The sequence below is a fragment of the Micromonospora sp. NPDC047074 genome, from assembly GCF_040643815.1.
Taxonomy (GTDB): Bacteria; Actinomycetota; Actinomycetes; order Mycobacteriales; family Micromonosporaceae; genus Micromonospora.
Map to the genome: position 1 here is coordinate 1 of NZ_JBEYVB010000037.1, position 56,599 is coordinate 56,599.

Sequence of the window (56,599 nt, forward strand, 5' to 3'; positions counted from 1 at the left end):
GCGTCGACCCGGTCGCACTGCTCCAGCGAGTACGCGGACAGTTCGCCACCCATCTGCGGCCAGTCGAACTCGCCGTTCGGGCCCTCGACCACCGCACCGCACGTCGTGCACCGCGAGGCCCAGCTCCTGGCCGCCGACATCGAGGTGCTCAGCGGCCAGGCCGACCGCACGTCGTGCACCGTACCGTCGCCCGGCGCCACCGGCAGGGGCGGCAGCCGGGCGACGACGGTCAGGCGTCCGTGCCGGCGACCGGGGCGGGAAGGGCGGCGGCTGTTTCCTGCGGTGCGCCGGCGAGCACGGCGGCCTGCTGCGGCCAGGTCGTCAGGCTCGGCGCGGCGCGCAGCCCGGCCGAACGGATCGTCTCCCGCAGCGCGGCCTCGTCCAGCTCTGCCAGCTGCCGGTAGGTCCGGATGCCGGCCGCCTGTAGCGCGGCGGCCATCTTCGGGCCCACGCCCTGGATCCGGCGGAAGTCGTCGGCGGCGTCGGCGGCGGCTGGCGCTGGTGGGGTGGCCGCCTCGGCACGCGGTGCCGGCACGACCGCCGGCTCGGCGGCTACCGGAACGGGCTCCGGCTCGGCCGGCTCGGCGGCTACCGGAACGGCCTCCGGGTCAGCGGGCGTGGCCGGCTCGGTCGGGGCGACTGTGGCGGTCGCGGGCTCCGGCTCGGCCGGAGCGGACGCGGGCTCCGGGTCAGCGAGCGTGGCCGGGGCGGCGGACGCGGGCTCCAGGTCAGCGAGCGTGGCCGGCGTGGCGGGCGCGGGCTCCGGGCCGGCCGGGGCGACTGCGACAGGCGCGGGCTCCGGGTCGGTCGCCTCCGCCGTCGGCTGGCGGTCGACGGGGCCGGTCACCTCGGCCGCGGCCGGCAGCACGATCTCCCCGTCGGACGGGGTGTCGGTGGCGGTACCCAGCGGCGCGGCGGCCGGACCGGGACGGGTGTCGGGCGCCGGCACCGGGTCACCGGTGAGCGCCATGTCGGTCTGGTCGACGTCGTCCGACCGCCGGGTGTCGGTGGCGACGACCGTGACGGGGGCGCCGGTGGTCGACAGGTCGGATTCGGCCGGGGTGTCAGGCCCGGCGGTGGGCGTGCGGTCGGCGACGGCGTCCGGGACCGGGTCCACGATGACCTCGGGGCGCGCCTTGTCGGTGGTGGCGGCGGGTGGCGGGTCGACCACCACGGCGGTCACCCCGGCGACCGGGTCACCCTCCACGATGGGCGAGCCGTGCGCCGCGGCGGCCGCGTCCTGCCGGCCACGCCAGAACCAGCCGCCCGCCAGACCCAGTACCAGGGCCACGATCAGTATCAGCCAGTGCCCGAAAGACCACGCCACGGTAAACCTCCCTCTCGTTCACGTCGGAAAAACCGCGAAAAAACTCGCCGCAGCTTCGCATACGCCCGGTGTGGACGACAGGCAGGACCGTCCCGCCGTCGCGACGGCGGGACGGTGTTGCACCAGGGGTGTCCGGCGGGCCACGGTGCGTCGCCTTCGCGCGCCGGACGCCGGCCCGGGGCGAGCGCACGGGGATCCCGGCATTACCCGGGCGCACGGGATCCCGGCACCACCCGGGCGCACGGGGACCCCGGCACCACCCGGGCGCCGGGGTCCCCGTGGGACGGTCAGTCCTCCTCGCCCCGGTAGCTGTAGAAGTCGTCGACGAACCTGCGGGCGAGTCGGGGCACCCGGCTGGTGACGCCGAAGTAGCCCCGTGCGCCGAGCAGTGCGAGCCGGCCGACGACCGGCTTGTACATCCGGTCCTCGCCGTTGGTGCCGCTGCGGTTCAGCGAGTCGGCGACCCGGGCGAAGCCGTACGGCACCATGGCGGCCTCGTAGTCGGCCACCGCCTGGAGCAGCGTCTTGTCGCCGGTCGCGGCCAGCCGGAGCTGCCGGCAGAGCAGGGCGGCGTCGCGCAGCGCGGTGTTGGCGCCGACCCCGCGGCCCGGCGTCATCGTGTGGATGGCGTCGCCGAGCAGCGTGACCGTACTGCTCTTCCACGGTGGTACCGGCTCGCTGGTCGCCACCCTGATCGGCAGGGCGCTGCCCGGGTCGCCGCGGGCGAGCAGCTCGCGCAGGTGGGGGTGCCAGTTGCGGGTGAGCCGCAGGGCGAGCAGGATGAGGTCCTCGCCGCGCCGCTGCATGACGTCGGGCGGGAACCGGCGGGCCGTGCTCCAGATGACCAGGTTGATGTTGTCGCGGGTGTTGTCGTGGCGCAGCCCGGGCCAGTCGCGCAGCAGCTCGGCGTCGGCGGGGTCGACGCCCGGCTTGAGCGTGCCGTCGCGGTCCCACTTGAACTCCATGACGTGCAGCACGCCCATCATGCCGCCGGTGCCGAAGATCAGCGAGATGCCCTTCTCGAGCCGCTCGGGCAGCAACCCGCGGGTGTGCGCGGTCAGCGGGATCCGGGTGGCGATGTTGATGGTTCCGGCGTCGCGGGTGACGGCGTGCGGCAGGTACTGCCGGCGTACGGCCGATCCGGTGCCGTCGGCGGCGACGAGCAGGTCGCCGGTGGCCGTGCTGCCGTCGGCGAAGTGCGCGGTGACGGTGCCGTCGTCGCGTTGCTCGTAGTGGGTGAAGGTCCGGTCGAAGTGCACCACGTCCTCCATGCCGGTGAGCAGGACCTGGCGCAGGGTCATCCGGGCCACCGACCGTTCGGTGTTCACCGGGTCGGTGTCGGGTCGCAGCGTGAACGAGGCCGTGCGGCCCATCCGCTGGGTGATGACGTTGAAGTAACGGGGGGAGCGGGCGCAGGTGGCGAGGTAGACGTCGAACAGGGCGGGCGGCAGGCATTCCCGCAGGGCGCGGCTGCCGGTCGGGCCGATGCCGACGCGATAGCCGAGCAGTCCTTCGCCTCGGGTGCGGTACCGCTCGTAGACGGCGACGCTGATCCCGGCCCGGCGCAGGCCGTGGGCCAGGCACAGCCCGCCGGTGCCGGCCCCGATGATCAGGACGTGGGGCGGTCTGGGCGACATGACGGCCGCCCGCTCAGCCGGCCGCGTGCGACGATGCCGCGTCGGCGGCGTCCCACCGGTAGAAACAGCCGGCGATCGCGTCGCGCGGCGAGCGCCACGTCGGCAGGTACGGCGTGGTGTGCGCGGACAGCCGCTCGTTGACCTGGCGGTAGAGCGGGTGGTTGCGGGCGTCCGCCAACGCGTCCGGGTCCACGTCCGCGGTCTCCATCAGGTGTACGCACAGGTCGTGCAGGCAGTACAGGGAGCGGTGCCGGACTCCGGTGAGGCCGGGCAGTTCGGTCGCGTCGGACTCGGCGAAGATCTGCGCCACCCGCCCCTCCGCGCCCGGGATGATCCTGCTGACGATCAGTAGACGGCTCATGGGGACCCCTTTCGCCGGTGGCGCTCCGCGAGCACGGCGGAGACCACGGACTGTTGTGTGGCCCACCCTGCTCCGTCGACTGTCACCTGCCCGTCACACGAACCGTCGGGCCGGTGACGCCGGTCAGCGCGCGCGGGGTGCGACCCGGGTGGGCGGGGCGCGGCGTGGTCCGGGCCGTTCGTCGCGGGTGGCCTCCCGGATCGGGGCGAGCGTGTCGTCGACCAGCGCGGTCATCGCCGCCGAGGGTTCCAGCCGCAGTTCCCGCAGCAGCAGGTCGCGGTAGACGTAGAAGGCGTGCACGGCCTCGAAGGCGTTGCCCTCGGCGAGGTGGATGCGGACGACGAGCCGGTGTGGCGTCTCGCGCAGCGGTTCGGCGGCCATCGCCTCCAGGGCGGCTTCCAGGGCCACCCCGTGACGGCCCGCCGCGAGGTGCTGGCCAGCCAGTTCCTCCAGCATGTGCAGGCGCAGTTGGCGTAGCCGTTCCCGGTCGGTCAGCACCCAGTCGTCGTACCAGCCGGGGAGCAGGTCGTGCCGGCCGGCGGCGAGCGCGGCGGCGGCGCAGGGGTCGTCGCCGTCGCGCACCCTGGCGGCCGTGCCGACGAGCGCGTCGACGTCGACCCGGACCAACTGGTCGAGGCGGACGGTGTCGCCGGCGGTGACGATCGGGCAGCAGGGATCCTGGCGTAGCCGCCACAGCGCGGTCCGCAGGGACGACAGTGCGCGCTCCTCGGGTGCGTCCGGCCAGAGCTGGCCGGCGAGGTGGCTGCGGGTGCTGCCGGGGCGCAGCCCGATCAGCGCGATGACCCGTTGCAGGCCGCGCGGCACCACGACCGGCGTGTCGCGGTGCAGCAGCCGGAACCCGCCGAGCAGGTGCAGCGAGATCTCGGTGCCCGGACGACACCCGGTGGTCGGCGTCGACGGATCAGCGGCCACGGCGGCACCCCCTGCGGAACGCTCGTCCCGACTCGTCTGCTGTCCCGGCGCGGCTGCCCATGACCCCACTGTCGGGTCGCTCCGCCGCGGCGTGGCGGGCCGCGACCGCCGGGCTGACCGTGACGAAGATTATCAATCGTGGTAACTCTCGGTCAATGTTATGTCGGAGTGGTGTTAGTTCGGCGATGGCTGCGAGAACCTCTCTGAACTGCGGATAGTCCACTCTGGTAGCACCTGCCCGCCATACAGCGAATGCACAGCTAGCGTCAACACAGCGTCACGGAGTGGCGTCGCCGCTCGGCGGCTCCCGGTGACGCCGTCGTGACGGCGGTGGCCGCATCGTGTCGCCAGTCGTCCGGCTCGGCCGGCACCGTCGTCACCGACGCCGGTCGCCGTGGAGGGAGGCCCGTCCATGGACCGTTCGCTGATCGTCGCGAAGGTGGTGCCGAGCGCCGAGGCGCGGGTCGCCGAGATCTTCGCCGAGTCCGACGCGACCGAGCTGCCGCGCCTGGTGGGCGTCCGGCACCGGTCGCTGTACCGGCTGGGCGACCTCTACGTGCACCTGCTGGAGACGGAGTCGCCGGGCGGGCCGGCGGTCGAGGCGGCCCGGGGGCATCCGGAGTTCGCCCGGGTGAGCGAGCGGCTGCGGCCGTACGTGACGCCGTACCTGCCGACGTGGCGGGAGCCGCGCGACGCGATGGCCCACTGCTTCTACCGCTTCGACGCCGCGCCCGCCGGGCGGCCGTCGTGACCGCCACGGTACCCCGGGAAGGGCAGCTCTGGTCCCGGTGCGGCGCCTGCGCCACCCTGCTGTACCGCAAACGGCTGCGGCGTAACCTCGACGTCTGCCCGGAGTGCGGGGCGCACGCCCGGCTCGACGCGCCCGAGCGGCTGCTCCAGCTCGTCGACCCCGGGTCGTTCACCCCCCTGCCGGACCGGCCGGCGGAGGTCGACCCGATCGGCTTCGTCGACCTGCTGCCGTACCCGCACCGGCTCACCGCCGCCCGGGCCGGCACGGGGCTGGCGGAGGCGGTGGTCTGCGGTACCGCCACCATCGGCCGGCACCCGTGCGCGTTGGCGGTGATGGACTTCCGGTTCCTCGGCGGCAGCCTCGGCTGCGCCGTCGGGGAGCTGATCACCCGGGCCGCCGAGCAGGCCCTCGCCGACGAGGTCCCACTGATCCTGGTCACCGCCTCGGGCGGCGCCCGGATGCAGGAGGGTGCCCTGTCGCTGATGCAGATGGCCACGGTCAGCCAGGCGATCGCCGCGCTGCGGGAGGCCGGGCTGCTCACCGTCAGCGTGCTCACCGACCCGACGTACGGGGGAGTGGCCGCCTCGTTCGCCACCAACACCGACGTGCTGGTCGCCGAGAGCGGCGCCCGGATGGGCTTCGCCGGTCCCCGGGTGATCCGGCAGGTCACCGGCCGGCCGCTGCCGGAGGGCTTCCAGACCGCCGACTTCCTGCTCCGGCACGGTCAGGTGGACATGGTGGTGCCCCGGCACGCCCTGCGGGGCCGGTTGGCGGCGCTGCTCGCCGCCGCCGGAGCCGGGCGGCGGCCCGCGTCGCGGCCCGGCGTACCCCGGCAGGAGCTTCCGCCGACGACGCCGGTCGGCGCAGCGCCGACCGATGCCGGCCAGGCCGGGCCGGCGGGCGGCGACGCCTGGGAGACGGTACGGCTGGCCCGGCACCCCGGCCGGCCGACCACTCTCGACTACCTGGAGACGGCGTTCGACGGCTTCGTGGAGCTGCACGGCGACCGGCTCGGTGCGGACTGCCCGGCGGTGGTCGGCGGGCTGGCCCGGCTCGGCGGCCGGGCGGTCGTGGTGATCGGGCACCAGAAGGGACACACCACCGCCGAGCTGGTCGGGCGCAACTTCGGCATGGCCAGCCCGGCCGGGCACCGCAAGGCGCTGCGGCTGATGCGGCTCGCCGCCCGCCTCGGCCTGCCGGTGGTCACCCTGGTCGACACCCCGGGGGCGGATCCCGGGGTGAACGCCGAGGAGCAGGGCCAGGCGGCGGCCATCGCGGAGAACATCCTCGCGCTGACGGTGCTGCCCACCCCCGTCGTCGCCGTGATCACCGGCGAGGGCGGCAGCGGCGGCGCGCTGGCCCTCGCGGTGGCCGACCGGGTGCTGATGTTCCAGCACGCCGTCTACTCGGTGATTAGTCCGGAGGGCTGCGCCGCCATCCTGTGGCCCGACCGGGGGGCCGCGCCGCAGGCGGCCCGCGCACTGCGGCTGACCGCCCCCGACCTGTGCCGCCTCGGGGTCGTCGACGGCCTCGTACCGGAACCGGCCCCGGCCGCGCACCACGATCCGGAGGCCGCCGCCCGGTCGCTGCGCGAGGCGGTGCTGGCACACCTGCTGCCGCTGCTCGACGTGCCGCCCGCCACGCTGGTCCGCCGTCGCCGGCAGCGCTTCCGGCGGTTCGGCGCCGCCCGGCTCGGCGCCCGGACGGGTGCCCGGTGAGCGCCGGCGGCATCCCGGTCGACGCCCTCCCGTCCATGAGCGACGGGCGGCCGGTGCCGGGCCCGGCACCGGCGCCAGGGCCCGAGCTGGTGCGCGGGCCGGAGGCGGAAGTCGGGGCGGAGCCGGTGCCCGCAGCGGCGGGACACGGGCCGGACGCCCTGCTGGCCGGGTTGCGGCGGCACGCCCGGCAGCTCGTCGCCGAACTCGCCGGCCCGGTCCGCCGGGTGCGGCTGCGCAGCGGGGACACCGAGCTGGAGGTGGAGTGGTACGGCGCCGGGTCCGCCGAGGCGGCGCCCGGCGCGGCACGCCCCGCGCTTTTGCCCGCCGCCCCTCCGCCGACCCCGTACCCGCCGGCCGTCGCGGAGGCGCCCAGCCGGTACGCGGTGCGCTCACCCATCGTCGGCACGTACTACCGGGCGCCGGAGCCGGGTGCCGCGCCGTTCGTCGCCGTCGGTGACCTGGTCCGACCCGGGCAGGTCATCGGCATCGTCGAGGCGATGAAGCTGATGAACGAGGTGACGGCCGACCGGGGTGGCCGGGTCGCCGAGGTCCTCGCCACCGACGGCCAGCCGGTCGAGTACGACCAGCCGCTGGTCACGCTGGATCCGGCGTGAGGGGCGGGCCGGGATGTTCGAGAAGGTGCTGATCGCCAACCGGGGCGAGATCGCCCTGCGGGTGCTGCGTGCCTGCCGCGAGCTGGGGGTGCGTACGGCCGTGGTCTACTCCACCGCCGACGCCGACTCCGCCGCGGTGCGCCTGGCCGACGAGGCCGTCCGGATCGGACCGCCCGCCAGCCGCCGCAGCTACCTCAACGCCGCCGCGATCGTGGAGGCCGCCCGGCAGGTCGGCGCGCAGGCGGTGCACCCCGGCTACGGCTTCCTCTCCGAGGACGCCGACTTCGCCGAGATCTGCGCCGACAACGGCCTGACCTTCGTCGGCCCGCCGCCACGCGTGATGGCCGCACTCGCCGACAAGTCCTCCGCGCGGGCGCTGATGCGCCGGGCCGGGCTGCCCCTGCCGCCGGGCAGCGTGGCGCCGGTGCCCACCGCCGCGGCGGCGGCCGAGGTGGCCGCCGAGGTGGGCTACCCGGTGATCGTCAAGGCCGCGGCCGGCGGCGGGGGCCGGGGCATGACCGTGGTCGAAAGCCCGGCCGAGCTGCCGCGGGCGTACGCGCGGACCCGGGCCGCCGCCCAGGCCGCCTTCGGCGACGACCGGGTGTACGTCGAGCGGTTCCTGACCGGTGCCCGACACGTCGAGGTGCAGCTGCTGTGCGACTCCCACGGCAACGGCGTGCACCTGGGCACCCGGGACTGCTCGGTGCAGCGCCGGCACCAGAAACTGGTCGAGGAGGCCCCGGCCCCGGCACTGTCGGCGGCCACCGGTGAGGCCATCGCCCAGAGCGCCCTGCGCGGCGCCCTGCACGCGGGTTTCACCGGCGCCGGGACCGTGGAGTTCCTCGTCGACCCCGACGAGAACTACCACTTCCTGGAGATCAACTGCCGGATCCAGGTCGAGCATCCCGTCACCGAGATGATCACCGGGATCGACCTGGTGCACGAGCAGTTCCACATCGCCGCCGGAGCGCCGCTGCGCTGGCGGCAGGAGGACGTGCGACCGCACGGGGTCGCCATCGAGTGCCGGGTCAACGTGGAGGACCCGGACCGGGGCTTCGCGCCGACACCCGGCCGGCTGGACCGTTTCGTCCCGCCCGGCGGCCCGTTCACCCGGGTCGACACGCACGGCCACCCCGGCTACCTGTTCGGCCCGCACTACGACTCGCTGCTGGCGAAGGTGGCGGTCTGGGCGCCGGACCGGGAACTCGCGCTCAACCGGCTGGAGCGCGCCCTCGACGAGTTCGACATCGCGGGCCCCGGGGTCCGCACCACCATCCCGTTCGTCCGGCGGGTGCTCGACGACGCCGGGTTCCGCAAGGGCCGCTACTCCACCGGCCTGGTCGACCAGTTGCTCGCCGGTTCTTCCGACGCACACCACAGGAGGCTCCGATGACCGTCACCCATAACCGTCCGCTGACCGCCGAGATCACCGACATCCTGGTGGCCAACTGCGGGTTGGACGCCGAGGCGGCCGCCCGCGCGCCGGCCGCGTCCCTGGAGGAACTCGGCATGGACTCGCTGGCGCTGCTTGAACTGTCCGCCGTGGTCGCCGACCGGTGGCGGGTGCAGATTCCCGAGCAGGCCGGGCAGCTCAGCATCGCGGGCGTGGCGGACCTGGTCGCCCGCCGCGCCGACCCGCCGGGCCACACCGAGAACAGCGTCCTGATCGCCGCGCCGCTGCCGCTGGTGTGGGACGTCACCAACGACGTCGCCGGCTGGCCCGAGCTGTTCACCGAGTACGCGCGCGCGGAGATCCTGCACCGTGACGGCGACACCGTGCGCTTCCGGCTGACCATGCACCCCGACGAGAACGGTACGGCGTGGAGCTGGGTGAGCGAGCGCACCGCCGACCCGGCCACCCGGCAGGTGCGCGCCCGGCGGCTGGAGACCGGGCCGTTCGAGTACATGCGCATCCACTGGCGCTACGAGGAGGAGCCCGGTGGCACCCGGATGACCTGGGTGCAGGACTTCGCGATGCGGCCGACCGCGCCGGTCGACAACGCCGGCATGGCCGACCGGATCAACACCAACAGCGTGGTGCAGCTCGCCATCATCAGGGAGAAGATCGAGCGCCTGGCCGGTGCCGACGGTGGCCAGACCCCGGCCGACGGCGACAAGACGACGGAGGCCGACGATGAGTGAGGACACCCTGCGGTTGATCGCGGCCGCCGACGTGCCGCCGGACGGCCGCCGTGGCGGGGAACTGCGGGTGCTGCTCGGCCCCAAGACCGTCGGCAGCACGTCGGGCTTCATGGGGGTGGCGACGCTGCGCCCGGGGGAGCGGATCGCCGAGCACTACCACCCGTACAGCGAGGAGTTCCTCTACCTGGTCCGGGGCGCGATCACCGTCGACCTGGACGACGAGCCGGTGCTGCTGGCCGCCGGGGAGGCGCTGTTCGTGCCGCGCAACGTCCGGCACCGGCTGCGCAACACCGGCGGCGAGCCGGCCGAGGTGGTCTTCCACCTCGGTCCGCTGGCGCCCCGGCCCGAACTGGGCCACGTCGACACCGAACTGGTCGAACAGCGGAGCGGGTCGTGAGTGCCCCGCAGTCGCGAGCTGAGGTGGCATCCGTGAGCGGGAGGAGTGAGCCGGGTTTGCGAGCCCCGCAGTCGCGAGCTGAGGTGGCATCCGTGAGCGGGAGGAGTGAGCCGGGTTTGCGAGCCCCGCAGTCGCGAGCTGAGGTGGCACGGTGACCGGGCGCCGTACGGTGGTGACCGGTGTCGGGGTGGTCGCCCCCGGCGGCGCCAGCCGCGACCGGTTCTGGAAGACGATCACCGAGGGGCGGACCGCGACCCGGCGGATCACCTTCTTCGACCCGTCGCCGTTCCGGTCGCAGATCGCCGCCGAGTGCGACTTCGACCCGGTCGCCGCCGGCCTCACCGAGGTCGAGCGGCAGCGCGCCGACCGGTACGTGCAGTTCGCCCTCGCCTGCGCCGCCGAGGCGGTCGCCGACGCCGGGCTGGAACTCACCGACGCCGAACGCGACCGGACCGGCGTGGTGCTCGGCACCGCCGTCGGCGGCACCATGGCCCTGGAACAGGAGTACGTCACCGTCAGCGACGGCGGTCGGCAGTGGCTGGTCGACGCCGCGCGCGGTGGCCCGTACCTCTATCAGGCGCTGGTGCCCAGCAGCCTCGCCGCCGACGTGGCGTGCCGGCACGGGCTGCACGGCCCCGCCCAGGTGGTCTCCACCGGCTGCACCTCCGGCATCGACGCGATCGGGTACGCCCACCAGCTCATCGCCGACGGCGAGGCCGACGTCGTGCTGGCCGGGGCCGCCGACTCGCCGATCTCCCCGGTCACCGTCGCCTCCTTCGACGCGATCAAGGCGACCAGCCCGGACAACGACGACCCGGCGCACGCCTCCCGCCCGTTCGACGCCGACCGGCACGGCTTCGTGCTCGCCGAGGGGGCGGCGGTGCTGGTGCTGGAGGAGGCCGGGCACGCCCGGCGGCGCGGCGCCCACGTCTACTGCGAGGTGGCCGGCTACGCCAGCCGCAGCAACGGCTACCACATGACCGGCCTGCGACCCGACGGGCTGGAGATGGGGCTGGCCATCTCGGCCGCGCTGAAACAGGGCCGGATCGCCCCCGGGCAGGTCTCCTACATCAGCGCCCACGGCTCCGGCACCCGGCAGAACGACCGGCACGAGACCGCCGCGTTCAAACGGGCGCTCGGCCAGGCCGCGTACCGGGTGCCGATCAGCTCGATCAAGTCGATGGTCGGGCACTCGCTCGGCGCGATCGGCTCGATCGAGATGGCCGCCTGCGCGCTGGCCGTCGAGTTCGGGGTGGTGCCGCCGACCGCCAACTGGAGCACCCGGGACCCGGAGTGCGACCTGGACTACGTGCCGAACGAGGCGCGTGAGCTGCCGGTCGACGTGGCCCTCTCGGTCGGCAGCGGGTTCGGCGGTTTCCAGTCGGCCATGGTGTTCCGCCGGCTGCCCGGCTCGGTGCTGCCGTGACCGCGCGGGCCGTGGTGACCGGCATCGGCGTCGTCGCGCCCAGCGGCATCGGTGCCGACGCGCACTGGCGGACCGTGCTCGCCGGCACCCGCCGGACCGGGCCGATCACCCTCTTCGACCCCGCCGGCTACCCCACCCGGTACGGCGGGGAGGTACCCGGCTTCGACGCCACCGCGTACGCCGACAACCGGCGGCTCGTGCAGACCGACCGCTGGACGCACCTCGGCTTCGCCGCCACCAGGATGGCGCTGGCCGACGCCGGCCTGCCCGAACGGGCCCCCGACCCGTACGGCTACGCCGTCGCCCTGGCCAGCTCCTCCGGCGGGAACCTGTTCGGGCAGCGGGAGCTGCAACGGCTCTGGGGTGGCGCGTCGCGCACCGTGGGGGCGTACCAGTCGATCGCCTGGTTCTACGCGGCGAGTGTCGGCCAGCTCTCCATCCACCACCAGTTCAAGGGGCCGTCCGGCGTGCTGGTCGCCGAGACCGCCGGTGGGCTGGACAGCCTGGCGCACGCGGCCCGGGCGGTGCGCCGGGGCACCCCGGTGGTGATCGCCGGGGCGACCGAGTGCCCGCTGAGCCCGTACGCCCTGGCCTGCCAGCTCCGCTCCGGCCTGCTCAGCGACGTGGCCGACCCGGAGCGGGCCTACCGGCCGTTCGACGCCACCGCCAGCGGCTACCTGCCCGCCGAGGGCGGCGCGGTCTTCGTGGTGGAGGAACTGGGCCACGCGCTGTCGCGGGGTGCCCGCGTGTACGGCGAGGTGACCGGCTGGGGCGCCACCCACGACGCCGTCCACACCGGACCGGACACCGCCGGTGACCCCGTCCAGTACGCGCGGGCGATGCGGCTGGCCCTGGACCGGGCCGGCGTCGGGCCGGAGACGGTCGACGTGGTGCTGCCCGACGCGCTCGGCGTGCCCCGCTACGACCGCAGCGAGGCCACCGCGCTGCGTGCCGTCTTCGGCGACCGGCCGCCCCCGGTGACCACCCAGAAGCCGCTGACCGGCCGGGCCCACCAGGGTGGCTCGGCGCTGGACGTGGCCACCGCGCTGCTCGCCTTCGCGCACGACACGCTGCCCGCCTCGGCCGGGCCGGACGACGTGGCCGACGGCTGTGAACTGGGCTTCCTGCGGGAGCACCGGCGACCGCGCAGCCGGCTGGCGCTGGTCTGCGCCCGGGGCTTCGACGGCTTCAACAGCGCACTGGTCCTGCGCGGGGCCGCACCGTCGAGGGGAGTGACGACATGAGCGACATCGGCGGGCAGCGGGCCCGGGTGGTGTTCCTGGTGCGGGTGCCGGTTGAGCGCACGGAGGCGTTCCTGGCCGCGTACGAGGCGGTCCGGCACCTGGTGGCCGGCGGCGTACCGGGGCACGTCGTCGACCAGGTCTGCCGGTCGTCGGCCGACCCCGAGCAGTGGCTGATCACCAGCGAGTGGGCGAGCCTGGCCGACTTCGAGGCGTGGGAACGCAGCCCGGAGCACCGGGACCTGGTCCGCCCGATGCGGGAGTGCTTCACCGACGCCCGGTCGTTGCGTTTCCTCATCCACGCGCAGACCCCCGCGACATCCCCGGCCTGAGCCCGCTTCGCTGCCGCCCCGTACCTCCGACTTCCGCTGCGGGGCCGGCGACGCGATGAGCTGTCCGCCCGCTGGCCGGAGGGCACGAGTGGAACGCCACGGGTGTCACCGCCCGTCGTTGACACCCATGGCGTTCCACTCGTCAGGTGGCGCGGAGGTCCGCTGCCCGGCACGCGCCCGGCCTGACGCCTCCCGCCCCACGGAGCAGGCCGAGCCTGGTGAGGTCCGCCGTCGGACCCGGCCCGCCCGGCCGTACCCATTCCGCCCGACCCGCGGGGCCGTACGGTCCCGACCCCGTCGCGCCATCGGCCGTCCGGTGGACGTGCCGCGCCGGACGCACGATGGGTCATCCGGCAGTTACCCTGAGCCGACATATGCGCCCGATCCTGCCCGCCGAACCGGCTGTGGGCAATCCGGCCAGCCGCCTTTTCTGATCTAGCCATTCGCATCTAGCTATGCATCCGGACAGCGCCGTAAGGTTCCCCGCAGCACCCCGACAGACGCACCTTATGGGCGATTACGCCCTCTTTGAGGCTGGGCGGTGAGCGGTAGTGGTGACGGGAAATCCTGCGGCTACAGACCCGGTTTGGGTAGACGAAATCCTGCTTTCCGGCCGATCGACAGACATTTGTCTAAGCCTGCCCGAGCCGGTGGACCGGGGCGCCCTGCACCGGCTGGTGGTCGACGCGCAGGCCCGCCTCGGCGCCGCCGGCCTGCGCCCCGGAGGTGCCGCCGCGCTGCGGATGCCGCCGTCACTGGCGTACGTGGTGAACCTGCTGGCGACCTGGCGCACCGGGGCGCAGGCGATCCTGCTCGACCACCGGCTCACCGACCACGAGGTCGACCGGGCGCTGGAGCGGCTCACCCCGCAGGTGGTGGTGGCCCCGGTCCGCACCGGCGGCGGCGCGCTACGGATCTTCGTGGACGTCACCGAGGGCGTCACCGCGTACGCCGACCGCCCGGCGGTCAGCGGACACGCGGTGATCCAGCTCAGCTCCGGCTCCACGGGGCCGTCCAAGGTGATCGGCCGTACCGCCGACGACCTGGTCGCCGAGGTACACCGCTACACCCGCATCGACGGGGTGGCGCTGCCCGGCGAGCGGATCATCCTGCTGCCCTCGATGGTGCACGTGCTCGGCCTGGTCGGCGGCCTGCTCTACGGCCTGCACGCCGGGGTCGAGCTGGTGCCGCCGGAGCGGCTCGCCGGCGACGCCGTGCTGGCCGCGATCGCCGCCGCCGACTCGCCGGCCACGGTGCTCGGTGTGCCGTTCCACATCGGACTGCTCGCCTCCACCCGGCCCGCCGGCCCGCTGCCGCAGTTCAAGCGGATGACCACCGGCGGCGAGCTGGTGCCGGCCGCCGTGGCCCGCGCCTTCACCGACCGGTACGGCGTGCCGCTGGGCAACATGTACGGGATGACCGAGGTCGGCGTCATCGGCACCGACCTGTACGGCCAGCACCGCCCGTCGATCGCCCCGGCGCCCGGCGTCGACGTCCGCGAGGTCGACGGCGAACTCCAGGTGAGCTGCCCCGCCTCGCCCTACGTCGGGCTGAGCGATCCCACCCGCTGGGCCGACGGCTGGCTGCGTACCCGCGACGCCGGCACCGTCGACCCGGACACCGGTCTGGTCACCGTGCGCGGGCGGCTCGACTCGCAGGTCTCGGTCGGCGGCCTCAAGGTCGACCTCACCGAGGTGGAGGCGACCGTCGCCGGGCTGCCCGGCGTCGCCGCCGCCGTGGTCGTCTTCGACGGCGGCATCACCGCGTACGTGCAGCCGGACGGCCCGCTGTCGGAGGAGGTGCTCGACAAGCTGCTCGCGGAGCGGCTGGCCGGCTACAAGCGCCCGCGCACCCTGCACCTGCTGGATCAGTTGCCCCGTACCACCACCGGCAAGCTGGTCCGGTCGGTCGACGCGCTGCGGGCGGCGGCGACGTGACCGGTCCGCCGCCCCGCTCCGACGTCCCCGTCCTCCGCCGCCGGCCCGTCGACCACCGGCACGTCGCCATGCATCTCGTCAACCGACGGCAGGTCGCCACGCAGGGCGTCGCCGGGCAGGATCTCGACCCGCACCGCGCCGGTGGCGACGACCGCGACCGCCAGGACCAGGCCCCCGCCCACCGGCGGATGCCCGACGCGCAGCCGCCCGCCGGCCGACGGGTCCCAGCTCGCGGAACACCCCGGGGAACCGGGCACGGGCCGCAGCGCGCCGTCGAGCCCGCCGGGCACCGGCCGCAGCGACCCGTCGGGGTCGCCGGGCACGGGCATCCGCCGGCCTGGGCCGCCGTCGCGCAGCCCCACCCCGAGCGCCTTGCCCACGGCCTCCTTCGCCGTCCACAGCCGCAGGAAGTCCGCCACCCGCCCGCCATCGGGACGGCCGGCCAGCCAGGCCGCCTCGGCCGGGGCGAACCACCGCCGGGCCAGCGCCAGCGCGGGCAGCGGACGGCACCGCTCCACGTCGACCCCCACCGGGCCGCCGACGCGGGCGGCCACCGCGACCACCCCGCCGGCCCGGCTGACGCTGACCGCGAGCCCCGCCCGGGCGTCGCCGCCGCGCACCGTGACCAGCGGGCGCCCGTCGCGGTCGTGCCCCGCCACGATCTCGGCCTCGGGGCAACCGAGCAGGGCGGCACCCGCCCGCCGCAACAGCGGCCCGGCCGGGGCCGGCCGACCGCCGACGCCCTGGCAGATCCACACGTACGCGGTGTCCCGACCGGGCACCGGTGACTGGCTCACGGAAAGAGGTTAACCATGCGACCCGAGATCCGCGCCTTCGTCGTCGAGCAGCTCGAGGACATGAACTACGACGTCGAGGGACTCGACGACGAGACCACGCTCGGCCCGTCCGGGGTGGACCTGGAGTCGCTGGCGCTCGCCGACCTGGCCGTACGGGTGGAGGACCGCTACGGCCTGAAGTTCGCCGACGACGAGTCCGAGAAGCTGGCCCTGATGACGGTCGGCGAGTTCACCACGATGGTCGCCGACCGGGTCGCCGGGGCGACGAGCGACAACTCCTGATGGCCGGCCAGCCCGACCTGGACCGGGCCGACCTGGTGGCCATGCTCGCCGAACTGGCCGGGAAGCCCGCCGCCGAGGTCGGCGACCGGATCGGCTCGATGGAACTGGCCTGGCTGGTGCACCTCGTCGAGCAGCGCCACGACCGCCGGCTCGACCTCACCGACGACCAGCTCGCCGGGATCCGCACCGTCGACGACGCCCTGGCTGTCTTCCGGGCCTGCCTGACGGCCCCGACCGCGCCGCACGGCCCGCCCGCTCCGACGACCGCCACCGCCGATGGCTGAGCGACCCGCCGTCCAGCTCACCGGCGTGCACGCCACCAGCGCGCTCGGCCGGGGGGCCGACGCCCAACTCGCCGGCGTGCTCGCCGGTGCCCCGGTGTTCCGGCCGGTGGACCGCTTCGACACGACGCCCCGCCGGGTCGACGCCGCCGCCACCCTGCCCGACGTCGGCGACCTGGCCCACGAACTGGCCGAGGCGGTCGACGCGGCGTGCCGGGACGCGCGGCTCGACGCGGGCCGCCGCGCGGGCACCGCCCTGCTGCTGGCCGTGCACGGCGGCGCGGCGGTGCCGGCGCTCACCACCGGGCTGGCCGCCCGGACCGGGCTCACCGGCCCGCGCCGGGCTTACACCACCGCCTGCGTCTCGGCGAGCAGCGCGGTCGCCGACGCCGCGGCCCTGATCCGCCGGGGCGACGTCACGCGTGCGGTGGTGGCCGCCGGATACCTGGTCGAGCCGGACCAGTACGCGCTCTTCGACGCCGGTCGCGCCCTCGCCACCGACGGCGCGGTGCGCCCGTTCAGCACCGGCCGCACCGGGCTGCTGCTCGGCGACGGGATCGCCGCGGTGGTGTTGGAGTCGCCGGCCGTCGCCCGCCGCCCGGTCGCCGGTCTGCTCGGCTGGGGCCGGGCCGGGGACGCGTTCCATCCCTGCCAACCCGAGCCGGGCGGGCGGGGCCTGGCCCGCGCGGTCACCGCCGCGCTGCGCCGGGCCGGGCTGGCGGCCGAGGAGATCGGGTACGTCAACGCCAACGCCACCGGCGCCGCCCACAGCGACGCCGCCGAGGCGGCGGCGCTGCGTACCGCGCTCGGCGCGGCGGCGGCCCACGTTCCGGTCAGCTCCACCAAGGCGCTGCACGGGCACGCCCTGGAGGCCTCCGGGCTGCTGGAACTGGTGGTGACAGTGCTCGCCGTGCGGCACGGGAAGCTGCCCGTCAACGCCGGCTGGCTCGGCCCCGACCCGGCCTGCCCGCTGGACGTCGTGCGCGACGCACCCCGGCCGGCCGCCACCGGCTACGCGCTCAGCCTGAACGCCGCCTTCGGCGGCGCGAACACCGCACTGCTGGTGGGTGCGGCATGAGCGGGGCCGGCCGTCGCCTCACCACGCTGGCCGAGGCGGCCTGGCCCGAGCCGGGCGACGGGGCGCCGCCGCCGGTGCCCGGGTACGTGCACTCCCGCTTCGCGCCCCTGGTCGCGGCGGTCGCCGAGCGGTGCCTGACCCGGGCGTACGGCCGGCGGCCGGTCCCCGACGGCGAACGCACGGCGGTCGTGCTGGTCAGCGCGGCCGGCGACGTGGCCAGCGCGGCGCACGTGCGCGCCACGGTCGCCGCCGGTGGCCGCCCCGGGCCGCTGTTCTTCTTCCAGTCGGTGCCCAACAGCGTGGCCGGGCACGTGGCCGCCCGCTGGGAGCTGGGCGGGCCGGTGCTCTGCCTCGCGCCGACCGGCGACCCGCGCGCCGAGGGAGCCGCCGAGGTCGACCTGCTGCTGCACGACGGCGACGCCGACCGGGCGTTGCTGGTCCTGATCGAACAGGCACCCGACGACAGCGGTGCGCGGGGTCCGGGCGACCCGCCCGGCACCCGGGCCGTCGCGGTGCTGCTGGTGGGAGGAGACACACCATGAGGAGCCGGGGACTGCGCGGGGAGCTGGCCACGGACGAGCGGATCGGCGCCGGCAACGTACTGGCCCGGGTGCTGGCGCACGGCGCCGACCCGGCCGGGCCGGGCCTCACCTTCGACACCGCCGTCGACGGCCACCCGGCCGAGCTGCCGCTCACCCTGGGCCAGCTCGACGAGCGGGTCGCCGCCCGCGCCGCCTGGCTGCACGAGCGGGGGATCAAGCCCCGCGACCCGGTCGCCGTCTGGGCCACCGCCGCCGCCGACATGGTGCTCAGCTACCTCGCGCTGACCCGCCTCGGGGCGATCCCGGCGCTGATGAACGGCCGGCTGCGCCCCGAGATCGCCGCCGAGTACATCCGCCGGCTGCGCGGCGTCGGGGTGCTCGCCGACGACGCGCACCTCGCCCTGCTGGCCGACCACGACCTCGGCGTGCCGGTGCTCGGCACCCCGGCGCAGGCCGGCACGGGCGATCCGGCCGCCGCGCCGGAGCACTACCGGCACCACGCCGACGACCCCGTCGTCATCACCCACACCTCGGGCACCACGGGCGTGCCCAAGGCGGTGCTGCACTCGCACGCCAGCCTGTTCGCCGCCACCCGGCACCTGCTCACCATGCCGCAGGCGCAGGGCACCCGCCGCATCCTCAACGCGCTGCCCGCCCCGCACACCGCCACCGTGCTCATGGTCAACCAGGCTCTCGGCAACCGGGCGGAGATGTTCCTGCTCTCCGACCAGGGCGGCGAGCGGGTGCTGGACGCGATCCAACGGTGGCGCCCCGACGGGGTGTTCGGCTTCTCCGTGACCTGGGCGGAGCTGGCCCGCTTCGACCTGGCCGCGTACGACCTGGCCTCGGTGTCGCTGTGGTTCAACACCGGCGACTGCTCGCACGAGCCGCACGTGCGCCGGCTCGTCGCGGTCGGCTCCCGCGACGTGCTGACCCGCGAGGGGATCACCCGGGTGCCCGGCTCGGTCTTCATCGACGGGCTCGGCTCCAGCGAGATGGGGCACTCGATGTTCCACATCACGCACCGCGCCGACACCGACCGGTACGGCCGCTGCGTCGGCCGGCCCTACCAGTTCGCGAAGGTCGCCGTGCTCACCGCCGACGGCGACCCGGCACCGGCCGGCGAGGTGGGCTGGCTCGGCATCGACTCGCCGTCGCTGTTCCGGGGCTACTGGAACGACTCCGCCACCACGTACCGGTTCCGCCAGCGCGGCTGGTACCTCACCGGCGACCTGGTGTACGCCGACGCCGAGGGCCGTTACTACCACCTGGACCGGGCCGTCGACTCGGTCGACGCGGGCGACGGCCGGCGGTTCTACACCGCGCTGTCCGAGGAGCGCGTCCTCGCCGCCTGCCCGGACGTCACGGACTGCACCGTCGTGATCGCCTCCGGGGCCGACGGGGTGGTCACCGACGTGCTGCTGGAACTCGCCGCCGGCGCCGATCCCGCGGCGGACCGCACCGCGCGGGTGCGGGCCGCGCTCGGCCCGGACGTCGGCGCGACCCTGCGCCGGGTGGTGCCGGTCGACTCCGCCGACATCCCGGTCACCGTCACCGGCAAGGTGCGCAAGGTGGTACTGCGCGAGCGGTACCTCACCGAGGCGCCGTCGTGACCGCCGTCATCACCGGGATGGGGCTGTTCACCCCCGTGGGGCGGGGCGTCGAGGCCACCTTCGACGCGCTGCGTACCGGCCGCTCCGGGCTGAGCCGGCCGCCGGCCGGGCACCCCGCCGCCGGGTCGCTGGAGGTCGCCGGCCTGCTGCCGGACATCGACCCGCGTACGGTCGCCACCGGGCCGGAGACCCGGGTGCTGGACCGGATCGTGGTGCTCGCCCTGCTCGCCGCCGCCGACGCGCTCGCCGACGCCGGCGTCGAGGTGGGCCGGGACGTGGACCCGGGGCGGGTCGGGGTGATCGTCGGCGGGGTCGGCGGGATGTCCACCCTGGAGTCGCAGGTGCTGGCCCGGGCCGCGCGGGGCCGGTCGGCGGTCAGCCCGTACCTGCTCACCGGGATCCTGCCGAACATGCCGGCGGCCCGCATCGCCATCCGGTACGGCATCCGCGGTTACACCTCGTCGGTCGGCACCGCCTGCGCCTCCGGCGCCCAGGCGGTCGCCGACGCGGTCCGGCTGATCCGGGCCGGAGAGGCCGACGTGGTGCTCTGCGGGGCCAGCGAGGCGCCCCTGTTCCCCACGTTCGCCGACACCTTCGGCAACGCCCGGGCGCTCGCCCGGGGCTGGGCCGACCCGGCCGCGGCGAGCCGGCCGTTCGACGCCGGCCGCAACGGTTTCGTGCTCGCCGAGGGCGCCGCGCTGTTGGTGGTGGAACGCGCCGAGCACGCCGCCGCCCGGGGCGCCACCGGCTACGCCGAGGTCGCCGGGTACGGGGCGACCACCGACGCGTACCACCCGACCGCCCCCCGGCCCGACGGGGCCGGCGCGGCGGAGTGCATGCGGCGCGCCCTGGCCAGCGGCGGCGTGCCCGCCGCCCAGGTCGGCTACGTCAACGCGCACGGCACCGGTACGAAGCTCGGCGACGTCGCCGAGACCACCGCGCTGGCCGAGGTGTTCGGTGCCGGCGGCGTGCCGGTCAGCTCCACCAAGGCGCTCACCGGCCACCTGCTCGGCGCGTCCGGCGTGCTGGAGGCGGCGGCCACCGCGCTGGCGCTCGGCCGGGGCCTGCTCCCGCCGACGCACAACCTCGACGACCCGGACCCGGCCTGCCCGGCGGACCACATCCGCGCCGAGCCGCGCGCGACGGAGACCGGATACGCCTTGACCAACTCCTTCGGCTTCGGCGGCCAGAACGTGAGCCTGCTGCTCGCACGGGCCGCCCGGCCGAGGGGCTGACCACGCAACACACCGGGCGGACCGCGCCCGGACGGCAACCACGGGAAACCGTGGAAAGGGCTGAGGACATTGGACATCCGAGGAATCGACCACATCGAACTCTTCGTGGGGGACGCCCGGCAGGCGGCCTTCTACTTCGACCGGGCCGTCGGCTTCCAGCCGCGCGGCCACGGCGGCCCCGAAACCGGGCTGGTCGACCAGCGGTCGGTGCTGCTGTGCCAGGCGGACATCCGGATGCTGCTCACCACCGGGCTGACCGCCGAGCACCCGGCGTCGCGGTACGTGCAGCGGCACGGCGACGGCATCGCGGTGGTCGCGCTGGAGGTCGACGACGCGGCCGGCGCGTACGCCGAACTGGTGCGCCGGGGAGCGGCGGGGGTGACGCCGCCGACCGTCTTCAGCGGCGCGGACGCCGAGGTGGTGACCGCCGAGGTGGGCGGCTTCGGCGACGTGCTGCACCGCCTCGTGTCCCGCCACGGCGACCGGGGCGAGTTCCTGCCCGGAGCGGTCGAGATGACGCCCCCGGCCGGCGGCGGGCACGACAAGCTGCTCACCGAGATCGACCACCTGGCGGTCTGCGTGCCGCCCGGGCAGCTCGACGAGACGGCCCGGTACTACCGGGACGTGTTCGGCTTCGCGGAGATCTTCACCGAGCACGTCGAGGTCGCCGGGCAGGCGATGAACTCCACGGTGGTGCAGAGCCCCTCCGGGCGGGTCACCCTCGTGCTGCTGGAACCGGACCGCGACCGCCGGCCGGGCCAGCTCGACGCCTTCCTCGACCAGCACGCCGGCGCCGGCGTGCAGCACCTGGGGCTGCGCACCGACGACATCGTCACCGCCGTCGCCACCCTCGCGGACCGGGGGGTGCGGTTCGCCGGCACCCCCGCCAGCTACTACGACGCCCTCCAGGAGCGGGTCGGCCGGGTCGACGCGCCGCTGGACCGGCTGCGTGACCTCGGCGTGCTGGTCGACCGCGACCACGGCGGGCAGCTGTTGCAGATCTTCACCGAGTCCATGCACGTGCGCCGCACGCTCTTCCTGGAGCTGATCGAGCGGCGCGGGGCGCGGACCTTCGGTAGCGGCAACATCAAGGCGCTCTACGAGGCCAAGGAACGGGAACTGGCCGCGGCGGGGGCGACCCCCACCGGCGCGGCCCCGACACCGCAGGAGGTGCGGACGTGACCACCACAGAGTTCGAGCCGACGCTGACCGCCGAGGAGGAGGCGCTGCTTCCCACCGCGGAGGACGTGGAGTTCTACGCCGCGCACGGCTGGTACCTGTCGAGGAAGCTGTTCACCGACGACGAGGTGGACGCCCTCGCGGCGGCCGCCGACCGCTACTACGCCGGCGAGCGGGACCGCCGCCTGCCGGTGCGCCCGCCGAAGCTCGCCTACTGGGAGCCGTCGCGGGGGGCGGTGCAGCGGCACAACGACTACGTCCACCACGAGCACGACGGGCTCGGGGCGATCCTGCGCAAGCCGCTGATCGGCGCGGTCGCCGCCCGCCTCGCCCGGGCCGCCGAGATCCGGATCTTCCAGTCCACGCTGATCCACAAGCCGCCGGTCGCCGGGGAACCGTCGAACATCGTGCCCTGGCACTTCGACAAGCACTACTGGGCGTCCTCGACGTCGGAGGACATGCTCACCGCGTTCATCCCGTTCCACGACTGCGGCGAGGAGATGGGCACCATCACGATGGTCGACGGCTCGCACCGCTGGCAGGAGATCGGCGCCGACGACACGGTGGTGCGCCACTTCGCCGACCGCGACCGCGACCACCTGGAGCAGACCCTCGCCCGCAACGCGGCCCACAACGGCGCGGAGATCCGCAAGGTGCCGGTGGTGATCCCCAAGGGGCACGTGAGCTTCCACCACTGCCGCACCTACCACGGCAGCGGCGCCAACGTCAGCGACCGGCCCCGGCAGGCGATCTCGCTGCACCTGCAGGACGGCGACAACGCCTGGCGGGAGTATCGGCTCTCCGACGGCAGCCTCGCCGCGTACAACCACGACGTGCTGGTCCGCCGCACCCACGACGGGCGGCCGGACTACGCCGACCCCGAATACTGCCCGGTCATCTGGCGCCACCGCGCCCCGCAGGGAGGCTGACATGTCACGGTACGACTGGGGGAAGACGCACCCGGGGATCGAACGGCTGGAGAAGGCGGTGAGCGAGCGCCGCGACGCGGTGGTCCGGCACCCGCTCTACGCCAACCTCGACACCCACGAGGCACTTGTCACCTTCATGGAGCACCACGTCTTCGCCGTCTGGGACTTCATGTCCCTGCTGACGTCGTTGCAGCGGCAGCTCACCTGCGTCACCGTGCCGTGGATCCCGACCGGGCCGACCGGCAGCCGCCGCCTCATCAACGACATCGTGATGGTGGAGGAGAGCGACGAGCTGGGCGACGGCTACATCAGCCACTTCGAGCTGTACGTGCGGGGCATGCGCGAGGCCGGCGCCGACACCACCGCCGTGGACACGCTCATCGACCTGCTGCGGGCCGGCCGCCCGGTGGCCGAGGCGCTGGTCGAGGCCCGGGTGCCCGCGCCGTCCGCGGCGTTCGCCGCGACCACCTGGCAGATCATCGAATCCACCCCGGTGCACTGCCAGGCCGCCGCCTTCGCCTTCGGCCGGGAGGACCTGATCCCCGACATGTTCACCCAGGTCGTCGCGGTCAACGAGCGCAGCCGGCGGCTGCACACGTTCGTCGACTACCTGGAGCGGCACATCGAGGTCGACGGCGAGCAGCACACCCCGATGGCCATGCAGATGCTCGCCGACCTGTGCGGCGACGACGACGCCAGGTGGCAGGAGTGCGCGGACACCGTCAACACCGCGCTCACCGCCCGCGCCCGGCTCTGGGACGACATCCTCGCCGCCGTCAAGCAGGGGCGCGAGCGGTGACCGACGCCGACCCGGTGCGGCTGTACCGGACGGTCCGGCTGATCCGTCGCTTCGAGGAGCGGGCGATCGAGCTGGTCCGGTCCGGGCACATCGTCGGCGGCATCCACCCGTACCTCGGGCAGGAGGGGATCGCCGCCGGGGTGTGCGCCGCGCTGCGCCCCGCCGACCTGGTCGCCGGCACCCACCGGGGGCACGGGCACGTGCTCGCCAAGGGTGCCGACCCGGCCCGGATGCTCGCCGAGCTGTGCGGCCGGGTCACCGGCCTCAACGCCGGCCGGGGCGGCTCGATGCACGCCGCCGACTTCGGCGTCGGCGTGCTCGGCGCCAACGCCATCGTCGGCGCGTCCGGCGCGATCGTCACCGGGGCGGTCTGGGCGCGCCGCCGGCGCGGCGACGACACCGTCGGGGTGAGCTTCTTCGGCGACGGCGCGGTCAACGAGGGGATGCTGCTGGAGGCGTTCAACCTGGCCGCGCTGTGGCGGGTGCCGGTGCTGTTCGCCTGCGAGAACAACGGCTACGCCACCACCATGCCCGTCGCGGGCGCGGTCGCCGGCAGCATCCCCGGCCGCGCCGCCGCGTTCGGCATCCCGGCCGCCGTCGTGGACGGCCAGGACCCCGAGGCGGTACGCGCCGTCGCCGTCGCCGCCGTCGACCGGATGCGTGCCGGCGGCGGCCCCGAGCTGATCGAGGCCCGGACCTACCGGTTCGACGCCCACCACACCTTCGAGCACGCGGTACGCCTCGACTACCGCCCGCCCGAGGAGGTGGCCCGGGGCCGGTCCCGCGACCCGGTGGACATCCAGGGCGCCCGGCTGCCCACCGCCGTACGCGCCGGGGTGGACGCCGAGGTGGAGGACGTGTTGGCGCGGGCCGTGGAGTTCGCGCTCGCCAGCGCGGAACCGGACCCGGCCGACGCGCTCGCGCACCTGTACGCCAGCGGCCTGACCCCGCGCACCGGAGGTGGCTAGATGCCCAGGCTGTCCTACCGCAGGGCGCTCACCCGGGCGCTCGCCGACGAGCTGGCCCGCGACGACTCGGTGTTCCTGCTCGGCGAGGACATCCGGGTGGCCGCCTCGAACGTCACCGCCGGGCTGTTCAAGCGGTTCGGCCCGGACCGGGTGCTCGACACCCCGCTGTCGGAGCAGGCGTTCACCAGCTTCGCCACCGGGGCGGCCCTGGCCGGGATGCGGCCGGTGGTGGAGTTCCAGATCCCGTCGCTGCTGTTCCTGGTCTTCGAGCAGATCGTCAACCACGCGCACAAGTTCCCGCTGATGTCCGGCGGCCAGTGCGCCGCACCGGTCACCTACCTGGTGCCGGGTTCCGGCTCCCGGACGGGCTGGGCGGGGCAGCACTCCGACCACCCGTACAGCCTCTTCGCGCATGTCGGGGTGACCACTGTCGTGCCGGCCACCCCGGCCGACGCGTACGGGCTGCTGGTGTCGGCGGTGCGGTGCGACGACCCGGTGGTGGTCTTCGCACCGGCCGGCGCGCTGGACGTGCGCGCCGACGTGGACCTAGCCGCGCTCGCGCCGGTACCGCTGGGCCGGGCCCGGGTGCACCGGCCCGGCGACGACGTGACAGTCGTCGCGGTCGGGCACCTGGTGCACGACGCCCTCGCGGTCGCCGAGGACCTGGCCGACGAGGTGTCGGTGGAGGTGTTCGACCCGCGCACCCTCCACCCGTTCGACTGGGACGCCCTCGCCGAGTCGCTGCGGCGCACCGGGCGACTGGTGGTGGTGGACGACTCCAACCGCTCCTGCGGAATCGCCGGGGAGATCATCGCGACGATGGTCGAGCGGGTGCGGCTGGTGGCGCCGCCGCGCCGGGTCACCCGCCCCGACGGCGCGGTGCTGCCGTTCGCCCCGGCGCTGGACCGGGCCGTGCAGCCGAGCCGCGAGCAGCTCCTGGCCGCCATCCAACACGTCATGAAGGACGGATGAATGAACGACGCCGACTACCGCTGGCCCACCGCCGCGCGGGCGTGGCTCGACCTGCCCGCGCCGCTGCGCGCCGAGCTGGTGGCCGCCGGAGCGGAGTCCTGGCGGGAGATCTTCGACGGCCGGGCCACGTACAACAAGCAGTGGCGGCTGGCCCGGCCGCCGGTGATGGACGAGACCTCGCTCGGCGTGCTCAACGCCGTCTCCGACCGGCTCGCCCAGCTCGTCTTCGAGGCGTGCCGGCGGCGGGCCGGCACGGCGGGGGAGCTGCGCCGGCTGCTGAACGTGCCCGACGGCGAGACCCGGCTGCTCGACGACGACGAGCCGCTGACCGAGGCGCTGCTGGCCGCGTTCCGGCCGGACGTGCTGCTCTCCGACGGGGTGCCCCGGTTCGTCGAGTACAACATCGACAGCAGCCTCGGCGGCGCGTTCGACGCGGACACCACCGTGCGCCGCTTCGTCGAGGTCTACCGGCGGCGCGGCCTCACCGGCCGGGCCCGGCTGACGGCGGCGCCCTCGGCGGTCGACCGGCGGTTCGCCGCGATCCGCGCCGGCCTCGGCCTGCCCGAGGGCGCCCGGGTCGCCATGCTGATCGACTTCGACGCCGAGTACCCGGGGCTGGACGACCCGCAGCGGTTCGTCCGGCTGCTGTCGCCGGTGGTCGAGCGGGCCGCCGCGTTCGGGCTGGACCTGGTCGTCGCGCCCGTCTCCGGGGTGACGCTCGACGACCGGAGCCGGTTGGTCGCCGACGGTGCCCCGGTCGACGGGGTGTTCCGGCTCTTCGTGCCCAACCGGATCACCCCGAGCGCCGGGGTGGCCGCCCTGGAGGCGGGGCTGGCGGCGGGCACGGTGCCGATGTGGGTGTCGACGGCGGCCTGGCTGATCGCCAACAAGCAGGCCTTCGCCTGGCTGTGGGAGGACGCCGACGCGCTGCCGGCGGCGGACCGGGACCTGGTCCACCGGTACGTGCCGCGCACCTGGTCGCTCACGCCGGAGCGGCTCGACCGGGCGGTGGCCGACCGGCACGACCTGGTGGCGAAGCCGGCCGACGGCTCCGCCGGGGTGGACGTGCTGATCGGCCGCGAGGCCGACGACGACACGTGGCGGGACGGGCTGGTCCGGGCCGTCGGCCGGGGCGGCTTCATCCTTCAGGAGTACGTGCGGGCCGACGACGTCCCGCTGGACTTCGTGCACATCGAGACCGGCGAGACGGTCAGCGCCGACGTGCCGTACAGCATCGCCCCGTACCTGTTCGGCCGCCGGGCGGCGGGCGCCTGCATCCGCACCGGCTTCCCCGGCTGCGACGGGGTGCTCAACCTGGCCCGGGGCGTCCTTCTCTCCGGCCTCCTGGTGGTCGACTGACGCCGCGCGGGGCGGCGGCCCGGCCGGTGACGGGGTGAGGAGTTCCGGCAGGATCCGCACGACGCACCGCGAGGACGTTTGCAAGAGTCGATGTGAGCGGTTTGGATGGGGTCGTCGACGACGATCGCCGCTCTCCTGAAGGAGCCCGCCATGGGATTTGGTCATCGATGGCTGTCGCGAACGGGGGCGGTGGCCCTGCTCGTCCTCGCCGGGCTGGCAGTCCCCGCCGGTCCCGCTCCGGCGGCGGATGCCGAACCGAGGTTCACGTTCGACGTGACCGGTACGACGGTTCCGTTGGGCGTCGGGAAGAAGCGGATCCATCTCAGACTCACCAATCTGACCGGCCGCACGCCGAGAGAGGCGATCTTCTACGTCCGCCCTGGCGAGCAGGACTGGCCGGACGGGATCTCCCTGATGTGGCCGGAGGGCGGTGGCTCCGGCGAGTGCGACGGCGACGCCGCGGGTTGGTACTGCCGGATCGGTCCGGGCGCGCTTCCGGAGTTGCTGCCGGCAGCCGGCGAGACGGTGGATCTTCCCTTCGACGTCAACGTGCAGGAAAACCAACAGCCCTACGAAGGCACGTTCTCCGTCGAGGCCGGCATGGCCTGGGGCGACGAGCCGATGAAGACCGCTGCCCGCAAGCTGTTCACGCTCAGGTTGGTCGACGATCCCGAGGCCGATCTGTCGGTGGTGGCGCCGGACGTGAAGCAGTCGGTGCGGGTCGGTGCGGGCGGCAGGCTCGAACCCACCGGGACGTTGCAGCCGGGCGAGACGGGCGCGGTGCGATTCCGGATCGTCAACCAGGGCCGGAAGGCGGTCGGTGGCATCAAGGTGACGCTGCGCCTGCCCGAGGCGGTGACGTTCACCCGACCGCCGAAGGAGTGCGTGGTCGCCGCAGACCGGCGGTCGGCCGTCTGCACCTACGACACGCTCGCGCTGATACCGGTCGGCCAGGACACCGACCCGAACGACGGCAGCTACTCCGCCGTCGAGTTGCACAATCTGGTGACGGTGGCGGCCGCCACCAGGGCGCCCGTCACGTTGACGGGCGGGACGGTGCAGGTCGAGGGCCTGGCCGAGCAGCCGGACGTCCGCCCCGGCCCGGCGCGTACCGGGCTGCCGGCGAACGCCGTCGCCGTGCCAGCGGCCGAGGTGGACGACAGCGACAACCGGGACGGGTTCGCGGTCCTGGTCGCGGCGCGCGGCGGTACCGGGGACGACGGCGACGACGGTGACGGTGGCGGCGGTGGTGGCGACCTGCCGATCACCGGGCCGCGGGCCGGGCTGATCGCGGGAACCGGCCTCGCCCTGGTGGCGGGTGGCGGAATCGTGCTGCTCCTCGCCCGACGCCGCCGCGTGGTCGCGGTGGGCGGTGGGGGTGGGACGCCCGCCGCCTGATCGTCCGCCGGGGGAGCCGCCGGGGCAGGACCGCCGGGTGGATGCAGCGCGGGCGAGGGTGACGGTCGACGAGTTGCGGCCCGTGGCGCGGGCGGCGTTCGGGCGGGAACGGGTGCTGATCTCGGCGCACCGGCTGACCGGCGGCTCGAAGAAGGGCGTCTACCGGCTCACCGTCGACGACGGGTCCACCGGCGTCGCCTACGTGTGGCACCCGGGGGAGGACTACTGGCCGGCGCCGGCGGCCCCGGCACCCGACGACCTGTTCGGACACGCCACCGGCGCTGGCCTGTTCGCCGCGGCGCACCGGGAGTTCACCGCCGCCGGGGTGCGGGTGCCCCGGCTGCTGCTGCACCCCACCGCGACCCTGCTGCCGGGCGAGGTGGCGGTGGTGGAGGACGTCCGGGGCGGCACCCTGCACGACCTGCGCCAGCGCGACCCGTGCCGCGCCGGGGCGGTGCTGGCCCGGCTCGGCGACGCCGTCCGGGGCATGCACGCCCGGCGTCGCGACCGGTACGGCCGCCCGGGATCCGCCGGGCCGGCAGCGGGCCGGCCGGTGCAGCGGCTCGTCCTCGACCGGGCGCTGCGCGACCTGGCCGAGGCCGCCGCCCGGGTCGAGCGGATCGCGGCCGTGCGGGACCGGCTCACCGACGCCCTGGCCGAGCGGTACGCCGCCGTGGCGCCCCGCTCCCGCCACGGTCTGATCCACGGTGAACTCGGGCCGGACCACGTGCTCGTCGACGACCGGGACCACCCGGTGCTCGTCGACATCGAGGGCACCATGTTCCTCGACGTGGAGTGGGAACACGCCTTCCTCGAGCTGCGCTTCGGCGACGACTATCCGGCGCTGGCCGTGCCCGGTCTCGACGAGGACCGGCTGCGGCTCTACCGGCTCGCGACGTACCTGTCGCTGGTGGCGGGCCCGCTGCGCCTGCTCGACGGCGACTTCCCCGACCGGGCCGGCATGCTCGGCATAGTCGAGCACAACATCACCCGGACGCTGGCCCAGCTCGCCTGAGCCGTCCTGTTCGAGCCGACGCGAGGCTGGTGTGGCCCTACGAGCCTGGGTGGTAATAGCCGTTCGGGACTGTTCGGAACGGGCGAGATATGGCATGCGAACGAACAGATTGATGTCCTGGTGGCAGGACAGCGAACGCCTGTATCTAGGAGGAACGATGCGTAAACGCGCACTGCTCGCCAGCCTTGCGATGGGTACCACGCTCGGCATCGCGGGTGTCGCCGCGCCCAGTCAGGCCGCGGCACCGGTCTTCTCCCCCTCGGCCACGCAGGACGGCTCCAGCACGATCGCCAGTTACCGTGCTGTCGGCTCACTCGCCACCTACACCTACTGCCCGACTGGTCAGGGCCCCTGGATCGACTACACCGATCGTGGGCGGGGTCATCTCGCCTGCACGGGCTATCTGGTCAAGGTCGGCGTGACCTGCTCCAACGGCGCCGTGCGTTGGTCGGGATCGGACGGGGCGAATGTCGAATGGCGTCCGGATTACAACAAGGTCGACTGCCCCAGGGGCGTCAGTGTGAACAGTCGGGTAAGTATCCGCGCTCAGGGATGAGGCTCATCCAGCGGGCATGCGCTGTTGCCGGTCACGGCGGAACACCACCACGGACACCGTCGGTTTGACCCGCGACCGAACCGCCTGCCTCGATGGCAGGCGAGTGTGAGTGGCGCAGGTAGCGCAACGAGGCCCCCGGTCAGGTGATCGGGGGCCTCGCGTGGACGGGGCGTGGGGCTTCGCTGGCGGGACATCGGTGGGGTGGTGCCGAGGATGTGTCAGGGGCAGGACGACCCAGGGCGTAGCCGCAGGGCGAACAGCCCCGCCGCACCGCGCGCCTTCGTCCGCCCGCCTACAACCCGGCGGCGCGGACGGCCGACGCCTCGGCGCGGATCCGCGCCGAGGCGACCGGGTCCCCCGCCAGGCGGTGCGCCTCGGCGAGGGTGTCGAGGCCGATGGCCAGCCAGCTCCGCGAGCCCACCCGTCGCCACAGTTCCACGGCGGCCTCCGCCCGTCGGCGGGCCTGTACCGGGCGGCCGGCGGCAAGCTGCGCCTCTGCCAGCGCGTACGCCGTCGCGGCCTCGCCCCACAGGTTGCCGAACTCGCGGTAGGTCCACAGGCTCCGGGCCAGCAGCCGACGGCCCTCGCCGTGTTCACCCTGGCGGACGAGGACGTCGCCGAGCCAGCAGTTGGCGTGGGTCGCGGAGAGCCGGTCGCCGAGGTCCTCGCTGATCGAGGCGGCCTGTCGGAAACAATCGGCGGCGAGCGGGTAGGCGCCGAGGGCGCGGTGGCTCTGTCCCAGGCACCGCAACGCCTGGGCCTCACCGGGCCGGTAGCCGGCGGCCCGGCTCACTCCCAGACACTCCTCGAACCGTTGCCGGGCGGCCTCGACCCGCCCCTGCTCCAGGTCGATGACGCCGATGCCGTTGGTGGCGTAGACGAGGCAGTTCACGTTGCCGGCGGCGCGCGCCAGGTCGACGGCCGCTTCGAAGTGACGCACCGCCGGGCCGTACTGGCCGAGCAGCCGGTGCACGTACGCCAGGCCGGCGGTGGCGCTGGCCTGGAAGGCGGCATCCTGACCGTGGGCGAGCAGCAGGGCCTGTTCGAAGTGGCCCAGTGCCTCCGGGTACCGGTCCAGGACGGTGGTGAGCTCGCCGAGGCAGCGGTGGAGCTTGGCGGCGCTGCGCTGGTCCGCTGCGTGCAGCGCGGCCTTGAGCGCCCGGCTCTGGAGCCGTTCCCACTCGTCGAAGTGGCTGCGCACCTGGAAGAACGTGGTCAACCCGGCGGCCAGCCCGGCGGCCAGCCCGGCCGTCGGCCCGGCGGCTGGTGCGGTCCCGGTGTCGTCCAGCGCCTGGTCGACCAGGGCGGTGAGGAAGCGGCGTTCGTCGTCGAACCAGGCCACCGGATCGGCGACGAACTGGTCGGTGTCCGCCGCCGGGAGCCGCCAGGACACCAGGTAAGCCTGCGGGGCGCCCTGGAAGTCCGCCCTCAGGGCGTCCGCGGTCAGGTCGGTCAGGTGCAGGCTCGCGCTGAGCAGCCGGGTGAGCGCCTCCGTCCGGCTCTGCCGTGGCACCTCCCGCTCCAGCAGCTCCCGGCCGAGCAGCCGCACGAGGTCGTGCAGGCGGTAGCGGAATCCGCTGGCACCGACCGCCCCGATCTCGACCAGGTGCACCTCCACCAGGTCGTCGAGGATGGCTTCCGCGTCGGAGAGGGTGGTGTCGAGCAGCGCGGCCAGCGCCCACGCGGCGAAGTCCGGCCCGGGCGACAGGCTGAGCACCAGCAGGGCCCGCTGCGCCGTCGGGGCCATCCCCCGGTAGGTGAGTTCGAGGCTGGCCCGTACGGCGACGTCACCGACGGCCAGCTCGTCGAGCCTGCGCTGCTCGTCGGCGAGCGCCTGGGCGACCTTGGTCAGCGGCCAGTGCGGCCGGGCGGCCAGCCGCGCCCCGGCCACCCACACCGCCAGGGGCAGACCGCCGCAGGTCTGCACGATGAACCGGGCCGCGGCGGGCTCCGCGGCGGCCCGCTCGCGACCCAACATCTCACCGAGCAGCGCGAGCCCTGCGGCCTGGTCGAGGGTGCCCAGGGACAGGCGGCGGCTGCCCAGGTCGGCCAGCGTGGTGCGGCTGGTGACGATGGCGGCGCACCGCCCGCCGTTGGGCAGCAGGTCGGTGACCTGCCGGGTGGTCGCCGCGTTGTCCAGGATGATGAGCATCCGCCGCTGCGCCAGCAGGGTGCGGTAGAGGTGGATCCGGCTCATCAGCTCCGAGGGCACCGTGCCTCCGCGCACGCCGAGTGCGCGCAGGAAGGCACCGAGGACCGTGATCGGCTCCAGCGGCTCGTCGCCGAACCCGCCCAGGTCGATGTAGAGCTGACCGTCCGGGAAGTGCGCGGCGAGCAGGTGCCCGAGGCGTACCGCGAAGGCGGTCTTGCCGACGCCGGCCGGCCCGCTGACCACGACAGTCACCGGCCCGGACGAGGCCAGGTCCAGCAGCCGACGCGTCTCGGACAGCTCGCCGTCGCGGCCGACGAACAGCGGCAGGTCCGGTGGCAGTAGACAGGGGGCCACCGGCCGCGCGGCCGGCCCGTCCGGACGGAGACCGACGTGCCTGCCCGGCTCGGGCCCGGCGGGTGCCGCCGGGGACGCGGTCCCCGGCTCGGCGGACGGGTCGGAAGCCTGCCCCGGTGTGCCCACGGCTGACACGAAGTTGTCGGGCAGGGTCAACGCGCGGCGGGCTTCCACCCACTCCCGTACGGCCGCCGGATCGCCGCCGCAGGCCCGGACCAGGGCCGCGACCACCTCCTCCGACGGCAGCGAGACCCGGTTGAGCGAGGTCGCGACGGTGCTCGCCGGCAACTGGTCCCCGACCCTCCGCGCCCGCCGCTCCAGCGCCCGGTACGACAGTCGGGACCAGGCCTTCACGCCGCGTAGCCGAGCGACGAACTCTGCTGCTGTCCGTGCCGTGCCGGGTCGGGGTAGCGGCGTCGTCACGCACCGAATCCTATCGACGCCTGTCATGCGGGGCCATCCGTCACCGGCCAGGGAGAGCGGTTCTCAGGCGTCGTTGAGGTACGCGAGGACGGCGAGGACGCGGCGGTTGTCGTCGGAGGACGGGGGGAGCCGCAGCTTGCCGAAGATGCTCGCGGTGTGCTTGCCCACGGCGCTCTCGCTGAGGAACAGCCGCTGCGAGATGGCGGCGTTGGAACGCCCCTGGGCCATGAGTTCGAGCACGTCCCGCTCGCGCGGCGTGAGGCGGGCCAGGGGCGAGGCGGTGCCGCCGGCCGTCAGCAGCTTGGCGATCACCTCGGGGTCCATGGCGGTGCCGCCCGCCGCGACGCGGCGCACGGCGTCGACGAACTGGTCGGCGTTCAGGACGCGGTCCTTGAGCAGGTAGCCGACCGCGCCGGCCCCGTCGGCCAGGAGTTCCCGGGCGTAGAGCTGTTCGACGTGCTGGGACAGCACCAGCACCGGAAGGCCGGGGACGTCACGCCGGGCGGCCAGCGCCGCCTGGAGGCCCTCGTCGGTGAAGGTCGGCGGCAGCCGTACGTCGACGATGGCCACGTCGGGCCGGTGCCGGGCCAGGGCAGTGCGTAGGGAGGGCCCGTCGCCGACTGCCTCGGCGATGGTGAAGCCGTGGCTTTCCAGGAGCAGGACCAGCCCGTCCCTCAGGATGTGGAGGTCTTCGGCGAGGACGACGCGCACGGGATCTCCATGGTGACGACGGTGGGTCCGCCGGGCGGACTGTGCAGGGTCAGGGTCCCGTCGAATGTAGCGAGCCGACGTTGGACGCCGCGCAGCCCGGTCCCCGCGGCCGGGTCGGCCCCGCCGGGACCGTCGTCGGCCACCACCATCCGGAGCACCCCGGCGCGGTGCGACAGCGCGACGGTGATGTGGGCCGCGCAGCGGGCCGCGTTGGTGAGGGCCTCGCAGGTGACGAAGTAGGCGGCCGACTCGACCGGGGCGTCGAGCCGGCCGGGCAGGTCGACGTCCACGTCCACCGGCAGCGGGGTGTCGAGCGCGATCGCCCGGATCGCGTCGCCGAGTCCGCGTTCGGCCAGCACCGGCGGGTGGATGCCGCGTACCAGGTCGCGCAGCTCGGCCAGCGCGGCGGCGGACGTCTCCTGCGCCTGTCCCAGCAGCCGCCGCGCCCGCACCGGTTCGGTCTCCATGAGCCGCGCGACGGCGGCCAGGCTGAGCCCGACGGCGATGAGCCGAGCCTGGGCGCCGTCGTGCAGGTCGCGTTCGATGCGGCGCAGCTCGGCCGCCTGCACGTCGACGGCGTCGGCCCGGGTGGTGGCGAGGTGCGCGACCCGCGAGGCCAGTACGGCGGCCGCCGTGGGGGTGAGCAGGAGCCGGTCCCACGCCAGCCGCAGCCTCATCAGCGGGCCGGCCAGGCCGAGCCCGAGCAGCGCCACGGCCAGCCCGACGGGCATGCTCGCCCAGTCCGGGAACCACGGCCCGACGAGGCCGACGTGCTCGATGCCGAACCACAGGTAGAACGGGGTGATCCAGTAGCCGCTGAACAGGCCGATCGGCACCGCCCAGCTTGCCCAGGTCAGCGGCTGGCAGAACAGGCCGTAGAACCCGAAGCCGACCAGGACCGCCGGGACGAACGAGAGCGGAGCCAGGACGACCGAGCCCAGTGACCAGAGCTGGTCCCGCCAGGTGGCCGGGTCACCGAGCAGCCACCCTGGCCGCTGACCCTGGACGGCCGCCACGAGATCGGTGTACAGGACCCGCCCGACCCGGTAGTTGCCGTCCTCGCCGGGGCGGGGCGGCGGCGGGTACGGCCGGTACGGCGCGGGCAGGTCGGCGCCCGTCCACCGGCCGACGTGGCGCCGGTAGAGCTCCACCACCGACCGCGTGACCGGCAGGGTGTACGGCAGCAGCCCACCCCACGACACGACGGCGGTGAGCAGGTTGAGCAGCAGGCCGCCGAACGCGGCGAGGGACAGCCCGGCCAGGCCGGCCATTCGCCAGGTCGCGGCCGACGTCCGGGCGACCCAGCGGCCGACCGCCGTCCTCGGCGGCTCGCCGGTCCCCAGCAGCACACCGGTCCACCGCCCGTACGCCCGCAGCGCCGATGGCGCGAGCAGGAACGCGGCCACGATCGCCGCGACGGCCACCGGCACCGACCACGCGAGCGGCCAGGGGGGCGAGGCGAGCAGGAACACGCCGGCCGCGATCAGCGCGGGCGGCGCCAGGAGCGGAATCGCGCCGGTGACCGGGGTGAGCATCAGCCACGCCCATTCCCGGCCGAGCGTCGGGTCCTTCGCGTGGTGGTCCAGCCTGAGCAGGAACGCCGGCACCCGGGGCGACCTGAACACGGTGTCCCCGTGGACGTACCACCCGTCCTCGCGCCGGTGCGGTGCGGGTGGCGGCGACCGTACGGGCTCGGGGAGGTCCGCTCCGGCCCAGGCGCGGGTGAGCCGGCGGGCCAGCGCGGTCAGCCGGAACTGGCCGGAGACGACGAGCGGGTAGGGGATCACCAGGGTGGCGGCGATCACGAGGAGGTATCCGTAGGCGAACCCGGTCGCGACCAGGACGACCAGGGCGACGCAGCGCGGTACGGCGAGCACGAAGCGGGTCACGTGTCGAGTCTTCGCCGCACCGACCGCCACCGCATCGGGGCAGGGTACCGACCAGGGGTGGGGCTGGGTACACCCCCACCGGGCGGCTGGACCCATTCTCCGCACCCGCCGCGATTCCTAGCGTTGCCGGCATGCCAGTCATCGAGGTGCGCAACCTCCGTAAGCAGTACGGCGACCAGGTGGCCGTCGCCGATGTGTCGTTGAGCGTGGACGAGGGCGAGATCTTCGGGCTCGTCGGCCCGAACGGCGCCGGCAAGACCACCACCGTGGAGTGCGTCGAGGGGCTCCGGTCCCCCGACGGGGGATCGGTACGGGTGCTGGGGCTGGACCCGCGCCGGGACCGCGCGGCGGTGCGGCGGAAGCTGGGCATCCAACTCCAGGAGAGCCAGCTGCCGGACCGGATCAAGGTGTGGGAGGCGCTCGACCTGTACAGCTCGTTCTATCCGCACCCGGCCGACTGGCGGGAGCTGATGGACGAGCTGGGCCTGACCCCCAAACGCAACGCGGTCTTCGCGAAGCTCTCCGGCGGCCAGAAGCAACGGCTGTCGATCGCGCTCGCCCTGGTCGGCAACCCGTCGGTGGCGATCCTGGACGAGCTGACCACAGGCCTGGACCCGCAGGCGCGGCGGGACACGTGGGAGCTGGTCCGGCAGGTCCGGGACCGGGGCGTCACGGTCGTGCTGGTGACCCACTTCATGGACGAGGCAGAACGGCTGTGCGACCGGTTGGCGGTCGTCGCGGCCGGGCGGGTGGTCGCCGTCGACACTCCCCGCAACCTGATCGCCGGTGCCCAGGTGCCCGGCGTCGAACGACCCACCCTCGAGGACGCGATCCTCGCCCTCACCGCCGCCGGGAGCAACCGATGACCGCTCTTTCCAAGATCATCCGTGTCGAGGCGAAGCTGTTCCTCCGGGATCCGGTCGGCACGTTCTTCGCCGTCGCGTTCCCGGCCCTGCTGATCCTGGTGCTCGGCCTGGCCATGCCGGGGTTCCGGGAGCCGGCGGACGAGCTGGACGGCCGGCTCCCCTTGGAGGCCTACCTGCCCATCACCATGACGCTGGCCATCGCGACGGTGACGATGATGACGCTGGTGAGCGCCGTGGGCACCTACCGCGAACGGGGCATCCTGCGCCGGCTGTCCACCACCCCGGTCTCGCCGGCGGCGGTGCTCGTCGCGCAGGTGGCCGTGAACGTCGCCGCACTGCTGGTCGCGTGCGGCCTGGCCTGGCTGGTGGCGGCGACCGTCTTCGACGTCCCGCCGCCCGGCAACGCGGCCGGTTTCGTGCTGGCGTTCACGCTCGGGGCGGGCGCGATGTGCGCCGTCGGGCTGCTCGTGACGGCGGTCACGCCGAGCGCCCGGGCCTCGATGGGCATCGGTCAGCTGATCTACTTCCCGATGATGTTCTTCGCCGGGGTGTGGACGCCGGGGCCGCTGATGCCCGACCTGGTGCGGAAGGTCGCCGACTTCACCCCGCTGGGGGCCGCGTCCCAGGCCCTGCAGGACGCCTGGGCGGGCTCCTGGCCCACGCTGACGCACCTGGCCGTGATGGTGGCGTTCACCGTGGTGCTGGGCGGAATCGCGGCCCGCTACTTCCGCTGGGAGTGAACCGCCCTCGGGCGTCGCATCGGGGGAGGGCGGCGTCGCCGACGACGCCGAGACGCCGGGGGAGACCCGGTCGGCGCGGTCACCGGGTCAGGCCCACCAGGGCGGCCAGGTGCGCCACGCCGGCCGGCACCGGGCCGCCGCGTGCCACCTCGTCGATCACCGTACGCGCGACCGGCCGGCACCGGACCTCGGCCGGCGCGGTCCGGTCGGCCTCGACCAGCGCGCGCCCTGCCCGCAACAGGTCACCGACCTGGAGGTACGCCCGCGCGGCGTCCAGCAGGTGCGCGGCCCGGTGCTCGACCGGCAGCCGCCCCCAACCGCTCGCGCGGGTGGCCATCTCGTTTCCGCAGGTCTGACGTCCCGGTTGCCTTGCTGGTGGTACTGTACCGTCCGGACGGTATAGTTCTGGGGGGATCCGGATGGGTGAGGCGCTGAGCACCACACGGCGCTGGGGGTCGCTGGCCGTGCTGGTTGGCGCCGTGTCGTTGCTGGCGATCGATGCGACGGTGCTGTACCTGGCGGTGCCGTCGCTGACAGCGGAGCTGTCGCCGACGGCGACGCAGGTGCTGTGGATCGGGGACATCTACTCCCTGGCCCTGGCGGGCCTGCTGGTGACGATGGGGAACCTGGCCGACCGGATCGGCCGGAAGCGGTTGTTGCTGATCGGCGCGGCCGCGTTCGGGCTCGCCTCGGTGCTGGCGGCGTTCGCTCCGTCGGCGGAGGTGTTGATCGCGGCTCGTCTGCTGCTGGGCGTGGCGGGTGCCACGATCATGCCGTCGACGCTGTCGTTGATCCGGAACATCTTCACCGACCAGATCGAGCGGACGCGGGCAATCGCGATCTGGTCGGCTGCGGCGGCGAGTGGCATCGCGCTCGGCCCGCTGGTGGGCGGGGCGCTGCTGGAAAACGCCTGGTGGGGATCGGTGTTCCTGATCAACCTTCCGGTGATGCTGCTCGTGCTGATCGTCGGCGGCTGGCTCCTGCCCGAGTCCCGCAACCCCGCCCCCGGCCGGTTCGACCTGATCTCCAGCGGGCTGTCGATGCTGGCGATCATCCCGTTCGTGTACACGATCAAGAAGCTCACCGGAGGCTCGTTCGGCGTCGCCGCCGCCGTCGCGGTCGCGGCGAGCGTCGTCGGCGGGGTGCTGTTCGTGCGTCGTCAGCGGCGGGTCGACTCGCCGATGATCGAGGTGGACCTGTTCCGCAATCCCGCGTTCAGCGGGGCGGTGCTGGTGAACTTCATCTCCGTGTTCGCCCTCAGCGGCGTGCTGTTCTTCTTCTCCCAATATCTCCAACTCGCCCGCGAACTCGGTCCCCTCCAGGCGGGACTGGCGCAGTTGCCCGCGGCGTTGGCGGCGATGGCTGCGGTTGCGGCGGTCGGGTTCCTCCTCACCAGGCTCGGGCGGGGACGAGCCATCGCCGTCGCCCTGCTGACCGGGGCTGTCGGACTGGGGGCCCTGGCCGCTCTGGAGAGCAGCGAGCAACTGATCTGGGTGCTGCTCGCCATGGTCCCGCTGGGCTTGGGGATCGGTGTCGCCGAGACTCTCAGCGTCGACGCGGTGGTCTCCGCGGTCCGCCCGGCCAAGGCCGGAGCGGCGGCGTCGGTCGCGGAGACCGCCTACGAACTCGGCGTCGCCCTCGGTATCGCGATCCTGGGCTCCGTCATCACCGTCCTCTACCGCTCCGACCTCACCCTCCCCCCAGTTGTCACCGGCGAGGCTGCGACCCGGGCCGAGGACTCCCTGGCGGCGGCTACCGCGGTCCTGGAACCCGGCAGTGCGGCACTGGAGGCCGCGCAGCAGGCGTTCGTGTCCGCCATGCAGGCAACTACCCTGATCGCCAGCGCGGTCATGGTGATCGCCGCGATCGTGGCCTTCACCCTCATTCCGAACAACAGGGACGCTGCGCCGGCGGAGCACTGACACCCGGGTTCGTACCGGAAGAGGAAGGACGTCACCATGGCACGGACCGCTGGGCGCAGCGCAGCCGAAACCCGACGGCTCATTCTGGACGCTGCCGCGCGTCTCATCAGCAGGCACGGCACTGCGGTGCCCGTCGCGGACATCGCCGAGGCGGCAGGCGTGTCCAAGGGCGGGCTGCTCTACCACTTCCCCAACAAGGAAGAGCTCCTCAGCGGTCTGGCCAGCGATCTGATGGGCCAGTTCCGCCGCGACGTCGAACGGGCCGCGGCCGAAGAGGAGGCGGGAACGCCGGGCAGGCTCACGAGGGCGTACATCCGCGTGAGTTTCGCCCACGCCAATGACCTCACCGGCTTACGTGACCACATCGCCCTCGCTGCGCATCTCATGTTCGAACCCAGCCTGGAAGCGCTCGCACAGCGGGACGCGGAACAATGGCGGGAGGCTCTCCTCGACGACGGCCTCGAACCCGCGATCATCCGCATGGTCATCGCCGCCGCCGACGGCAGCAACACCGCACCCCTGTGGGGAGCCGTCCTCGACGACGCCGACCGCCACCAGCTGGAAACGGACCTCGTCGCCCTCACCCACCGCGACCACGCCCAGGTCGGCTCGCGGCACACCGACGTCTGACAGCCCGCCGACGGTTCCGCGTCGACGCGAGCAGCGTCGGGCTGCCGATCGGCGGGCCGACATATTGACGTGTGCGGCCGGCGACTGCCCTGGTAGAAAGGCGGCCATGCGTACCGTCGTGGAGCCGCTGCGGGCGCGGCCACGCCCGGGTGACCAGATGGACCGGTTGTTTGCCGGTGGCTGGCCGGCGTTCATCACCGCCGACCGGCAGGCCGCCCGGCACCTCGGCCGGGTGCGGGAGGTGTTCGCCGACCTGGAGCTCGTGCTGCTCGACGGCGACGGCGACCTGGTCGCCGCGGGCTGGGCGGTGCCGATCCGCTGGGACGGCGACCCGGCGCACCTGCCCGAGGGCTACACCGACTCCCTGCGCCGCGCGGTCACCGGCCACGACCACGGCGAGGCGCCCGACACCCTCGTGGTGATGGCCGCCCAGGTGCGCTCCGACCTGCGTGGCCAGGGCCTGGCCGGCGACCTGCTCACGGCGCTGCGGTCGGTGGCCGGGCAGCGCGGCTGGTCGCGTGTCGTCGCCCCGGTGCGACCCACGCTCAAGGCGCGTTACCCGCTGACCCCGATCGAACGGTTCGCCGCCTGGAAACGGGAGGACGACTCCCCGCTCGATCCCTGGCTGCGCACCCACTGGCGGCTGGGCGCCCGGCTGATCGCCATGGCGCCCCGGTCGCAGACGATGACCGGCACCGTCGCCGAGTGGCAGCAGTGGACCGGCATGGTCTTCCCCGACAGCGGCGACTACGTCATTCCCGACGGCCTCAGCCTGTTGCGCGTGGACCGCGATCTCGACCGGGGCACCTACACCGAGCCGAACGTGTGGGTCCAGCACCGCTGAGCCGCGTCACCGGTCGGCCGTCGCGGTGTCAGGGCGCGAGGTGGGCGCCGAGGCGGCGGACGGTCTCGGCGGCGGCGACCGCGTCGCTGCGGGCGCTGCCGTGCCGGCCGTCGCTGCTGTACATCGACGCGTCGGCGGTGAGCGGATGGTCGGTGAGCCGCACGTGCAGGGTGTCGAGGCGTTCCGCGAGGGCCCCGGTGTGCGCCGAGAGCCGTCGCATCCGCTCCCCGAGGCCGGCACGGTGCCGCTCCGGCACGGCCGGGCTCAGCGAGACGTCGAACATGCCGACGGTGATCACGTCCGCGCCGGTGGCCTGTAGCGCCTCGATGATGGCGGTCAGCTCCGCGTCGACCGCGTCCGCGTCGTACCCCCGCCCGAAGGCGTCGTTGCCGCCGCAGACCACCAGCGCCAGGTCGGGGCGGAAGGCCAGCGCCGGGGCGAGCTGGGCGGCGCGCACCTCGTGCGCCCGCAGCCCCCGCAGGCCCAGATTGAGGTACGCCAGCTCCGGCCGGACGGCCCGCAGCTCGGCGGCGATCCGGTCGGCCCACTGCACGTCGGGATAGCCGTCGACGGGCTCGCAGAGCCCCTCGGCCACGCTGTCGCCCAGCACCACGAAGCGTCGCCAGGGATGGTCGCGCAGTAGCGCCGCGCTCTCCCCGTCGCGCAGGCACCACGGGTCCGTCGCCTCGGTAAACGTGGATGGCATGCTGGCACGCTAGCCGACGTCCGGGGGCGGGGAAAGATCCTGCCGCGCATCGGCGAGAAAGGGAAATTCGGAGAATTGAAGAGGGCCCTGCCCCCTTCCACTCTCAACATATATCGCACCCGGGGTCTTGTGGCAAGACCCGGAGCATGCCGCAGAATCGTCGGCCGAAGCCAGGCGATGCGGAATGGGAAGTGGCGAAATGTATTCGTTGTCACCGGAAACCTCGGACGGAACCGATGAGGTGAATTCACCGACCACCAGCGCGTTCGATCTTCCGGACCACCTCTCTCCCAAGGCCGACCCGAGTTTGATCGCCGGTGACGAGCAGCATTTCGCGGCCATCGCGGAGAGCCTCGAACAGTCGATCGCCGACCTGTCCGACCGCCTCGACGCCGAGCGCCGGGCGCCCGGCGGCATCGGCCAGGCGGCGATGGACCGGGACATGGAGATCCGCCGGCTGACCGCCCGCCTGCGCGCCCTGCGTCGCTTCGGTCTGGACCTGTGCCTGGGGCGCATGGTCGGCGAGGACGACCCCGAGCCCGGGTACGTCGGACGACTCGGCCTCACCGACGGCGCGGGTCGTCGGCTGCTGCTCGACTGGCGTTCCCCCGCGGCGGAGCCGTTCTTCGGAGCGACCCATGCCAACCCGATGGGTCTGGCGAGCCGCCGCAGGTACCGCTGGACCCGTGGCCGGATCAGTGACTACTGGGACGAGGTGTTCACCCCGGACGGGCTCGCGGGGCACGCCGCGCTGGACGACCAGTCCGCCTTCGTCGCCAGCCTGGGCAGCAGCCGGTCGAACCGGATGCGGGACGTGCTCGGCACCATCCAGGCCGACCAGGACGCGATCATCCGCGCCGGTTCCCGCGGCGCGCTCGTCGTCGACGGCGGTCCGGGTACGGGCAAGACCGTCGTCGCCTTGCACCGCACCGCGTACCTCCTCTATTCCGACCCGCGTCTCGGGCACCGCCGGGGCGGGGTGCTGTTCGTGGGGCCGCACGAGCCGTACCTGGCCTACGTCGCCGACGTCCTGCCCAGCCTCGGCGAGGAGGGCGTGCAGACCTGCACCCTGCGGGACCTGGTCGCCGAGGGAGCGGCGGCGGCGATCGAGACCGACCCGGAGGTGGCCCTGCTGAAGTCGTCCGCCGCCATGGTGAAGGCGGTCGAGACGGCCGTCAGGTTCTACGAGGAGCCGCCGACCAGGGGCATGACGCTCACCACCGACGAGTCCGACGTCTGGCTGAGCGCCGACGACTGGGCCGAGGCCTTCGACGCGGTGGAACCCGGCACCCCGCACAACGAGGCACGCGAGGTGATCTGGGAGGAACTGCTCACGATCCTGATGGACAGGCACGACGGCGACGAACCGGCCGAGCTGCTCCGCCGGTCGCTGTTGCGCAACACGGAGCTGCGCACGGCCTTCAACCGGGCCTGGCCGCTGCTCGAAGCGGCTGACCTCGTCGGAGACCTGTGGTCGGTGCCCGCCTACCTGCGCAGGTGCGCGCCCTGGCTCAGCCCCGGCGACATCCAGCGGTTGCAGCGCGTGGACGCCCAGGCCTGGACGGTGTCCGACCTGCCCCTGCTCGACGCGGCCCGGCAACGGCTCGGCGACCCGGAGGCGGCACGACGCAAACGCCGGCACGACGTCGCCGTCGCCGCCGAACGGGAGCGGATGACCAGGGTCGTCGACGACCTGATCGAGGCCGTCGACGACGAGTACGGCATGGGCCTGGTGACGATGCTGCGCGGCGAGGACTTCCAGGACGCCCTGGTCGACGAGAGCGTGCTGCCCAGCGCCGACCCGGACCTGCTGGCCGGCCCGTTCGCGCACATCGTCGTGGACGAGGCTCAGGAACTGACCGACGCCGAGTGGCAGATGCTGCTGCTCCGCTGCCCGTCCCGCAGCTTCACCATCGTCGGCGACCGCGCCCAGGCCAGACACGGGTTCACGGAGTCGTGGCGGGAGCGGCTCGAACGGATCGGGTTCGACCAGGTCAACCTGGCCGCCCTGAGCATCAACTACCGGACGCCGGCAGAGGTCATGACGGAAGCCGAGCCGGTCATCCGGGCCGTGCTCCCGGACGCCAACGTGCCGACCTCCATCCGCAGCAGCGACACCCCCGTCGTACGCGGATCCGCCGCGGAGCTGGGCGCGATCCTCGACACCTGGCTCGCCGCGCACGCCGACGGCACCGCCTGCGTCATCGGCGATCCCACCTTCCGGGCGACGACCCGCGTCCGGTCGCTGACCCCGGCGCTGTCGAAGGGGCTCGAGTTCGACCTGGTCGTCCTCGTCGACCCGGAGGCGTTCGGCGAGGGCGTCGAAGGAGCCGTGGACCGCTATGTCGCGATGACCCGGGCGACCCGGCAACTCGTCGTCCTCACGCGCACCTGACGATCAACCGCACCACCGTCCACCTCGTCGCACCAGGCACCATCGCGCTCGGTGGCGTCGCGGCCGACGCGACGTCGCCGTCGGTGCTCGTGCTCCTCGGCTCGGGCGCCACGGCGGTGCTGTCGGGTTGTCGTCTCCCGCCGGGTGGGTCGGCGCGGCGGCCCGGCCGGGCTGCCCCGGGGCCCGGACGATGGCGCCGAGGCCGCGACGCCGCCCCGGAGGAGGCAGAGATGCTGAACGCGCTGGTCCAGGCCGTCGCCACGAAACTGGTCGAGTTCCTCCTCCAGCAGGTCGTCGGGCGGATCGCGCCGCCGCTGCTGCGGTCGGTGCCGCACGCCGCCCCACCGAACTGCCCGCGCTGCGGCGGCTACGGCGTGGCCCGCTGGGCGCCTGCCGGTATGCAGGTGGTGTTTTTGCTGAGCCTCTGCACGTTCGCGCTCGGTTTCACGTTCGCCTTCCTGGGGCTGCCGGCGGCCGTGCTGGTGGCGGCCCACCGGGTCGCCGAGGACGGGCTCGCCGGTCTGCCCGCCGGGCTGGTGGCACTGACGGGACCGCTGGTTCCGGCCGCCGTGGCCCTCGTGGGGGCGTTCGGGCTTGCGTGGTTCCACAGCTATCCGCCGAAGCGGTGCCACCGGTGCGGGGGACGCTGGCCCCGGCGGGACCGCGCGGACTACCTGCGGGCCGCCGCACCCGAGCGGCTGCTCGGGTGCGGCTGCGGCAAGCGGCTGCGGCTGCGGGGTGCGACCGCCGGAACCCAGGTGCGCTGCCCGAACTGCGGCCGGGAGCAGGTCGTCCCCGCCGCCACCGGCCGTACCTGAGCCGCCCCGCCCGGTGACGCGTCATCAGATTGTCAATGTAGCGTTGACAGATGACGCCCGAGCTGAGCCAGTTGTCCGATATCGCAGTCGATCGCGCGCGGCTGGATGAGCGGGAGCTGGAACTGATCGACCGCGCACGTCACCTGGGTGCGACGTGGGCTCAGATCGCTGCCGCTCTCGGTCTCAGCAGTCGGCAGGCCGCGGAGCAGCGCCGGCAGCGCCTGGTGGCGGCGCGACGGTCGTGGCGGCAAGAACGGGATCTCGGGTACTCGACACGGATCGCGGCGATCCGGAGTGCGGTCGCCGACCTCCAACGGTGGATCGACGCGGACAGGCGGTGGGATGAGCGGTTCCGCCGTGCGGCTCTCGTGAGGAAGACCGCGGAAGTGGCCCGCGACGCCGATCCGGGCTCGCTGTACGCGCTGGCGTCGCTCCTCGCGGTCGACCTGGCTGAGGCGGGAGGTGAACGGTTGCCAGCGCTGGCGCGGGCTGCCGCGACGAGGTTGGAAGACCTTCTGTCAACGGCACATTGACAGACTCTGGCGATATTGCCTGACCTCCGCTCAAGGTTGAGGATCTGAGTCGCTACGGCTCAACCGTGGAGGACTCGTGCGCCGCAACGCCGTGCTGTTCACAGCGATCTCGCTGCTGTCGGGCTTCGGCAGCAGCGCCATGTCACTGGTGGCCGGGATCTGGATCCTGGACCTCACAGGTTCCACCAGCCTCGCGGCCCTCACCGGGCTCTGCGTGTATGCCCCAGTTCTCGGCGGCTTCTGGCTGGGAGGCCCGCTCGACCGGGCGTCGAGGCGGTCGTTGGTCATGGCAGTCAACCTCGCACTGTCCGCCGTCCTGCTCAGTCTCCTCGCGGTGCGGGGGCCAGGCCAGACGTGGCTCATCTTCCTGGTGTCCTGCGCCTACGGTGTCAGCTACGTGCTGATCGACGCGGGCGAGACGGCGCTGCTGCCCTCCGCGCTGTCGCCCACGGAACTCGGAGACGTCAACGGCTGGCGTTCGAGTGCCCAGGAGGGCATGAAGGTCGTGGCGCCCATGGCCGGCGCAGGCCTCTACGCGTGGCGCGGGGGTCACGCTGTCGTCCTGCTCAGCGCGGCGATGCCGGTCTTGGTCGCCACCCTGTACGCGGCCGTGCGGCTGAAGCGGATGCCCTCCTTCCCGCCAACCGCTCGGCCCCGCGGCCTGCGCGCGGGGCTCACCGTCCTGTTCGCACAGCAGGCGACGCGCGTCACCGTCGTGCTCGCCGCCGTGTCGATCGCCATGTCCGGATTCACGACCGCCGCCAACTACGCGATCGTCACCACGGATCTGCGCCTACCGGCCACGTTCCTCGGCGTGCTGCTCAGCGCGCAGGGGGCCGGGTCTGTCGTCGGCGGCCTCGTCGTCGGCCGGCTCATCGCCCGGTGGAGCCCGGCCACCGTGGGCGTCGCCGGCACGACGCTCTTCGCCGTCAGTTGCCTGGTGCGCTGCCTGCCCTGGTGGCCCGGCACGGTTGCCGCCTCCGTCATCGCTGGCATCGGCCTGCCCTGGGCGCTGGTCGCCGCGGTGAGCGCAGTGCAGACGCACACGCCGACAGCGATGCTCGGCCGAGTGTCCGGCACCGCGAACACCGTGATGTTCGGCCCTCTCGCGCTGGCAATCCCGCTCGGCGCCGCCACCGTCCACCTCGGCGACCGCCTGACGCTCATCGCCGCCGCCGCGATCTGTCTGGCTTCCGCAGTCGGCGCCGCCCACCGCCCCATGAAGCGGCGCAAGGCCGAGCGAAATACGGCAGCGGTGTCGCCAACCGGCGAGATGACGCCGCCCCTTGCACCACAACCGCACGCTGACCGAGGTCGACCACCGCAGGCTGCGGCCCTCGCGGGTACGCCAGAAACCACGGAGTGCGCGTGAACGACGTTTCGTCCGGTCGAGCGGCAGGGATGCGATCGCCCTGCGACCAGTGTCAGCTCGACGCTGTTTCACCGCGAGCGGCTGAGGAGGCGCGCGCGGAATGCTGTGGGCCGCCGGCCTACGCCCGCCGGCCGGTTCGGTGGGCCGCCGCGAGGCGCCCGACCCTACGCCCGACCCACGACACGCGGTTCCCGCCCAGCGGGTGCGGCAGCCGAGTGCGGGCGCAGCCCGGGCAGCAGCGGCGGCAGGGTGACGGCGAGGCAGAACGCCGTCATGGCCAGCAGGGCGGGGACCAGACCGAGCGCGGTCGCCGACCAGCCACCCAGCAACGCGCCCAGCGGCAGGCCCGCGAACGCCAGCGACCCGGCCAGCCCGATCACCCGGGTCTGCAACTCGGCCGGCACCCGCTCGTAGATCGCGACCCCGAGCAGCGGGTTGACCGCCGCGATGCCGATGCCGGACGCGAACGTGACCGCCAGCACCACCGCCAGTTCCTCGCTCAGCGCCAGGACCAGCAGCCGGGGCGCGCCGCCGACCGCCGCCCCGACCACGAAGGTGAGATACCGGGGCAGCCGGGGCCCGTACGCGGTGAACAGCAGGTTCCCCACCAGCGCGCCCGCCGAGAACGCCCCGAGCACCAGGCCCAGCCCGGCGGGGCCGCGCAACACGTCGGCCACCCAGAGCGGGATGTAGACCGCGACGCTCGCGTTGACCGCCATGTTCAGCGCCGAGACGACCAGCAGCATGGTGAGCAGCATCCGGTCGCGGCCCAGGTGACGGAACCCGGCGGCGAGCGCGCGCAGGTAGCCCTCCGGTTGGGCCGGCGTGGCCGGGGCGGCCGGCGGGCGGACCAGGAGGCCGACCAGCAGGGCGCAGCAGGCGAAGGTGGCGGCGTCGATGAGGATCGCCTGCGTCACCCCGAACCACCAGACGAGCAGCCCGCCCAGCCCCGCGCCCAGCAGGGTGACCAGCCGGCCGAGCCCGTCGTGGACGGCGGTCAGCCGGATCAACCGCACCCCGGCGGCCTCGGCGGCCGGGCGGAACATCACGTTCTTGACCCGGTCGCCGACGCCCCGCAGCGCGCCCACCACGGCGACCAGCGCGACCAGCGCGCCGAACCCGAGCCACGGGGTGAGGGCGACCGCCACCATCAGGCCGGCGCTGCCCACGTCGGCCAGGATCGAGGTGCGGCGCAGCCCGATCCGGTCCGCCCAGGGCGTGCCCAGGGCACTGGAGAGCAGGTAGGGCAGCGTCTCGGCGGCGGCCACCACGCCCATCTTCGCCGGGCTGCCGGTGGTCTCCAGCACCAGCCACGGAATGGCCACCACCGAGACGCGGCTGCCCAGGTTGGAGATCAGGTCGGCGGCGACCAGGACGGTCAGTTCCCGCCGGGGGGTCACGCCAGGCTGCCGATCGACGCCTCCGGGTGCGCGACGGCCGTCGGATGGTCCGCGGCGTACCGGGCCCGCAGCGCGCGCTTGTCCACCTTGGCGGAGCGGTTGAGCGGCAACCGGTCCACGAACTCGATCCCGCCCGGCGCCCAGGTGTCGCTCAGCTCGGCGGTCACCAGGTCGATCAGCTCCCCGGCGGTCACCGTCGCGCCGGGCGCCGGCACCACGAAGGCGTACGGCAGCTCGCCGGCCGTGTCGTCGGGCACGCCGATCACCGCGGCGGCCCGTACCTGCGGGTGCCCGGCCAGGACGTCCTCGATCGGGCGGGAGTAGATCGGCCAGCTCCGCCTGCGGGTGAGGATCCGGTCGGCGAGCCGGTCGACCAGGTAGAGGTAGCCGTCGGCGTCGACGTGCCCGACGTCGCGGGTGCGCACCCAGCCGTCGACGAGCGTCTCGGCGGTCAGCTCCGGTTGGCCGTGGTAGCCGGCGAAGCGCAGGTCGGTGTGCACCCACACCTCGCCGTTCTCGCCGGGCGGCAGCACCGTGCCGTCCCCGGCGCGGATCTGCACCCGCACGTCGCCGTAGGGCCGCCCGCAGGAAAGCAGCCGCTGCGGGTGCGCCGGGTCGTCGGTCAGCCCGGGCAGGGCGGTGACCACGACCGCCTCGCTGAGGCCGTACACGATGCGCAGCACCGGGCCGAAGCGGGCGATCGCCTGGCGCAACCGGGCGGGCGCGGCGGGCCCGGCGCCCACGTTGAACATGAACATGGCGGAGAAGTCCGCGCCGTCCAGCGCCGGATGGTCGAGCACCTCGTAGAGCATCGGCGGGGTGACGAAGGTGGAGTTGATCCGCTCCCGCCCGACGGTGTCGATGAACCCGGCCGGGTCCCAGCCGTCGCGGGGGAACAGCACCCCGCCCGTGAACAGGTTGAACAGGGTGGTGATCTGGCCGCTGGCCAGCCACATCGGCGAGTGCGACAGGTGCCGCAGCAGGGGGTACCCGGCGGCCCGGAAGTCGGCGGCCAGGGCGAGGATCTGCGCGTAGAAGCTCTCCCGGTGGTGCACCAGCTTCGGGGTGCCGGTGGTGCCGCTGGTCTGGAGGAACGACTCCGGCACCGGCACGTCGGCGAGAGGGTCGTCCGGGGCGGTCTGGCCCGCCCCGGTGCAGTCGGCATCGGCGACGAGGTCCGGGCCCGCGCCGCCCGGGCCGAGGCAGAGCACGGGTACGCCGGGCAGCCCGGCGGCCAGCTCCGGGCCCAGGCTGGCCGGGTCACGGGCGTCGTAGACGAACGCGTCAGGGCGGGCCAGCCGGACGAACTCGGCCACCTCCCGGCGGGAGGTGACCGGGGCGATCCACATCGTCCGGCAGCCCAGCAGGTGCAGGGCGAGCTGCACCAGCGGCCCCTCCACCGGGTTGCCGAGCGCGAGCAGCACCGCGTCCCCCGGCCGTACGCCGTGCCGGCGCAGGGCCGCGGCGAGCCCGCGCACCCGCGCGGCGACGTCGGTGTAGCTGAGCCGGCGCCCGCCGCCGACCAGCGCATCCCGGTCGCCGAAGCCTTCGAACAGCTCCAGCGCGTGGTGCACGTAGCCGGTGCGGTGTTCCGGTCGGTCGGTCATCCGACATCCTCCCATCGGCGGAGAGGCCGGCCGTCCCGGCGACCCGGGAGACGGCACGGCGGACGCCTCGCACGACCGCGCCGCCGCTGTGGGTGAGCGTAGGCACCACCGACCGTCACCGGACAGGGCCTGAACGTCGGTCGGGGCGGACCGGTGGACATTTGATCACGTCGATCAGGTTGATTGACGGTCGCGAAAAGGGACGGCTAGGTTTCTGGACCATCGTCCAGGCGGTGCCGTCAGCGGACGGCCCTGGGCTGCCAACGATGGAGGTTCCATGTCGACCCCGAAGAGATGGCATGTCATCGCGTCCGCCGCCACGTTGCTCGTCGCCGGCACCCCGGCGATGGTGGCGAGCGCCGGCCCGTCGGACGCCGAGTCGGCCCGCCAGCGCACGGTCTGGGCGGGCAGTTGGGCGGCGGCGGTCACCAGGGGAAACGCGACCGGCCTGACCAACACCGGACTGAACGACCAGAGCGTACGGATGGTCGTGCACACCACCGTCGGCGGGCCGCAGTTCCGGGTGCGGCTGAGCAACTCCTACGGCGAGCAGGCCGTCCGGGTCGGCCGCGCGACCGTGGCCAAGCCGAACACCGCGACCCCCGACGACCTGTCCGACATCGACACCTCGACCCTGCGGGTGCTGACCTTCGGCGGCGCCACCTCGGCCACCATGAACCGGGGCGCCGAGCTGGTCAGCGACCCGGTCGCGCTGCCCGTCGGCGACCAGCAGGACCTGGTGCTGACGGTGCACTTCCCGACCCCCACCGGGCCGGTGACCTTCCACGGCCAGTCCCGGCAGACCACCTACATCGGGGCCACCGACCTGACGTCCGCGGCCGGCGGCGCGGGCTTCACGATCCGACCCAACTGCTGCTGGTTCTTCCTGTCCGGCATCGACGTGCAGCGGCGGCACAGCCCCGGCTCGGTGGTGGTCCTCGGCGACTCCATCGCCGACGGCAACGGCAGCACCGTCAACGCCAACAAGCGCTGGCCGGACCTGCTCGCCGACCGCCTCGTCGACGCCCGCCCGGACGTCCGCACCCCGGGCGTGCTCAACCTCAGCCTCGCCGGCAACCGGCTCAACCACGAGGGGACCGAGCCCGGCGCGGGCGGCTTCCCCGGCTACCACGAGCTGGGGCCCAACGCCCTCGCCCGGCTCGACGAGGACGTCTTCGCGCAGACCGACGCCCGTACGGTGATCACCGGACTCGGCATCAACGACATCTGGATGTCGGGCGACTCCGCCGAGCAGATCATCGCCTCGCTGCGGCAGATCAACCAGCAGGTGAAGGCGCGCGGTCTGCGCAGCCTGGTGACGACGCTGACCCCGTACGAGGGGCACGGCAACCCGGGGGTGTGGACGCCCGAGAAGGAGGCCACCCGGCAGGCGGTGAACGCGTACCTGCGCGCCAGCGGCGAGTTCGACGGGCTGCTCGACTTCGACCGGGTGCTGCGGGATCCGGCGCAGCCGAGCCGGCTGCTGCCCGCGTACGACTCGGGGGACCACATCCACCCCAACGACGCCGGCAACCAGGCGTTGGCCGACGCCGTGCCGCTGCGCCTGCTCGGCCTGTGACACCGCCGCGGGCGGCGGGCGAACTCCGCCGCCCGCGCCGCCGGTCTTCAGCGGCAGCCGTTCCTGCGGGGCGTCGACAAGCTGCTGGTCCACACCCGAGGAGGAACCGCGTGAGCGCGAGGAGTGAGCTTGCGAGCCCCGCAGTCGCGAGCGAAAGGCCAGCCTTGTGAGCGCGAGGAGTGAGCTTGCGAGCCCCGCAGTCGTGAACGAAAGGCCAGCCTTGTGAGCGCGAGGAGTGAGCTTGCGAGCCCCGCAGTCGCGAGCGAAAGGCCAGCCTTGTGAGCGCGAGGAGTGAGCTTGCGAGCCCCGCAGTCGCGAACGAAAGGCCAGCAGCATGAGCGTGCACCCGCAGGTGGCGGCGTACCGGGCCGCCCGTGAGGCGGCCGGCACCCCGCCGCTGTACACCCAGACCCTGGCCGAGGCCCGCGCCGCCGACCTCGCCGCGATCCGCGCCGGCGGCGGCGCGGTCGAGCCGGTGCACGAGGTACGCGACACGTGCGTGCCCGGCCCCGCCGGGGACCTGCCGGTGCGGATCCACCGGCCGGCGGGACACGGACCGCTGCCCACCCTGGTCTACTTCTTCGGCGGCGGCTGGACGCTGGGCAGCGTCGACACGGCCGACGGCATCTGCCGGCGGCTGGCCAACGCGGTGCCCTGCCAGGTGGTCACCGTCGGGTACCGGCTGGCCCCGGAGCACCGCTTCCCGGCGGCCGTGCACGACTGCCACGCGGCCACCCGCTGGATCGTCGAGCACCCGGAGGAGTTCGGCGTCGACCCCGAGCGGGTGGCCGTCGGCGGGGACAGCGCCGGGGGCAACCTCGCCGCCGCCGTCACCCTGCTGGCGCGGGAGCGCGGCGGGCCCCGCCTCGCCGCCCAACTGCTGGTGTACCCGAACACCGACCAGACCGCCGCACCCGACGGCACCGGCGAGGACCCGCTGCTGTTCAACCGCCGCTCGGTCGCCTGGTACCGGGGCCACTACCTCGCCGACGCCGCCGACGCCCGGCACCCGCTGGCGTCGCCGCTGCTCGCCGACGACCTGACCGGCCTGCCCCCGGCGCTGGTGATCACCGCCGAGCACGACCCGCTGTGCGGGGAGGGGGAGCGGTACGCCGACCGGCTGCGCGCCGCCGGGGTGCCGACCGTCCACACCCGGTACGCCGGCATGGTCCACGGCTTCTTCGCCATGCCCGGCGCGTTCGACGACGGCCGACGCGCCCAGGACCAGGCCGCCGCGTTCCTCCGCGAACGTTTCGGCCCGCCCGCCGACGGGCCGGGACCGCCGGCCGAGCCGGGCGAGCCGCCCGCGCCCGCCTCGCTGGCCGACTTCGCCGCGACCGCCCGGGCGGTGCTCCCCGCCGACGTGTGGGACTTCGTCGACGGCGGCAGTGGCACGGAGACGACCCTCGCCGCGAACCGGCGGGCCCTGGACCGGGTCGCCGTGCTGCCCCGGGTGCTGCGCGGCGTACCCGCCCCGGACACCGGGACGCGGCTGCTCGGCACCGCCTGCGCCATGCCGGTGGCGGTGGCGCCGATGGCGTACCAGCGATTGGTGCACCCCGACGGCGAGCCGGCGCTCGCGGCGGCGGCCGGGGCGGCCGGCGTGCCGTACGTCGCCAGCACGCTGAGTAGCGTGCCGATCGAGGAGATCGCGGCGGCCGGCGGGACGGTCTGGTTCCAGCTCTACTGGCTGCGGGACCGGGCCCTCGTCGAGGACCTGCTGGACCGGGCACACGCGGCCGGGTGCAGCGCGCTGACCGTCACCGTCGACGTGCCGATCCTCGGGCGGCGGCTGCGCGACGTACGCAACACGTTCGCCATCCCGCCGCACGTGGTCGCCGCGAACCTGCCGGCCGGGCGGGACGCGCTCGCACACGTCGCCACGCCGGGTGTCTCGGCCGTCGCGGCGCACACCGGAGAGGTGTTCGCGCCGGCGCTGACCTGGGCGGACCTGGACTGGCTGCGGGGCCGGACGGCGTTGCCGCTGGTGGTGAAGGGCATCCTCGACCCGCGTGACGCGGAACTCGCGGTGGCCGCGGGCGCGGACGCGGTGGTGGTCTCCAACCACGGCGGCCGGCAGCTCGACGGCGCGCCGGCCACCGCCACCGTGCTACCGGAGGTGGTGGCGGCGGTGGCCGACCGGTGCGAGGTGCTGCTGGACAGCGGCGTGCGCGGCGGCGTCGACGTGCTGCGGGCGCTCGCCCTCGGCGCGCGCGGGGTGCTGGTCGGCCGGCCGATGCTGTGGGCGCTCGCCGCCGGCGGCGGGGCCGGGGCGCGCGCGGCGCTGGCGCTGCTGGCCGGGGAGTTCCGCGACGCCCTGGCGCTGGCCGGCTGCGCCCGCCCCGAGGAGGCCCGCGAGCTGCGCGTGCTGACGGCGGGCTGAGCGGTGGCCGAGGCGGTGGACCTGCACGTCGCCGACCTGCATCCGGCGGTCGACGACCCGGCGCTGAACTCGATGAACTTCCTCAACGAGGTGGCCCAGCACTACCCCGACGCGGTGTCGCTGGCGGCCGGCCGGCCGTACGAGGAGTTCTTCGACGTCGCGGCGCCGCACCGGCACCTGGAGACGTTCCGCCGGCACCTGGTCGACGACCTCGGCCAGAGCCCCGCGCAGGTGCACCGGACCCTGTTCCAGTACGGCCGCACCAAGGGCGTCGTGCATCACCTCGTCGCCCGCCACCTCGCCGTCGACGAGCAGATGACGGTCGACCCGGAGGCGGTCGTGGTGACCGTCGGCTGCCAGGAGGCGATGTTCCTGGTGCTGCGGGCGCTGCGGGCCGATCCGCGTGACGTGCTGCTCGCCGTCGCCCCGACGTACGTGGGGCTGACCGGGGCGGCCCGGTTGCTGGACCTGCCGGTGTGGCCGGTGGCCGCCGGCCCGACCGGGGTCGACCTGCCCGACCTGCGCGGCCAGGTGCGCCGGGCCCGGGCGGCGGGGTTGCGCCCGCGCGCCTGCTACGTGATGCCCGACTTCGCCAACCCGTCCGGCGTCAGCCTCGGCCTGCCGGACCGGCGGCGGCTGCTCGACCTGGCCGCCGAGGAGGACCTGCTGCTGCTGGAGGACAACCCGTACGGGCTCTTCCCCGCCGGTGACGCCGGTCGGCTGCCCACGCTCAAGGCGCTGGACACCGCCCGGCGGGTGGTCTACCTGGGCTCGTTCGCCAAGACGGTGCTGCCCGGCGCCCGGGTCGGATACGTGGTCGCCGACCAGCGCGTGGGCGGTCCCGACGGCGCGGTGGGCCTGCTCGCCGACCAGCTCGCGAAGATCAAGAGCATGGTCACGGTGAACACCTCGCCGCTCGCCCAGGCCGTGGTCGGGGGCGCGCTGCTGGAGCACGGGTGCAGCCTCGTGGCGGCCACCGCCCGGGAACGGGCCGCGTACACCCGCAACCTGCGTCACCTGGTCGACGGGCTGGCCCGGCGGTTCCCGGCGGGCACGTCCCCGGTGCGCTGGAACGTCCCGACCGGCGGGTTCTTCGTCGTGGTCACCGTGCCGTTCGCGGTCGACGACGCGCTGCTGCACCGTTCCGCCCGCGAGTACGGGCTGCTCTGGACGCCGATGGCGCACTTCTACGACGACACCGCCCCGGTGGACGCGCTGCGGCTGTCGGTCAGCGCGGTCACCCCCGAGCAGATCGACCTGGGGCTGGACCGGCTTGCCGCCCTGGTCACCGACGAGACGGCCCGCCGGGCGACCGCCGTGGGATGACACACCGCGTTCACCACACGGCAATCCGCGACTGCCCGTGTTTTGTCGTCCAGCGTGGACACTCATAATGGACACCATGGTCGCCTGGGAGTACGCGTTGCTGGTCCGCCGTTATCAGGGGCAGGGCCGCAACTTTCATGTCAGTTTCACCTGGTACGGCCCGGACGGGTCGCGCCGGGACATCACCGCGTACGGCGACACGGCGATCGCGCACCTCAACCGGGCCGGCCGGGAGGGCTGGGAGCTGGTCTCGGCCGCCGAGGACGTGAACAACGTCCAGGGCAGCACCGAGGTGCACCGCTACCACCTGAAGCGCCCCGTCGGCTGAGCCTGCCGGCCCAGGAGTCCATCGTCGGCCGGTCCCGCCCGGCACCGCATCCACCGTCACGGTTGTTGCTAGCGTTTCCTGCCGCCGTCGCTGACCGGCCGCCCACCCCGGGCGCCGGCGCGTCGTGGCGGGAGGAGCAGCGGTGGCGCAACCGGCAGCCAGCCCACCCCGGTACGTCGTCGGAGTCGACTTCGGCACCCTCTCCGGCCGGGCCGTGGTGGTCGACGTCGCTGACGGCAGCGTGCGGGGCGAGGCCGTGCACGCGTACCGGCACGGGGTGATCACCGAGCGGCTGCCCGACGGGACGCCGCTGCCGCCGGACTGGGCGTTGCAGCACCCCGACGACCACCGCGAGGTGTTCCGCGTCGCGGTGCCGGCCGCGCTGCGCGCCGCCGGGGTCCGCCCCGGGGACGTGCTCGGCATCGGCGTCGACGCCACCTCCTGCACGATGCTGCCCACCCGCGCCGACGGCACCCCGCTCTGCGAGCTGCCCGAGCTGGCCGGCCGGGCGCACGCGTACCCGAAGCTGTGGAAGCACCACGCGGCCCAGCGGCAGGCCGCCCGGATCAACGACGTGGCCGCCGCGCGCGGCGAGAGCTGGCTGCCCCGCTACGGCGGCCGGGTCTCCGCCGAGTGGCAGCTCGCCAAGGTACTGCAGGTGCTGGAGGAGGACCCGGAGGTCTTCGATCGGGCGGAACGCTTCGTCGAGACCACGGACTGGCTGGTCTGGCAGCTCTGCGGCCGGGAGACCCGCAACGTCTCCGCCGCCGGCTACAAGGGGCTGCGGCAGGACGGGCGGTACCCGTCGGCGGAGTTCCTGCGCGCCCTGCACCCCCGCCTCGACGGGCTGCTGCCCCGCGTCGACGGCCCGCTCGCGCCGCTGGGCGCCCGGGCCGGCGGGCTGACCGCCGAGGCGGCCCGGTGGACCGGGCTGCCGGCGGGCACCGCCGTCGCCGTCGGGGCCATCGACGCGCACGTGACCGCCGCGGCGGCCCGCTCGGTCGAGCCCGGCCGGATGCTCGCGGTGCTCGGCACCTCCACCTGTCTGATCATGAACGCGGCCGCGTACCGCGAGGTGCCCGGCGTCTGCGGCGTGGTCGACGGGGGCGTCACCGCCGGTGCCTGGGGCTACGAGGCCGGGCAGAGCGGGGTCGGCGACATCTTCGCCTGGTACGCCGCCAACGCCCTGCCGGCCGGCTTCGCCGACGAGGCGCGCCGCCGGGGCCTGAGCCCGTACGAGCTGCTGGACGCCCTCGCCGCCGACCAGCCGGTGGGCGGCCACGGCCTGCTGGCCCTGGACTGGCACAGCGGCAACCGCTCGGTGCTGATGGACCACGAGCTCAGCGGCGTGCTGGTCGGGCTGACCCTGGCCACCCGGCCGGAGGAGATCTGGCGGGCGCTGCTGGAGTCCACCGCCTTCGGCGCCCGGACCGTGGTCGACGCGTTCACCGCCGCCGGGGTCGCCGTCGACGAGCTGACCGTCGCCGGCGGGCTGACCCGCAACCGGCTGCTGCTGCGGATCTACGCCGACGTGCTCGGCCGGCCCCTGCACGTGCTCGACGCCGAGCACCCGGCGGCGCTGGGCGCGGCCATCCACGCGGCGGCCGCCGCCGGGGCGTACCCGGACGTGCCGGCCGCCTCGGCGGCGATGGGTGCCGCCCGGCGCGAGACCTGGCGCCCCGACCCCGCCCGGGCGGCCGCCTACGACGAGTTGTACGCCGAGTACCGGACCCTGCACGACCACTTCGGCCGGGGCGGCACCGACGTCCTGCACCGCCTCCGCGCCCTGCGCCACCGCGCGC

The 56,599-nt window shown here is 74.2% G+C and carries 51 protein-coding genes and 1 pseudogene (1 of these 52 cut by a window edge); 40 read left to right on the forward strand and 12 right to left on the reverse strand.

The window, feature by feature from the left end; all coding sequences use genetic code 11:
* Window positions 1-229: 229 nt before the first annotated feature.
* From ABZ809_RS28205 to ABZ809_RS28220, 4 genes are all read right to left on the reverse strand, one after another.
* Window positions 230-1,327, reverse strand: coding sequence for a helix-hairpin-helix domain-containing protein (locus tag ABZ809_RS28205; protein WP_357565642.1), 1,098 nt, complete (start codon window positions 1,325-1,327; stop codon window positions 230-232).
* Between the two features lie 287 nt (window positions 1,328-1,614).
* On the reverse strand, window positions 1,615-2,964 hold the full coding sequence (locus ABZ809_RS28210) for an NAD(P)/FAD-dependent oxidoreductase (RefSeq protein WP_357565643.1): 1,350 nt from the start codon (window positions 2,962-2,964) through the stop codon (window positions 1,615-1,617).
* Window positions 2,965-2,977: 13 nt separating this feature from the next.
* Complete coding sequence (locus ABZ809_RS28215; protein WP_357097427.1) at window positions 2,978-3,325, reverse strand: TcmI family type II polyketide cyclase; 348 nt, start codon at window positions 3,323-3,325, stop codon at window positions 2,978-2,980.
* Between the two features lie 123 nt (window positions 3,326-3,448).
* The gene (locus ABZ809_RS28220; protein ID WP_357565644.1) at window positions 3,449-4,258 is read right to left on the reverse strand and encodes a BTAD domain-containing putative transcriptional regulator; all 810 of its coding nucleotides are present in this window, start codon (window positions 4,256-4,258) and stop codon (window positions 3,449-3,451) included.
* Window positions 4,259-4,670: 412 nt separating this feature from the next.
* Between ABZ809_RS28220 and ABZ809_RS28225 the strand changes: the two genes are divergently transcribed.
* From ABZ809_RS28225 to ABZ809_RS28270, 10 genes are all read left to right on the forward strand, one after another.
* Window positions 4,671-5,009, forward strand: coding sequence for a TcmI family type II polyketide cyclase (locus tag ABZ809_RS28225; protein WP_357565645.1), 339 nt, complete (start codon window positions 4,671-4,673; stop codon window positions 5,007-5,009).
* Window positions 5,006-6,727: an acetyl-CoA carboxylase carboxyltransferase subunit alpha gene (locus ABZ809_RS28230; RefSeq protein ID WP_357565646.1), complete on the forward strand. Its 1,722-nt coding sequence runs from the start codon at window positions 5,006-5,008 to the stop codon at window positions 6,725-6,727. The genes ABZ809_RS28225 and ABZ809_RS28230 overlap by 4 nt, the downstream gene beginning before the upstream one ends.
* 35 nt (window positions 6,728-6,762) lie before the next feature.
* On the forward strand, window positions 6,763-7,341 hold the full coding sequence (accB, locus tag ABZ809_RS28235) for an acetyl-CoA carboxylase biotin carboxyl carrier protein (protein WP_357565647.1): 579 nt from the start codon (window positions 6,763-6,765) through the stop codon (window positions 7,339-7,341).
* A gap of 13 nt (window positions 7,342-7,354) precedes the next feature.
* Window positions 7,355-8,734, forward strand: a complete 1,380-nt coding sequence (locus ABZ809_RS28240; RefSeq protein WP_357565648.1) for an acetyl-CoA carboxylase biotin carboxylase subunit — start codon at window positions 7,355-7,357, stop codon at window positions 8,732-8,734.
* Window positions 8,731-9,483, forward strand: a complete 753-nt coding sequence (locus ABZ809_RS28245; RefSeq protein WP_357565649.1) for an SRPBCC family protein — start codon at window positions 8,731-8,733, stop codon at window positions 9,481-9,483. The genes ABZ809_RS28240 and ABZ809_RS28245 overlap by 4 nt, the downstream gene beginning before the upstream one ends.
* Window positions 9,476-9,880, forward strand: coding sequence for a cupin domain-containing protein (locus tag ABZ809_RS28250; protein WP_357565650.1), 405 nt, complete (start codon window positions 9,476-9,478; stop codon window positions 9,878-9,880). Before ABZ809_RS28245 ends, ABZ809_RS28250 begins: the two co-directional genes overlap by 8 nt.
* A 151-nt stretch (window positions 9,881-10,031) precedes the next feature.
* Window positions 10,032-11,306, forward strand: a complete 1,275-nt coding sequence (locus ABZ809_RS28255) for a beta-ketoacyl-[acyl-carrier-protein] synthase family protein (RefSeq protein WP_357565651.1) — start codon at window positions 10,032-10,034, stop codon at window positions 11,304-11,306.
* A complete protein-coding gene (locus ABZ809_RS28260) occupies window positions 11,303-12,550 on the forward strand; it encodes a beta-ketoacyl synthase N-terminal-like domain-containing protein (protein WP_357565652.1) in 1,248 nt (415 codons plus the stop codon). The genes ABZ809_RS28255 and ABZ809_RS28260 overlap by 4 nt, the downstream gene beginning before the upstream one ends.
* Window positions 12,547-12,879: an antibiotic biosynthesis monooxygenase family protein gene (locus tag ABZ809_RS28265; RefSeq protein WP_357565653.1), complete on the forward strand. Its 333-nt coding sequence runs from the start codon at window positions 12,547-12,549 to the stop codon at window positions 12,877-12,879. Before ABZ809_RS28260 ends, ABZ809_RS28265 begins: the two co-directional genes overlap by 4 nt.
* A gap of 551 nt (window positions 12,880-13,430) precedes the next feature.
* Window positions 13,431-14,816: a class I adenylate-forming enzyme family protein gene (locus tag ABZ809_RS28270; RefSeq protein WP_357565654.1), complete on the forward strand. Its 1,386-nt coding sequence runs from the start codon at window positions 13,431-13,433 to the stop codon at window positions 14,814-14,816.
* Here ABZ809_RS28270 and ABZ809_RS28275 read toward each other — a convergent pair.
* Entirely contained in the window at window positions 14,747-15,613 is an 867-nt protein-coding gene (locus tag ABZ809_RS28275; protein ID WP_357565655.1) for a 4'-phosphopantetheinyl transferase superfamily protein, read from the reverse strand. The genes ABZ809_RS28270 and ABZ809_RS28275 overlap by 70 nt on opposite strands.
* A 15-nt stretch (window positions 15,614-15,628) precedes the next feature.
* Here ABZ809_RS28275 and ABZ809_RS28280 point away from each other — a divergent pair, with 15 nt between their 5' ends.
* The 15 genes from ABZ809_RS28280 to ABZ809_RS28350 all read left to right on the forward strand — a co-directional run bounded on the left by ABZ809_RS28280 (window position 15,629) and on the right by ABZ809_RS28350 (window position 29,819).
* Window positions 15,629-15,895 (forward strand): acyl carrier protein, encoded by a 267-nt coding sequence (locus tag ABZ809_RS28280; protein WP_357565656.1) that lies wholly within the window; start codon window positions 15,629-15,631, stop codon window positions 15,893-15,895.
* Entirely contained in the window at window positions 15,895-16,179 is a 285-nt protein-coding gene (locus ABZ809_RS28285) for an acyl carrier protein (protein WP_357565657.1), read from the forward strand. The genes ABZ809_RS28280 and ABZ809_RS28285 overlap by 1 nt, the downstream gene beginning before the upstream one ends.
* Window positions 16,172-17,254: a beta-ketoacyl synthase N-terminal-like domain-containing protein gene (locus ABZ809_RS28290; RefSeq protein WP_357565658.1), complete on the forward strand. Its 1,083-nt coding sequence runs from the start codon at window positions 16,172-16,174 to the stop codon at window positions 17,252-17,254. The genes ABZ809_RS28285 and ABZ809_RS28290 overlap by 8 nt, the downstream gene beginning before the upstream one ends.
* On the forward strand, window positions 17,251-17,796 hold the full coding sequence (locus ABZ809_RS28295; protein WP_357565659.1) for a beta-ketoacyl synthase chain length factor: 546 nt from the start codon (window positions 17,251-17,253) through the stop codon (window positions 17,794-17,796). Before ABZ809_RS28290 ends, ABZ809_RS28295 begins: the two co-directional genes overlap by 4 nt.
* Window positions 17,793-19,409: a class I adenylate-forming enzyme family protein gene (locus tag ABZ809_RS28300; protein ID WP_357565660.1), complete on the forward strand. Its 1,617-nt coding sequence runs from the start codon at window positions 17,793-17,795 to the stop codon at window positions 19,407-19,409. The genes ABZ809_RS28295 and ABZ809_RS28300 overlap by 4 nt, the downstream gene beginning before the upstream one ends.
* On the forward strand, window positions 19,406-20,644 hold the full coding sequence (locus ABZ809_RS28305) for a beta-ketoacyl-[acyl-carrier-protein] synthase family protein (RefSeq protein WP_357565661.1): 1,239 nt from the start codon (window positions 19,406-19,408) through the stop codon (window positions 20,642-20,644). Before ABZ809_RS28300 ends, ABZ809_RS28305 begins: the two co-directional genes overlap by 4 nt.
* A gap of 69 nt (window positions 20,645-20,713) precedes the next feature.
* On the forward strand, window positions 20,714-21,826 hold the full coding sequence (gene hppD / locus ABZ809_RS28310) for a 4-hydroxyphenylpyruvate dioxygenase (protein ID WP_357565662.1): 1,113 nt from the start codon (window positions 20,714-20,716) through the stop codon (window positions 21,824-21,826).
* Window positions 21,823-22,752, forward strand: a complete 930-nt coding sequence (locus tag ABZ809_RS28315) for a phytanoyl-CoA dioxygenase family protein (RefSeq protein ID WP_357565663.1) — start codon at window positions 21,823-21,825, stop codon at window positions 22,750-22,752. The genes hppD and ABZ809_RS28315 overlap by 4 nt, the downstream gene beginning before the upstream one ends.
* 1 nt (window position 22,753) lies before the next feature.
* Window positions 22,754-23,551, forward strand: a complete 798-nt coding sequence (locus ABZ809_RS28320) for a DUF3050 domain-containing protein (protein WP_357565664.1) — start codon at window positions 22,754-22,756, stop codon at window positions 23,549-23,551.
* Complete coding sequence (locus ABZ809_RS28325) at window positions 23,548-24,519, forward strand: thiamine pyrophosphate-dependent dehydrogenase E1 component subunit alpha (RefSeq protein ID WP_357565665.1); 972 nt, start codon at window positions 23,548-23,550, stop codon at window positions 24,517-24,519. The genes ABZ809_RS28320 and ABZ809_RS28325 overlap by 4 nt, the downstream gene beginning before the upstream one ends.
* Complete coding sequence (locus tag ABZ809_RS28330) at window positions 24,520-25,491, forward strand: transketolase C-terminal domain-containing protein (RefSeq protein WP_357565666.1); 972 nt, start codon at window positions 24,520-24,522, stop codon at window positions 25,489-25,491.
* The gene (locus ABZ809_RS28335; RefSeq protein ID WP_357565667.1) at window positions 25,492-26,850 is read left to right on the forward strand and encodes a hypothetical protein; all 1,359 of its coding nucleotides are present in this window, start codon (window positions 25,492-25,494) and stop codon (window positions 26,848-26,850) included. It abuts the gene before it with no gap.
* A gap of 150 nt (window positions 26,851-27,000) precedes the next feature.
* Window positions 27,001-28,248 carry a hypothetical protein gene (locus tag ABZ809_RS28340; protein WP_357565668.1) on the forward strand — a complete coding sequence of 416 codons (1,248 nt, stop codon included), beginning with the start codon at window positions 27,001-27,003 and terminating at the stop codon, window positions 28,246-28,248.
* Window positions 28,249-28,285: 37 nt separating this feature from the next.
* A complete protein-coding gene (locus ABZ809_RS28345; RefSeq protein WP_357565669.1) occupies window positions 28,286-29,263 on the forward strand; it encodes a phosphotransferase in 978 nt (325 codons plus the stop codon).
* 112 nt (window positions 29,264-29,375) lie between these two features.
* Complete coding sequence (locus ABZ809_RS28350; RefSeq protein ID WP_357565670.1) at window positions 29,376-29,819, forward strand: hypothetical protein; 444 nt, start codon at window positions 29,376-29,378, stop codon at window positions 29,817-29,819.
* Between the two features lie 292 nt (window positions 29,820-30,111).
* Here the strand turns inward: ABZ809_RS28350 and ABZ809_RS28355 are convergent, their stop codons facing one another.
* The 3 genes from ABZ809_RS28355 to ABZ809_RS28365 all read right to left on the reverse strand — a co-directional run bounded on the left by ABZ809_RS28355 (window position 30,112) and on the right by ABZ809_RS28365 (window position 35,348).
* A complete protein-coding gene (locus ABZ809_RS28355; protein WP_357565671.1) occupies window positions 30,112-32,748 on the reverse strand; it encodes a tetratricopeptide repeat protein in 2,637 nt (878 codons plus the stop codon).
* 63 nt (window positions 32,749-32,811) lie between these two features.
* Complete coding sequence (locus tag ABZ809_RS28360; protein ID WP_357565672.1) at window positions 32,812-33,459, reverse strand: response regulator transcription factor; 648 nt, start codon at window positions 33,457-33,459, stop codon at window positions 32,812-32,814.
* Complete coding sequence (locus tag ABZ809_RS28365) at window positions 33,423-35,348, reverse strand: histidine kinase (RefSeq protein WP_357565673.1); 1,926 nt, start codon at window positions 35,346-35,348, stop codon at window positions 33,423-33,425. The genes ABZ809_RS28360 and ABZ809_RS28365 overlap by 37 nt, the downstream gene beginning before the upstream one ends.
* Before the next feature lie 131 nt (window positions 35,349-35,479).
* Between ABZ809_RS28365 and ABZ809_RS28370 the strand changes: the two genes are divergently transcribed.
* On the forward strand, window positions 35,480-36,214 hold the full coding sequence (locus tag ABZ809_RS28370; protein ID WP_357565674.1) for an ABC transporter ATP-binding protein: 735 nt from the start codon (window positions 35,480-35,482) through the stop codon (window positions 36,212-36,214).
* Complete coding sequence (locus ABZ809_RS28375) at window positions 36,211-36,954, forward strand: ABC transporter permease (protein ID WP_357565675.1); 744 nt, start codon at window positions 36,211-36,213, stop codon at window positions 36,952-36,954. The genes ABZ809_RS28370 and ABZ809_RS28375 overlap by 4 nt, the downstream gene beginning before the upstream one ends.
* Window positions 36,955-37,033: 79 nt before the next feature.
* On the opposite strand, the gene ABZ809_RS28380 is transcribed toward ABZ809_RS28375, so the two are convergent.
* Window positions 37,034-37,291 carry a hypothetical protein gene (locus ABZ809_RS28380; protein ID WP_357565676.1) on the reverse strand — a complete coding sequence of 86 codons (258 nt, stop codon included), beginning with the start codon at window positions 37,289-37,291 and terminating at the stop codon, window positions 37,034-37,036.
* Window positions 37,292-37,373: 82 nt separating this feature from the next.
* Here ABZ809_RS28380 and ABZ809_RS28385 point away from each other — a divergent pair, with 82 nt between their 5' ends.
* The 3 genes from ABZ809_RS28385 to ABZ809_RS28395 all read left to right on the forward strand — a co-directional run bounded on the left by ABZ809_RS28385 (window position 37,374) and on the right by ABZ809_RS28395 (window position 40,350).
* Entirely contained in the window at window positions 37,374-38,876 is a 1,503-nt protein-coding gene (locus ABZ809_RS28385; RefSeq protein ID WP_357565677.1) for an MFS transporter, read from the forward strand.
* 36 nt (window positions 38,877-38,912) lie between these two features.
* Complete coding sequence (locus ABZ809_RS28390; RefSeq protein ID WP_357565678.1) at window positions 38,913-39,506, forward strand: TetR family transcriptional regulator; 594 nt, start codon at window positions 38,913-38,915, stop codon at window positions 39,504-39,506.
* A 106-nt stretch (window positions 39,507-39,612) separates the two neighbouring features.
* Window positions 39,613-40,350, forward strand: coding sequence for a hypothetical protein (locus ABZ809_RS28395; protein WP_357565679.1), 738 nt, complete (start codon window positions 39,613-39,615; stop codon window positions 40,348-40,350).
* Window positions 40,351-40,378: 28 nt separating this feature from the next.
* Here the strand turns inward: ABZ809_RS28395 and ABZ809_RS28400 are convergent, their stop codons facing one another.
* Window positions 40,379-41,056, reverse strand: a complete 678-nt coding sequence (locus tag ABZ809_RS28400) for an SGNH/GDSL hydrolase family protein (protein ID WP_357565680.1) — start codon at window positions 41,054-41,056, stop codon at window positions 40,379-40,381.
* A 199-nt stretch (window positions 41,057-41,255) separates the two neighbouring features.
* Here ABZ809_RS28400 and helR point away from each other — a divergent pair, with 199 nt between their 5' ends.
* The 4 genes from helR (at window position 41,256) to ABZ809_RS28420 (ending at window position 46,174) form a co-directional block, all read left to right on the forward strand.
* Window positions 41,256-43,451 (forward strand): RNA polymerase recycling motor ATPase HelR, encoded by a 2,196-nt coding sequence (helR, locus tag ABZ809_RS28405; protein WP_357565681.1) that lies wholly within the window; start codon window positions 41,256-41,258, stop codon window positions 43,449-43,451.
* Window positions 43,452-43,681: 230 nt separating this feature from the next.
* Window positions 43,682-44,269, forward strand: a complete 588-nt coding sequence (locus ABZ809_RS28410; protein WP_357565682.1) for a hypothetical protein — start codon at window positions 43,682-43,684, stop codon at window positions 44,267-44,269.
* 50 nt (window positions 44,270-44,319) lie between these two features.
* The gene (locus ABZ809_RS28415) at window positions 44,320-44,802 is read left to right on the forward strand and encodes a hypothetical protein (protein WP_357565683.1); all 483 of its coding nucleotides are present in this window, start codon (window positions 44,320-44,322) and stop codon (window positions 44,800-44,802) included.
* A 76-nt stretch (window positions 44,803-44,878) separates the two neighbouring features.
* On the forward strand, window positions 44,879-46,174 hold the full coding sequence (locus ABZ809_RS28420; protein ID WP_357565684.1) for an MFS transporter: 1,296 nt from the start codon (window positions 44,879-44,881) through the stop codon (window positions 46,172-46,174).
* A gap of 164 nt (window positions 46,175-46,338) precedes the next feature.
* On the opposite strand, the gene ABZ809_RS28425 is transcribed toward ABZ809_RS28420, so the two are convergent.
* Together ABZ809_RS28425 and ABZ809_RS28430 are read right to left on the reverse strand one after the other, a co-directional pair.
* The gene (locus tag ABZ809_RS28425; RefSeq protein ID WP_357565685.1) at window positions 46,339-47,574 is read right to left on the reverse strand and encodes an MFS transporter; all 1,236 of its coding nucleotides are present in this window, start codon (window positions 47,572-47,574) and stop codon (window positions 46,339-46,341) included.
* Entirely contained in the window at window positions 47,571-49,181 is a 1,611-nt protein-coding gene (locus tag ABZ809_RS28430) for an AMP-binding protein (RefSeq protein WP_357565686.1), read from the reverse strand. Before ABZ809_RS28430 ends, ABZ809_RS28425 begins: the two co-directional genes overlap by 4 nt.
* A gap of 304 nt (window positions 49,182-49,485) precedes the next feature.
* Here ABZ809_RS28430 and ABZ809_RS28435 point away from each other — a divergent pair, with 304 nt between their 5' ends.
* The 6 genes and pseudogenes from ABZ809_RS28435 to araB form a co-directional block, all read left to right on the forward strand.
* Window positions 49,486-50,760, forward strand: coding sequence for an SGNH/GDSL hydrolase family protein (locus ABZ809_RS28435; protein WP_357565703.1), 1,275 nt, complete (start codon window positions 49,486-49,488; stop codon window positions 50,758-50,760).
* A gap of 334 nt (window positions 50,761-51,094) precedes the next feature.
* Window positions 51,095-52,015 (forward strand): annotated as a pseudogene (locus tag ABZ809_RS28440) (alpha/beta hydrolase); the annotation flags it as partial.
* Window positions 52,016-52,078: 63 nt separating this feature from the next.
* Window positions 52,079-53,143 carry an alpha-hydroxy acid oxidase gene (locus tag ABZ809_RS28445; RefSeq protein WP_357565704.1) on the forward strand — a complete coding sequence of 355 codons (1,065 nt, stop codon included), beginning with the start codon at window positions 52,079-52,081 and terminating at the stop codon, window positions 53,141-53,143.
* A gap of 3 nt (window positions 53,144-53,146) precedes the next feature.
* Complete coding sequence (locus ABZ809_RS28450) at window positions 53,147-54,469, forward strand: PLP-dependent aminotransferase family protein (protein ID WP_357565687.1); 1,323 nt, start codon at window positions 53,147-53,149, stop codon at window positions 54,467-54,469.
* A gap of 67 nt (window positions 54,470-54,536) precedes the next feature.
* Window positions 54,537-54,797 (forward strand): hypothetical protein, encoded by a 261-nt coding sequence (locus tag ABZ809_RS28455; RefSeq protein ID WP_357565688.1) that lies wholly within the window; start codon window positions 54,537-54,539, stop codon window positions 54,795-54,797.
* Window positions 54,798-54,939: 142 nt separating this feature from the next.
* Window positions 54,940-56,599 carry the 5' portion of a ribulokinase gene (gene araB / locus ABZ809_RS28460; protein ID WP_357565689.1) on the forward strand. It continues 5 nt past the right edge of the window, so 1,660 of the gene's 1,665 nt are visible here — the first part of the coding sequence; the start codon lies at window positions 54,940-54,942; its stop codon lies off the right edge, out of view.

Excerpts from the sequence above, each read along its gene's own strand:
- ABZ809_RS28210 (WP_357565643.1), bottom strand. The coding sequence starts at position 2,964 with ATGTCGCCCAGACCGCCCCACGTCCTGATCATCGGGGCCGGCACCGGC.
- ABZ809_RS28215 (WP_357097427.1), bottom strand. The coding sequence starts at position 3,325 with ATGAGCCGTCTACTGATCGTCAGCAGGATCATCCCGGGCGCGGAGGGG.
- ABZ809_RS28225 (WP_357565645.1), top strand. The coding sequence starts at position 4,671 with ATGGACCGTTCGCTGATCGTCGCGAAGGTGGTGCCGAGCGCCGAGGCG.
- accB (WP_357565647.1), top strand. The coding sequence starts at position 6,763 with ATGAGCGACGGGCGGCCGGTGCCGGGCCCGGCACCGGCGCCAGGGCCC.
- ABZ809_RS28240 (WP_357565648.1), top strand. The coding sequence starts at position 7,355 with ATGTTCGAGAAGGTGCTGATCGCCAACCGGGGCGAGATCGCCCTGCGG.
- ABZ809_RS28245 (WP_357565649.1), top strand. The coding sequence starts at position 8,731 with ATGACCGTCACCCATAACCGTCCGCTGACCGCCGAGATCACCGACATC.
- ABZ809_RS28250 (WP_357565650.1), top strand. The coding sequence starts at position 9,476 with ATGAGTGAGGACACCCTGCGGTTGATCGCGGCCGCCGACGTGCCGCCG.
- ABZ809_RS28265 (WP_357565653.1), top strand. The coding sequence starts at position 12,547 with ATGAGCGACATCGGCGGGCAGCGGGCCCGGGTGGTGTTCCTGGTGCGG.
- ABZ809_RS28280 (WP_357565656.1), top strand. The coding sequence starts at position 15,629 with ATGCGACCCGAGATCCGCGCCTTCGTCGTCGAGCAGCTCGAGGACATG.
- ABZ809_RS28285 (WP_357565657.1), top strand. The coding sequence starts at position 15,895 with ATGGCCGGCCAGCCCGACCTGGACCGGGCCGACCTGGTGGCCATGCTC.
- ABZ809_RS28290 (WP_357565658.1), top strand. The coding sequence starts at position 16,172 with ATGGCTGAGCGACCCGCCGTCCAGCTCACCGGCGTGCACGCCACCAGC.
- ABZ809_RS28295 (WP_357565659.1), top strand. The coding sequence starts at position 17,251 with ATGAGCGGGGCCGGCCGTCGCCTCACCACGCTGGCCGAGGCGGCCTGG.
- ABZ809_RS28300 (WP_357565660.1), top strand. The coding sequence starts at position 17,793 with ATGAGGAGCCGGGGACTGCGCGGGGAGCTGGCCACGGACGAGCGGATC.
- ABZ809_RS28320 (WP_357565664.1), top strand. The coding sequence starts at position 22,754 with ATGTCACGGTACGACTGGGGGAAGACGCACCCGGGGATCGAACGGCTG.
- ABZ809_RS28330 (WP_357565666.1), top strand. The coding sequence starts at position 24,520 with ATGCCCAGGCTGTCCTACCGCAGGGCGCTCACCCGGGCGCTCGCCGAC.
- ABZ809_RS28335 (WP_357565667.1), top strand. The coding sequence starts at position 25,492 with ATGAACGACGCCGACTACCGCTGGCCCACCGCCGCGCGGGCGTGGCTC.
- ABZ809_RS28340 (WP_357565668.1), top strand. The coding sequence starts at position 27,001 with ATGGGATTTGGTCATCGATGGCTGTCGCGAACGGGGGCGGTGGCCCTG.
- ABZ809_RS28350 (WP_357565670.1), top strand. The coding sequence starts at position 29,376 with ATGTCCTGGTGGCAGGACAGCGAACGCCTGTATCTAGGAGGAACGATG.
- ABZ809_RS28370 (WP_357565674.1), top strand. The coding sequence starts at position 35,480 with ATGCCAGTCATCGAGGTGCGCAACCTCCGTAAGCAGTACGGCGACCAG.
- ABZ809_RS28375 (WP_357565675.1), top strand. The coding sequence starts at position 36,211 with ATGACCGCTCTTTCCAAGATCATCCGTGTCGAGGCGAAGCTGTTCCTC.
- ABZ809_RS28380 (WP_357565676.1), bottom strand. The coding sequence starts at position 37,291 with ATGGCCACCCGCGCGAGCGGTTGGGGGCGGCTGCCGGTCGAGCACCGG.
- ABZ809_RS28385 (WP_357565677.1), top strand. The coding sequence starts at position 37,374 with ATGGGTGAGGCGCTGAGCACCACACGGCGCTGGGGGTCGCTGGCCGTG.
- ABZ809_RS28390 (WP_357565678.1), top strand. The coding sequence starts at position 38,913 with ATGGCACGGACCGCTGGGCGCAGCGCAGCCGAAACCCGACGGCTCATT.
- ABZ809_RS28395 (WP_357565679.1), top strand. The coding sequence starts at position 39,613 with ATGCGTACCGTCGTGGAGCCGCTGCGGGCGCGGCCACGCCCGGGTGAC.
- ABZ809_RS28400 (WP_357565680.1), bottom strand. The coding sequence starts at position 41,056 with ATGCCATCCACGTTTACCGAGGCGACGGACCCGTGGTGCCTGCGCGAC.
- helR (WP_357565681.1), top strand. The coding sequence starts at position 41,256 with ATGTATTCGTTGTCACCGGAAACCTCGGACGGAACCGATGAGGTGAAT.
- ABZ809_RS28410 (WP_357565682.1), top strand. The coding sequence starts at position 43,682 with ATGCTGAACGCGCTGGTCCAGGCCGTCGCCACGAAACTGGTCGAGTTC.
- ABZ809_RS28415 (WP_357565683.1), top strand. The coding sequence starts at position 44,320 with ATGACGCCCGAGCTGAGCCAGTTGTCCGATATCGCAGTCGATCGCGCG.
- ABZ809_RS28430 (WP_357565686.1), bottom strand. The coding sequence starts at position 49,181 with ATGACCGACCGACCGGAACACCGCACCGGCTACGTGCACCACGCGCTG.
- ABZ809_RS28455 (WP_357565688.1), top strand. The coding sequence starts at position 54,537 with ATGGACACCATGGTCGCCTGGGAGTACGCGTTGCTGGTCCGCCGTTAT.